The 57,671-nt window shown below is 71.7% G+C and carries 48 protein-coding genes and 1 tRNA gene (2 of these 49 running past the window's edge); 17 read left to right on the top strand and 32 right to left on the bottom strand.

Going from position 1 to position 57,671, the window contains the following annotated elements; all coding sequences use genetic code 11:
- Together DEJ02_RS14155 and DEJ02_RS14150 are read right to left on the bottom strand one after the other, a co-directional pair.
- Positions 1-1,994 carry the 5' portion of a DEAD/DEAH box helicase gene (locus DEJ02_RS14155; RefSeq protein ID WP_181422702.1) on the bottom strand. The gene continues 133 nt to the left of window position 1, outside the view, so only the first 1,994 of its 2,127 coding nucleotides appear in the window; its start codon is at positions 1,992-1,994; its stop codon lies off the left edge, out of view.
- Between the two features lie 567 nt (positions 1,995-2,561).
- On the bottom strand, positions 2,562-3,806 hold the full coding sequence (locus tag DEJ02_RS14150; RefSeq protein ID WP_111033491.1) for a phosphotransferase enzyme family protein: 1,245 nt from the start codon (positions 3,804-3,806) through the stop codon (positions 2,562-2,564).
- An 80-nt stretch (positions 3,807-3,886) separates the two neighbouring features.
- Here DEJ02_RS14150 and DEJ02_RS14145 point away from each other — a divergent pair, with 80 nt between their 5' ends.
- Entirely contained in the window at positions 3,887-4,981 is a 1,095-nt protein-coding gene (locus DEJ02_RS14145; RefSeq protein WP_111033500.1) for an aromatic acid exporter family protein, read from the top strand.
- Between the two features lie 77 nt (positions 4,982-5,058).
- Here DEJ02_RS14145 and DEJ02_RS14140 read toward each other — a convergent pair whose 3' ends face one another.
- Positions 5,059-5,397: a hypothetical protein gene (locus DEJ02_RS14140; protein ID WP_111033490.1), complete on the bottom strand. Its 339-nt coding sequence runs from the start codon at positions 5,395-5,397 to the stop codon at positions 5,059-5,061.
- A 171-nt stretch (positions 5,398-5,568) separates the two neighbouring features.
- On the opposite strand from DEJ02_RS14140, the gene DEJ02_RS14135 reads away from it, so the two are divergent.
- Together DEJ02_RS14135 and DEJ02_RS14130 are read left to right on the top strand one after the other, a co-directional pair.
- A complete protein-coding gene (locus DEJ02_RS14135) occupies positions 5,569-6,246 on the top strand; it encodes a response regulator transcription factor (RefSeq protein ID WP_017885962.1) in 678 nt (225 codons plus the stop codon).
- Positions 6,243-7,754, top strand: coding sequence for a cell wall metabolism sensor histidine kinase WalK (locus DEJ02_RS14130; RefSeq protein WP_084741168.1), 1,512 nt, complete (start codon positions 6,243-6,245; stop codon positions 7,752-7,754). Before DEJ02_RS14135 ends, DEJ02_RS14130 begins: the two co-directional genes overlap by 4 nt.
- A 46-nt stretch (positions 7,755-7,800) precedes the next feature.
- Here DEJ02_RS14130 and DEJ02_RS14125 read toward each other — a convergent pair whose 3' ends face one another.
- From DEJ02_RS14125 to rplU, 15 genes are all read right to left on the bottom strand, one after another.
- Positions 7,801-11,211 carry an error-prone DNA polymerase gene (locus tag DEJ02_RS14125; protein ID WP_111033489.1) on the bottom strand — a complete coding sequence of 1,137 codons (3,411 nt, stop codon included), beginning with the start codon at positions 11,209-11,211 and terminating at the stop codon, positions 7,801-7,803.
- Positions 11,212-11,245: 34 nt separating this feature from the next.
- Complete coding sequence (locus DEJ02_RS14120; RefSeq protein WP_111033488.1) at positions 11,246-12,874, bottom strand: DNA polymerase Y family protein; 1,629 nt, start codon at positions 12,872-12,874, stop codon at positions 11,246-11,248.
- Positions 12,871-13,740, bottom strand: a complete 870-nt coding sequence (locus tag DEJ02_RS14115) for a hypothetical protein (RefSeq protein WP_258378743.1) — start codon at positions 13,738-13,740, stop codon at positions 12,871-12,873. The genes DEJ02_RS14120 and DEJ02_RS14115 overlap by 4 nt, the downstream gene beginning before the upstream one ends.
- A 46-nt stretch (positions 13,741-13,786) precedes the next feature.
- The gene (locus DEJ02_RS14110) at positions 13,787-15,304 is read right to left on the bottom strand and encodes an anthranilate synthase component I family protein (protein WP_111033487.1); all 1,518 of its coding nucleotides are present in this window, start codon (positions 15,302-15,304) and stop codon (positions 13,787-13,789) included.
- Positions 15,283-16,206, bottom strand: a complete 924-nt coding sequence (locus tag DEJ02_RS14105) for an aldose 1-epimerase family protein (RefSeq protein WP_181440367.1) — start codon at positions 16,204-16,206, stop codon at positions 15,283-15,285. Before DEJ02_RS14105 ends, DEJ02_RS14110 begins: the two co-directional genes overlap by 22 nt.
- A gap of 80 nt (positions 16,207-16,286) precedes the next feature.
- Positions 16,287-16,359: transfer RNA gene (locus DEJ02_RS14100), tRNA-Ala, on the bottom strand.
- 108 nt (positions 16,360-16,467) lie between these two features.
- Complete coding sequence (rsfS, locus tag DEJ02_RS14095) at positions 16,468-16,842, bottom strand: ribosome silencing factor (protein ID WP_027464721.1); 375 nt, start codon at positions 16,840-16,842, stop codon at positions 16,468-16,470.
- A gap of 132 nt (positions 16,843-16,974) precedes the next feature.
- Positions 16,975-18,480 (bottom strand): hypothetical protein, encoded by a 1,506-nt coding sequence (locus tag DEJ02_RS14090; protein ID WP_111033485.1) that lies wholly within the window; start codon positions 18,478-18,480, stop codon positions 16,975-16,977.
- Positions 18,477-19,076 carry a nicotinate-nucleotide adenylyltransferase gene (gene nadD, locus DEJ02_RS14085; protein ID WP_111033484.1) on the bottom strand — a complete coding sequence of 200 codons (600 nt, stop codon included), beginning with the start codon at positions 19,074-19,076 and terminating at the stop codon, positions 18,477-18,479. Before nadD ends, DEJ02_RS14090 begins: the two co-directional genes overlap by 4 nt.
- A gap of 11 nt (positions 19,077-19,087) precedes the next feature.
- The gene (locus DEJ02_RS14080) at positions 19,088-19,288 is read right to left on the bottom strand and encodes a hypothetical protein (RefSeq protein ID WP_035807661.1); all 201 of its coding nucleotides are present in this window, start codon (positions 19,286-19,288) and stop codon (positions 19,088-19,090) included.
- A 40-nt stretch (positions 19,289-19,328) separates the two neighbouring features.
- Positions 19,329-20,594, bottom strand: coding sequence for a glutamate-5-semialdehyde dehydrogenase (locus DEJ02_RS14075; RefSeq protein WP_111033483.1), 1,266 nt, complete (start codon positions 20,592-20,594; stop codon positions 19,329-19,331).
- Positions 20,595-20,814: 220 nt separating this feature from the next.
- Positions 20,815-21,633 carry a glutamate 5-kinase gene (proB, locus tag DEJ02_RS14070; protein WP_081827189.1) on the bottom strand — a complete coding sequence of 273 codons (819 nt, stop codon included), beginning with the start codon at positions 21,631-21,633 and terminating at the stop codon, positions 20,815-20,817.
- 7 nt (positions 21,634-21,640) lie between these two features.
- Positions 21,641-23,218, bottom strand: coding sequence for a GTPase ObgE (obgE, locus tag DEJ02_RS14065; RefSeq protein ID WP_111033482.1), 1,578 nt, complete (start codon positions 23,216-23,218; stop codon positions 21,641-21,643).
- 104 nt (positions 23,219-23,322) lie between these two features.
- Positions 23,323-23,574, bottom strand: a complete 252-nt coding sequence (rpmA, locus tag DEJ02_RS14060) for a 50S ribosomal protein L27 (RefSeq protein WP_017885976.1) — start codon at positions 23,572-23,574, stop codon at positions 23,323-23,325.
- A gap of 12 nt (positions 23,575-23,586) precedes the next feature.
- Positions 23,587-23,895 carry a 50S ribosomal protein L21 gene (rplU, locus tag DEJ02_RS14055; protein WP_027464715.1) on the bottom strand — a complete coding sequence of 103 codons (309 nt, stop codon included), beginning with the start codon at positions 23,893-23,895 and terminating at the stop codon, positions 23,587-23,589.
- Positions 23,896-24,074: 179 nt separating this feature from the next.
- Here rplU and DEJ02_RS14050 point away from each other — a divergent pair, with 179 nt between their 5' ends.
- On the top strand, positions 24,075-24,347 hold the full coding sequence (locus DEJ02_RS14050; protein ID WP_071405560.1) for a DUF4031 domain-containing protein: 273 nt from the start codon (positions 24,075-24,077) through the stop codon (positions 24,345-24,347).
- A 216-nt stretch (positions 24,348-24,563) separates the two neighbouring features.
- Here the strand turns inward: DEJ02_RS14050 and DEJ02_RS14045 are convergent, their stop codons facing one another.
- Together DEJ02_RS14045 and DEJ02_RS18525 are read right to left on the bottom strand one after the other, a co-directional pair.
- On the bottom strand, positions 24,564-25,493 hold the full coding sequence (locus DEJ02_RS14045; RefSeq protein WP_111033481.1) for a hypothetical protein: 930 nt from the start codon (positions 25,491-25,493) through the stop codon (positions 24,564-24,566).
- A 1-nt stretch (position 25,494) separates the two neighbouring features.
- Positions 25,495-28,512, bottom strand: a complete 3,018-nt coding sequence (locus tag DEJ02_RS18525) for an Rne/Rng family ribonuclease (protein WP_181440366.1) — start codon at positions 28,510-28,512, stop codon at positions 25,495-25,497.
- A 347-nt stretch (positions 28,513-28,859) separates the two neighbouring features.
- On the opposite strand from DEJ02_RS18525, the gene DEJ02_RS14030 reads away from it, so the two are divergent.
- Together DEJ02_RS14030 and DEJ02_RS14025 are read left to right on the top strand one after the other, a co-directional pair.
- Positions 28,860-29,462, top strand: coding sequence for a vitamin K epoxide reductase family protein (locus DEJ02_RS14030; protein WP_258378742.1), 603 nt, complete (start codon positions 28,860-28,862; stop codon positions 29,460-29,462).
- A gap of 31 nt (positions 29,463-29,493) precedes the next feature.
- Complete coding sequence (locus tag DEJ02_RS14025; RefSeq protein WP_111033478.1) at positions 29,494-30,357, top strand: thioredoxin domain-containing protein; 864 nt, start codon at positions 29,494-29,496, stop codon at positions 30,355-30,357.
- A gap of 71 nt (positions 30,358-30,428) precedes the next feature.
- Here the strand turns inward: DEJ02_RS14025 and DEJ02_RS14020 are convergent, their stop codons facing one another.
- The 5 genes from DEJ02_RS14020 to ileS are packed head-to-tail and all read right to left on the bottom strand — an operon-like array spanning position 30,429 to position 36,907.
- The gene (locus DEJ02_RS14020; protein WP_111033477.1) at positions 30,429-31,277 is read right to left on the bottom strand and encodes a thioredoxin domain-containing protein; all 849 of its coding nucleotides are present in this window, start codon (positions 31,275-31,277) and stop codon (positions 30,429-30,431) included.
- Positions 31,278-31,291: 14 nt separating this feature from the next.
- Positions 31,292-31,711 (bottom strand): nucleoside-diphosphate kinase, encoded by a 420-nt coding sequence (gene ndk / locus DEJ02_RS14015; protein WP_017885984.1) that lies wholly within the window; start codon positions 31,709-31,711, stop codon positions 31,292-31,294.
- Positions 31,712-31,746: 35 nt separating this feature from the next.
- Complete coding sequence (locus tag DEJ02_RS14010) at positions 31,747-32,163, bottom strand: DUF4233 domain-containing protein (protein ID WP_051596525.1); 417 nt, start codon at positions 32,161-32,163, stop codon at positions 31,747-31,749.
- Positions 32,160-33,653: a folylpolyglutamate synthase/dihydrofolate synthase family protein gene (locus DEJ02_RS14005; RefSeq protein ID WP_181440365.1), complete on the bottom strand. Its 1,494-nt coding sequence runs from the start codon at positions 33,651-33,653 to the stop codon at positions 32,160-32,162. The genes DEJ02_RS14010 and DEJ02_RS14005 overlap by 4 nt, the downstream gene beginning before the upstream one ends.
- Positions 33,650-36,907 carry an isoleucine--tRNA ligase gene (ileS, locus tag DEJ02_RS14000; protein WP_111033476.1) on the bottom strand — a complete coding sequence of 1,086 codons (3,258 nt, stop codon included), beginning with the start codon at positions 36,905-36,907 and terminating at the stop codon, positions 33,650-33,652. Before ileS ends, DEJ02_RS14005 begins: the two co-directional genes overlap by 4 nt.
- A 244-nt stretch (positions 36,908-37,151) precedes the next feature.
- Between ileS and DEJ02_RS13995 the strand changes: the two genes are divergently transcribed.
- Positions 37,152-38,174 carry a cation diffusion facilitator family transporter gene (locus tag DEJ02_RS13995; RefSeq protein ID WP_111030530.1) on the top strand — a complete coding sequence of 341 codons (1,023 nt, stop codon included), beginning with the start codon at positions 37,152-37,154 and terminating at the stop codon, positions 38,172-38,174.
- Positions 38,175-38,229: 55 nt separating this feature from the next.
- On the opposite strand, the gene DEJ02_RS13990 is transcribed toward DEJ02_RS13995, so the two are convergent.
- Positions 38,230-38,829, bottom strand: a complete 600-nt coding sequence (locus DEJ02_RS13990) for a TetR family transcriptional regulator (RefSeq protein WP_027464707.1) — start codon at positions 38,827-38,829, stop codon at positions 38,230-38,232.
- A 32-nt stretch (positions 38,830-38,861) separates the two neighbouring features.
- Between DEJ02_RS13990 and DEJ02_RS13985 the strand changes: the two genes are divergently transcribed.
- Genes DEJ02_RS13985 through DEJ02_RS13970 form a run of 4 tightly spaced genes read left to right on the top strand, consistent with a single transcriptional unit; the run spans position 38,862 to position 44,048 of the window.
- Entirely contained in the window at positions 38,862-40,481 is a 1,620-nt protein-coding gene (locus tag DEJ02_RS13985; RefSeq protein WP_111033475.1) for an ABC transporter substrate-binding protein, read from the top strand.
- A gap of 5 nt (positions 40,482-40,486) precedes the next feature.
- Positions 40,487-41,482 (top strand): ABC transporter permease, encoded by a 996-nt coding sequence (locus tag DEJ02_RS13980; protein WP_111033474.1) that lies wholly within the window; start codon positions 40,487-40,489, stop codon positions 41,480-41,482.
- Positions 41,479-42,378 (top strand): ABC transporter permease, encoded by a 900-nt coding sequence (locus DEJ02_RS13975; protein WP_027464704.1) that lies wholly within the window; start codon positions 41,479-41,481, stop codon positions 42,376-42,378. The genes DEJ02_RS13980 and DEJ02_RS13975 overlap by 4 nt, the downstream gene beginning before the upstream one ends.
- The gene (locus DEJ02_RS13970; protein ID WP_111033473.1) at positions 42,375-44,048 is read left to right on the top strand and encodes an ABC transporter ATP-binding protein; all 1,674 of its coding nucleotides are present in this window, start codon (positions 42,375-42,377) and stop codon (positions 44,046-44,048) included. Before DEJ02_RS13975 ends, DEJ02_RS13970 begins: the two co-directional genes overlap by 4 nt.
- A 149-nt stretch (positions 44,049-44,197) precedes the next feature.
- On the opposite strand, the gene proP is transcribed toward DEJ02_RS13970, so the two are convergent.
- Positions 44,198-45,763, bottom strand: coding sequence for a glycine betaine/L-proline transporter ProP (gene proP / locus DEJ02_RS13965; protein ID WP_258378741.1), 1,566 nt, complete (start codon positions 45,761-45,763; stop codon positions 44,198-44,200).
- Between the two features lie 277 nt (positions 45,764-46,040).
- Between proP and valS the strand changes: the two genes are divergently transcribed.
- Both valS and DEJ02_RS13955 read left to right on the top strand, forming a co-directional pair.
- Positions 46,041-48,635, top strand: a complete 2,595-nt coding sequence (gene valS / locus DEJ02_RS13960) for a valine--tRNA ligase (protein WP_258378740.1) — start codon at positions 46,041-46,043, stop codon at positions 48,633-48,635.
- 65 nt (positions 48,636-48,700) lie between these two features.
- Positions 48,701-48,952, top strand: coding sequence for a hypothetical protein (locus tag DEJ02_RS13955; RefSeq protein ID WP_111033472.1), 252 nt, complete (start codon positions 48,701-48,703; stop codon positions 48,950-48,952).
- 133 nt (positions 48,953-49,085) lie between these two features.
- On the opposite strand, the gene DEJ02_RS13950 is transcribed toward DEJ02_RS13955, so the two are convergent.
- Positions 49,086-49,925 (bottom strand): alpha/beta fold hydrolase, encoded by an 840-nt coding sequence (locus tag DEJ02_RS13950; RefSeq protein ID WP_111033471.1) that lies wholly within the window; start codon positions 49,923-49,925, stop codon positions 49,086-49,088.
- Between the two features lie 122 nt (positions 49,926-50,047).
- On the opposite strand from DEJ02_RS13950, the gene DEJ02_RS13945 reads away from it, so the two are divergent.
- Together DEJ02_RS13945 and DEJ02_RS13940 are read left to right on the top strand one after the other, a co-directional pair.
- Positions 50,048-50,629, top strand: coding sequence for a TetR/AcrR family transcriptional regulator (locus DEJ02_RS13945; protein WP_027464700.1), 582 nt, complete (start codon positions 50,048-50,050; stop codon positions 50,627-50,629).
- A 287-nt stretch (positions 50,630-50,916) separates the two neighbouring features.
- Positions 50,917-52,941 carry a M3 family metallopeptidase gene (locus DEJ02_RS13940; RefSeq protein ID WP_111033470.1) on the top strand — a complete coding sequence of 675 codons (2,025 nt, stop codon included), beginning with the start codon at positions 50,917-50,919 and terminating at the stop codon, positions 52,939-52,941.
- 82 nt (positions 52,942-53,023) lie between these two features.
- Here the strand turns inward: DEJ02_RS13940 and clpX are convergent, their stop codons facing one another.
- Entirely contained in the window at positions 53,024-54,304 is a 1,281-nt protein-coding gene (clpX, locus tag DEJ02_RS13935) for an ATP-dependent Clp protease ATP-binding subunit ClpX (RefSeq protein WP_017886000.1), read from the bottom strand.
- A gap of 236 nt (positions 54,305-54,540) precedes the next feature.
- Here clpX and DEJ02_RS13930 point away from each other — a divergent pair, with 236 nt between their 5' ends.
- Positions 54,541-55,269: a YcnI family protein gene (locus DEJ02_RS13930; RefSeq protein ID WP_111033469.1), complete on the top strand. Its 729-nt coding sequence runs from the start codon at positions 54,541-54,543 to the stop codon at positions 55,267-55,269.
- A 50-nt stretch (positions 55,270-55,319) separates the two neighbouring features.
- Positions 55,320-55,928: a copper resistance CopC family protein gene (locus DEJ02_RS13925; RefSeq protein WP_181440364.1), complete on the top strand. Its 609-nt coding sequence runs from the start codon at positions 55,320-55,322 to the stop codon at positions 55,926-55,928.
- A 63-nt stretch (positions 55,929-55,991) separates the two neighbouring features.
- Here the strand turns inward: DEJ02_RS13925 and DEJ02_RS13920 are convergent, their stop codons facing one another.
- From DEJ02_RS13920 to tig, 3 genes are all read right to left on the bottom strand, one after another.
- Complete coding sequence (locus tag DEJ02_RS13920; RefSeq protein WP_027464696.1) at positions 55,992-56,651, bottom strand: ATP-dependent Clp protease proteolytic subunit; 660 nt, start codon at positions 56,649-56,651, stop codon at positions 55,992-55,994.
- A 26-nt stretch (positions 56,652-56,677) separates the two neighbouring features.
- Entirely contained in the window at positions 56,678-57,307 is a 630-nt protein-coding gene (locus DEJ02_RS13915; RefSeq protein WP_071405541.1) for an ATP-dependent Clp protease proteolytic subunit, read from the bottom strand.
- 167 nt (positions 57,308-57,474) lie between these two features.
- Positions 57,475-57,671, bottom strand: partial view of a trigger factor gene (tig, locus tag DEJ02_RS13910; RefSeq protein WP_027464695.1) — the 3' portion only. It continues 1,111 nt past the right edge of the window; the window shows 197 of its 1,308 coding nt (coding positions 1,112-1,308); its start codon lies off the right edge, out of view; the stop codon is at positions 57,475-57,477.

The following is a 57,671-nucleotide window of genomic DNA, read 5'->3' as shown; positions in this document are numbered from 1 at the left end:
ATCTTGGTGTCGATCGTCTGCGCGGCGATGATGCGCCACGCGGTGACGGGCTCTTCCTGCCCGATGCGGTGCACACGGTCGATCGCCTGGGTCTGCTCGGCGCTCGTCCACGACAGCTCGGCGAGCACGACGTTCGACGACACCTGCAGGTTCAGGCCGACACCGGCCGCGGTCAGCGAGCAGACGATGACGGCGACGTCGGGGTCGTTCACGAACGAGTCGATCTCGGCCGTGCGCTGCGTCGGGGTCTGGTCGCCGCGGATCGTGGCGGTGCGCAGGCCGCGACGGGCGAACACCTCTTCCGCCTGGTCCATCACGTCGAGGTGCTTCGCGAAGAACACGACCTTGCCGACGTTCGAGGCGAGCTGCGCCGCGTAGTCGGCCGCGAGCTGGGCCTTGGCCCGGCCGATGCGGCGGACCATCGAGAACACGTTCTCGCCGGTCGACGAGGCGTCCTGGTCCTCGAGCTCCCAGCGGGCGACCTGGCGGACCAGCTTGTGGTCGATGCCGACGACCGGGTCCTGCCCGGTGCGGGCGTCGAGCGCCTGGTGGTAGCGACGGACGAGCTTCGCGGTGAGCTCGCGCTCGGCGTCGCGGATGGAGCGACCCTCGTCACCGTCGAGCTCGACGGGGATGTCGGCGATCCGGCGGGCCGGGATGTCCGCGGCGACGTCGACCTTGCGGCGTCGGACGATGCCCTGGTCGATGACGGCACGGCGGGCCTCGACGAAGAACCCGGGGTCGGCCGGCGTCAGGCCGATCTCCTCGAGCTCGTTCATGAGCTTCGCGCGGGGCTTCTTGTCGTCGATCCAGCCGAGGTACTCCCAGATGGTGCGGAAGTCCTCGACCGAGTTGATCAGCGGGGTACCGGTCAGCGCCATGAGCAGCGGTGCGGCGGTGCGCTGCCGGATGCGCTCGGCGATCTGCAGCACGAACCGGGCGCGCTGCGAGTCCCTGTTCTTGATGAAGTGCGCCTCGTCGACGACCATCCCCTTGAACCCGAAGTTGCCGAGCCACCCGGCGTGCCGGTCGAGGATCTCGTAGTTCACGATGACGATGTCGGCGAACCCGTCGAGGTCGTTGCCGTCCCCGTGGATCACCGTGGCGCGGTGGTTCGGCACCCAGCGCTCGGCTTCACGCGCCCAGTTCGTCTTGACGACGTTCGGCACGACGACGAGCAGCGGGAACGCGTTCGCGGCATCGGCGGCGAGCAGCGACTGTGCGGTCTTGCCGAGGCCGGGCTCGTCGGCGAGCAGGAACGTGCGGTGTCCCTGCGCAGCGGCGGCGACGAGTTCCGCCTGGTGCTTCATGAGCGTGGTGCCCGAGCGCGAGTGCAGCGTCGTGGGCTCCGGCAGCGGCATCGTCGCCGCTCCCCCGCCCGCGCCGTACTCGAACGACTTGAACAGCGGTCCGAACAGTTCCCAGTTCGCCAGGCGACGCGGGTGCGCGACGGGCTGGTCGGCGAGGGCGAAGTCCGGTGGCATGAAGGGGTTCGCGAGCTGGCGCTGCACGACCGCCTGCGGCACGACGGCCCGCACCGGGGTCTCGACCACCGCGGCGGGCTCGGACGCGATGACGAGGTCCTCCGGCTGCAGTTCCATGCCGCCGGCGATCATCATGTCGCGCTTGACCGCACGCGTCGCCTCGGACACCTGGACCTCTTCGGCGAGGAGCTGGATGACACTGGTGTCGCGCGCCGCCGTCTTCGCGAGGATCGTGGCCACGCCGTCGAGCCGCTTGAGCTGCTCGGCGCGCTGCGCGTCGGTGAGCTCCGTGTCGGCCTTCACCCGCGCGCGCTCTTCGCGCATGAGCAGGGCGACCGCCTGGAACTTCGTCCGGTTCGATGCCTTGAGCGGTCCGCGCTGCGCCGCGGCCTCGACCTCGCGCACAGCGCGGGCGAGGACGGGGATGACGCCGTCGTTGTCCAGCGGCCTGGTGCGGCGTGACGCGGTCCGCGTCCCGCCGGCAGCACGCCGGGTGCCTGATCGAGCCAACGCTCCTCCTGTTCCGCCCACACGTCGGGGCGATCCGCCCGTGGGGCGGGAAGTCCTGCACCGGTGCCTGGCGCGGCTCCGGTTCAGCTGCGGGCCACCGTGGCCCACCGCATCGCCGGTCCCCGCATCGGGACGTCCGGTGGACTCCCGCGAGCCGTTCCACACGAGCACCTGCCGGGAGCAGGTTCGGACGGTCCGCGCCGGGATCCGGCGTCGTCACACGCACGTGATGCCCCCTCGGGGCGGTCACGGCCCGGTCCCCGCGTCGATCAAGTGATCGACGGCTGCGTCCGGAATCGACGCGGCACGCGGGAACGCGGTGCGTGCGCGGTCAGTTTACTCCCGGACCACCGACAGAGGCGACCGGCGCGTTGCCCGCGCGCGTCGCGACGGCGGACGGGAGGCCCGTGGCGGGCCCGACCCGGGCCTCCAGTCCGTCCTCCGGTCGTGTTCACCCCACCGAAGCGACACGTCTCCGGTTCCCTGCCCCGGTGACCCCGCGAAAGCGACAGGACGCCGCGGATGTTCCGCGCAGAACTGTCGCTTTCGCGACAGCGGCGTCGGGTCTCAGACCTGCGGTGCGGACCGCGGGCGGGTCGAACCACCGGTCGGGAGGCTCGGGGCCGCGTCCGCCAGGGCGGCCTGCGTCGCGGCGAGGAGCTGCTGGGCTGTCTGGATCCCGTTGGCGGAGCCGGTGGTCGCCTGGCCGCCGGCGTGGGCGAGCAGCTGGGCGCCGATGGCGGGTCCGATGCGGTCGGCCTCGCGCGGGTTGCGCGCGACCCAGTCGCGGGCGATCGCGTCGGCGAGGCGCTCGGCGGCGGCGCCGCGCTCGGCGTCGCCTCGGGACCGGTGCCAGAGCCCGGTGACCACGAGGTGGGCGACGACGGCACCGACGTCACGGACCGGGAAGCCCCAGCCCGCGGTGTCGATGTCGAGCAGGCCGGAGATGCGCCACGGCTCGTCCTCGTCGACGAACACCTGCTCCAGGTGCAGGTCGCCGTGCACGACCTGCTTGGTCGAGCTCGACCAGCCGATGGAGCGGCGGCCGATGGCGTCGTACAGGCGGTCGATCTCCTCGGCGTCACGCGGCAGGGCGGCGATGAGCGTGCGACGGTGCCAGTCGGCGTGGTCCATCGCGTCGGCGCGCGCCTGCTGGGTCATCGGGACGGTGGCGACCCGACCGCTCAGCGCGGCGAGCGACGCCACGAAGCGGGGGTCGTCGGCGATGTCGAGGATGCGGCTGCCGGCGGGCACGCCGCGGATGCGCTCGAGCACGAGCAGGCCGTCGCCACGGCTGGACAGCACACGCGGCACCGGCAGACCGGCCGCGACGAACTGCTCGTGCGACTGCACGATCGGCGCGACCCGGTGCGGACGGACGATCTTCAGGAACAGGGTGCGCTCGGGGGCGTCGACGCGCACGACCGCGCGCTTGCCGGGGCGGTACGCCGCCACGGTGAGCACCGGGTCGGTGACGGGCATGCCGAGCGTGGTCAGCAGCTCGGCGACGGCGTCACGGTAGGTGACCTGCGGCAGCACGGGCAGGCCGGGGTCGTTGGGGTACGCCCACACCGACACCGGGTCGCCCGTCGCCGGGTCGGTGACGATCGCGCTGTTCTGGTCGTGGGTGCCGCCGGTGTCGACGTAGGTCAGGACCGTGGCGCGCTGGCCGTTGCGGTCCACCGTGTCGACCTCGTAGCCGTACAGGTAGCCGTTGCCCGAGGGCTCGACGGAGTGCGCCCGCGCGGCCACCACGGAGGTCCCGGAGCCGACGAAGGCCTGCGGGATGACGCGCTCATGGTTGGGCCACACGACATCAGTCAACCGTGTCGCGCGGGTTTCGTCGCGTTCGTGCACGGCTCGGCGCGCGGCCGGTGGCTACCGTGGTCGGTGTGAACCCGGTCGCGCGCCTCCGCAGCTCCAGTCGCACGCCGTTCCTGCAGGTCGTGAAGACCGCCGTCGCGGTGGTCGCGGCCGTGCTCCTCTGCCGCCTGGTCATCCAGGGGCCGTTCCCCACCTTCGCGGCGATCGCCGCGCTGCTCGTGGTGCAGCCGAGCATCAACCAGTCGTTCGTGAAGGGCCTCGAGCGGAGCGCGGGCGTCGTGATCGGCGTCGTGCTCGCCACCGGGTTCCACCTGCTGCTCGGCGACGGCGTGTTCGTCGTGCTGCTCGTCATCGTGCTCGCGATCCTCATCGCGTGGGCGCTCCGGCTCACCCCGACCTCGGCCACCCAGGTGGGGATCAGCGGGATGCTCGTGCTCACCGCCGGGGTCGTGACGCCGAACTACTCCGCCGACCGGATCCTCGAGACCGTGATCGGTGCGATCGTCGCCCTGGTCGTGAACGCGCTCATCGTGCCGCCCGTGCTGCTCGAACCGGCGCACCTCGCCGTCGCCCGGCTCGCCCGCGACACCGCGGTGGCGTTCGAGCGGATCGCGATCGGCCTGACCGAGGGGTGGGACCGCGAGCGCTGGGACGAGGCCCTCGTCGCGGCGCGCGCACTGCGGCAGCAGCACGCCAAGGCCGAGGCGTCCCTGGGGTCGGCGCGCGAGTCCCTGACGATGAACCCGCGCAGTGGACGGCACCGGACGATCCTCGACCGCGACGTGGTGACCACCGACCACCTGCGCGTCCTGGTGACCCGGGTCACCGGGATGACCCGGGCGATCCGTGACAACACCGCACCGGACCTGCGCGACGACCCGGTGGTGCACGGCATCGCGACCGAAGTGGCACGGATCGGCGCGGACGTCCGGGCCCTCAGTGCGCGGGTCGAGTCGACACGGCTCGACCCGGCACCCGCGGCCGGTGGGGCGGACGCCGCTGCGCTCGGACCGGACGCCGAGCCGTGGGCGGAGGCATCGGAGCCGGCACTCACCGCGCCGCTCGAGGTGGTGCGTCCGAACTCCCGGCACTGGGTGCTCATCGGGGCGCTGCTCGAGGACATCCGACGGGTGCGTGGCGAGCTGCTCGGCGAGGACGACTAGCGCCGGCACACCGGCACGTTGCGCTGGCCCGCTGTTGTGCGTCAGCGCGCTGCTGGGCGTCAGCGCGCTGCTGGGCGTCAGCGCGCTGCGCAGGCCGCTTCCGACGCCGTCCGCACGACGTCCGACCAGATCACCGCGGTCGGCACGACGTCGGTCCCGGTCGCACCCGGGACGCCGGCGTCGGCGTACCGGCTGATCTCGGCGACGACGGCCTCGGTGCCGACTTCGCGTGCAGCACGGCTCGCCACGTCCGGTACCGCCGTCCGCAGTTCCGCGACCACGCGGTCGCGCGGTGCGTCCTCCAGCTGCGCGAGCGCGCCGATGCCCTTCCACGCGGCGTCCAGTTCGGCGCGCAGGCGCACGATGGCCGGGTGGTCGATCGAGTCGTTCATGATCCCCCAGTGCGGGCGGCGCATCGGGTCGCGCTGTCCGCTGCCGGAGCCTAGCAACGAAGCAAGCGGCGCTCACGTCCCTAGAACGTGGGACAGACCGTTCTGCTTTGTCCTGTGACGAGATTCAGCGAGTCGGACCCGCAGAACGGCCGTCCGCGCCGGTTCGATGCCACGATGGGTCCGAGGAGGTCCACTATGCGGCTGTTGGTGGTCGAGGACGACGACGAGATGCGTGCCCTGATGGAACGCGGACTCGCGGCCGAGGGGTACCGGGTCACGGCCGTCGAGAACGGTGTCGAGGCGCTCATCGCCCTCGGCGAGCAGGCGTTCGACCTGGCGGTCGTGGACGTGATGATGCCCGGCATGTCCGGCTTCGAGCTCGCCCGGCGGATCCGTGAGCGCGAGGACCCCGTGCGGATCCTGCTCGTGACCGCGCGCGACGCCGTCGACGACCGCGTGTTCGGGCTCGACGCGGGCGCGGACGACTACCTCACCAAGCCCTTCGCCTTCGCCGAGCTCACCGCTCGGCTGCGTGCGCTCGGCCGTCGTGAGTCCGCCGGGGCACCCCGCACGATCGAGGTCGGGGACGTGTCGATCGACTCCGAGGCCCGCCGCATCTCGATCAAGGGTCAGCGCGTCGCCGTGAGCCCCACCGAGTTCGCCCTGCTCCGACTGCTCGCCCGGTCCGCCGGCAGTGTCGTCGACCGCCCGAAGATCCTCGAAGAGGTCTGGGACGGTTCGCAGCACGTCGACCCGAACGTGGTCGAGCAGTACATCTCGTACCTCCGCAAGAAGCTCACCGCGCACGAGGCCACCGTCGCCATCGCCACGGTCCGCGGTCGCGGGTACCGCCTGGATCTGCTCGGGGCGTGAGCGGGGCCGACGACGCCCCACGATCGGACCGCCGACGCGGCGGTCCGATCCGGCCGCTGCGTCTGCTGTCGCTGCGTGCCCGGATCACGATCGGCTCGACGGCGATCGCCGCGATCGTCATCCTGCTGCTCGTCCTGGTGATGCGCTTCCAGGTGGTGAGCGTCGTCGCGAGTGCGACCCGCACCCTGCTCGACGCCGATGCCGACCCGTACGTCGCCACGCTCGAGGTCGACAGCGACCCCGACCTCTCGCCGCCGGGCAACGCGCAGCTCGTCGCCGTCGTGTCCCCGTCCGGCGAGATCGTGCTGTCGACGATGCCCGATCGTGTCGAGCAAGCGCTCGGCAGTCTGCGGTCCACCCCCGCCGGCACCTCGATCATCACGGCATCCGGCTCGGAGTACCGCGTCGTGGTGGAGCACCCCGTCAACGAGGCCGGCCGCTGGACCGTCGTCGCCGCCCGCAACTCGCAGGCCGAGGCCATCGTCGTCGACGACCTCACGACGACGCTGTCGCTGACCGGTCTGGCCATCCTGCTCGCGTTCGGCGTGGCGTCCTGGGTGCTCGCGACCACCGCGCTGCGCCCGGTGAACCGGATGCGCCGCGAGGCCGAACGGCTCTCCGTGGCCCCGGAGCGTGCCGAACTGCCGGTGGGCCCCGCCCAGGACGAGCTGGCATCCCTGGCGACCACGCTCAACGCCTTCCTCGCCCGGACCCGGCAGGCGACCGAGCGCGAACGCCAGATGGTGTCGGACGCCAGCCACGAGCTCCGGACACCCCTGGCGATCCTGACGACCCAGCTCGACCTCGCCTCGCTCGACGGCAACGACGCCGCCGCCCTCGCCGCCCACATCGAACGCGCCAAGCACAGCGTCGCGCGGTTGTCACGGCTGGCGAACGACCTGCTCGCCCTGTCGCGGATCGAGGAGTCGGAACGCCGTGAACAGGACGGCGACCGGCGTCCCGAGACCGCGTGGTCGGACCTCGGCGACGAGGTGATGGCCGCGGTCGACCGCGTCCGGCTCATCGCTTCGGCGAAGGACGTCACCGTCGACTTCGATCTCGAGCCGCCCGTCGCCGTCGGCGGTTCCGGCCCGGGCATCGGTGGCGGCACCGTCGAACCGCGGTACCGGATCGACACCGGCGGGATGGCCCAGCTCGTCACGAACATCGCGGGCAACGCCGTGGCCGCGCTCCCCCGCGGCGGCGGCATCTTCGTGTCCTGGCGGAGCACCGGCGGCGAGGGCGTGCTGCAGATCACCGACGACGGCCCCGGCGTGCCCGAGTCCTTCATCCCGGTGGCGTTCGACCGCTTCACCCGTCCGGACGAGGCCCGGACGTCCCGCCCGAACCCGGACCCGTCGACCGGTGCCGGCGCCCTGCCCGGCGGCTCGGGACTGGGACTCGCGATCGTGCGTGCGGTGGCGGAACGGGCGGGAGGCACGGCGTCGCTCCGCAACGTGCCCGCCGGTGGGCTCGAGGTCACGATCAGCCTGCCCGAGGTGCGCTGAGCACGACCGCTCACTCGGGCACGCCCGCTCGCCCGAGCACGACCGCTCACTGGAAGTCCCGCGAGCGGGTGCGGACGGACAGCGACAGGTGCTCGATGCGGTCCGCCACCAGGTTGACCACCCCGTCGGGCGAGCGCTCGAGGATGCCCCGGACGATCACCGCCGGGGACTCCCGCGCCACCCGGCGGAAGCGCCCCCAGACCCCGACGCTGCAGATGACGTTGACCAGCCCGGTCTCGTCCTCGACGTTCAGGAACGTGATGCCGGAGGCCGTCGCCGGACGCTGCCGGTGCGTCACGATCCCGCCGACCTCGACCCGTCGTCCGGTCTCGGCGGTCGCGGTGTCCTGCACGCTGAGCACCCGGCGGGCTGCGAGTCGGTCGCGCACGTGCCGGACGGGGTGGTCGTCGGTCGTCATGCCCGTCGACCACATGTCGGCGATGAGCACGTCCCCGCTCGTCATCTGCCCGAACAGCGGCGGCTGCACGAACACCTGCGTGTCCGGCAGCTGGTCCGGACGCTCGGCGGCCGCCTGGGCAGCCGACCACATCGCACCGCGGCGGTCGATGTCGAACGGGGCGAAGGCGTCGGCTGCTGCGAGGGCCTCGAGCTGCGGCGTGGTGAGCCCGACCCGGCGGGCCAGGTCCGACATGTCGCGGAAGGGGCCGTTCGCGTCCCGCTCCGCGACGATCTTCTCGGCGCTCTTCCGGCTGAGCGACGCGACCTCGGCGAGCCCGAGCCGCACGACGAAGGCACCGTCGCGTCGGTGGCTCGCGGTGTCGTCGGGGAGTGCCTTGTCGAAGGGCAGCACCGGTGGCTGCTCGGCGGCCAGGCACGCGTCGGCACCGGCAGGGGCATCCCCGTCCGGCAGCGGTTCGAGCGTGGCGTCGACCCCGGACCGCAGGATGTCCGGTCGCAGTACGCGGACGCCGTGCCGCCGGGCGTCGGCGACCAGGGTCTGCGGTGAGTAGAACCCCATCGGCTGCGCCCGGAGCAGTGCCGCCAGGAACGCCCCCGGGTAGTGCAGCCGCATCCACGCGCTCGCGTAGACGATGAGGGCGAAGCTGATCGAGTGGCTCTCCGCGAAGCCGAAGTTCGCGAACGCCTGGATCTTCGCGTAGATCGCGTCGGCGTCCGCGCCGTGGATGCCGTTGTCCGCCATCCCCGCGTACAGCTTGTCGCGCAGTCGGTCGATCTTCTCGTGCCCGCGCTTCGACCCCATCGCCCGTCGCAGCAGGTCGGCGTCGTCACCGGAGCAGTTGCCGACCGCGATCGCCATCTGCATGAGCTGCTCCTGGAACAGCGGGACCCCGAGGGTGCGTTCGAGCACGGGTTCGAGCGCCGGGTGCATGTAGGTGATCGGTTCCTCGCCCGTGCGCCGGCGGATGTACGGGTGCACCGCGCCGCCCTGGATGGGCCCGGGGCGGACGAGTGCGACCTCGATCACCAGGTCGTAGAACCGCCGCGGGAGCAGTCGGGGCAGGGTGCCCATCTGCGCGCGGGACTCCACCTGGAACACCCCGATCGTGTCCGCGCGGCAGAGCTGGTCGTAGACCCCCTGTTCCTCCTTCGGGATGGAGTGCATCTCCCAGCGCTCCCCACAGTGCTCTGCCGCCAGGTCGAACGAGTACTGCAGCGCCGCGAGCATGCCGAGCCCGAGCATGTCGAACTTCACGAGCCCCATGTACGCGCAGTCGTCCTTGTCCCACTGCAGCACGGTGCGGCCGTCCATCCGGGCGTGCTCGATCGGCACGACCTCGCCCACCGGGCGGTCGGTCAGCACCATGCCGCCGGAGTGGATGCCGAGGTGCCGCGGGAACCCGAGGACGTCGCTCGCGAGCCCGACGACCGCCGGCGGGATGTCGTGGTCCTGGCTCTCGGTCACCGACCCCCACCGCTCGACCTGCTTCGACCAGGCGTCCTGCTGCCCGGGGCTGTGGCCGAGCGCCTTCGCCATGTCGCGCACCGCGCCCTTGGGGCGGTAGGTGATGACGTTCGCGACCTGGGCGGCGTTGTGCCGGCCGTACTTGGCGTACACGTACTGGATCACCTCTTCGCGGCGGTCCGAGTCGAAGTCGACGTCGATGTCGGGTTCTTCGTCGCGCATCGCCGACAGGAACCGCTCGAACGGCAGCCCGTACCGGATCGAGTCCACCGCGGTGATCTCGAGCAGGTAGCAGACCGCCGAGTTCGCCGCCGAGCCCCGCCCCTGGCAGAGGATGCCCCGACCGCGGGCGTACTGCACCATGTCGCGCACGATCAGGAAGTACCCCGGGAAGTTCTTCTCCTCGATCACGGACAGCTCACGCTCGATGCGCTCCCGCTTGCGGGGGTCGACGCCGTCGGCGCTGCCGGGGTAGAACCGCCGGGCACCCGTCCACGTGAGCTCGCGGAGCCACGACATCGCGGTGTGCCCGTCCGGGACGTCGAGGTCGGGCAGCCCGGGCTGCACGGTCTTCAGCCGGAACCCGAGCTCGTCGGCGAGCTCCACGGTCCGCTCGATCGCGCCGGGGTAGCGCCCGAACCGTCTGGCCATCTCGGCGCCGGAGCGCAGGTGGGCGGTGTCGGCGGCCGGCAGCCAGCCGTCGATCTCGTCGAGGCTGCGGCGGGCACGCACCGCCGCGAGTGCGGTCGCCACCGGGAACCGGTCGGGGGTGGCGTAGTGCACGTTGCCGGTGGCGACCAGGGGCAGCGCGTGCTTCGCGGCGAGGGTGGCCAGGGCGTCGTTGCGGGCGCTGTCGAGCGGGTCGCCGTGGTCGAGCAGCTCCACGACGACGTTGCGGCTGCCGAACCGGTCGAGCAGCACCCGGAGCGCGGTCTCGGCGGCGGACTCGCCACCCTGCTCGAGGGCCTGCCGTACGGAGCCCTTCCGGCAGCCGGTGAGGACCCGCCAGTGCCCGTCCGCCCGCGCGGCGAGGTCGTCGAGGTCGTACTGCGGGCTGCCCTTCTCGGACCCGGCGGCCAGGTGTGCGCTCGTCACCGCGCCGGCGAGCCGGTGGTAGCCGTCCTGGCCGTCGGCGAGCAGGAGCAGGTGCGAGCCCTCAGGGTCGGGCACACCGTTCTGCGGTTCGGTCAGCCCCAGGGACAGCTCGGTGCCGAACACGGTGCCGACCTGCGGGTACGACTCGGCGACCTCGGCCATCCGGGCGGCCCCGTAGAAGCCGTCGTGGTCGGTGAGCGCGAGGGCGTGCAGCCGGAGCCGGGCGGCTTCTTCGAACAGGTGCTCGGGCTGGCTGGCGCCGTCGAGGAAGCTGAAGGCCGAGTGCGCGTGCAGTTCGGCGTACGGCACCACGGGCCCGCCGTCGGTGTCGAGCGGCGAGGGGACGTACGGCTCGCGCTTCCGCGACCACGCCGGGCTGTCGCCGCCGTCGCCGTCGTGCGCCGTGCCCGGGCTCCGCTTGTCGGACAGCGCGCGCTCGAACTGCGACCACGGGATGGGTGGGTTGCTGTAGCCCATCAGGTCACGCTCCTGTCGGTGGTGGTGGTCGGGATCACGTCGCGATCGCCTCGGCCCACCAGCGGTGGTCCGCCAGCACCAGGTACCAGGCGCGCCCCTCCGCGTCGACGAGCTGCAGCCGGTGCAGGCGTCGGCCGCCGGACTCCCACCACCGGACGACGAGCGGCCACGGCCCCGCCCAGGCCGTCACGGCGGAGAACCCGCCGCCCCGGTCGCCCTCGGCGCGGAACCGGTCGGGTGCGCCGGACAGCACGCCGCGCTCGTCGACGTCGACGCTCGCACCGCCGGCGGCGACGACGTCGACCGGTCGGGGGCGCTCGAGCACGGTGGCGGGGGGCGGGCCGGGCAGTTTGCCGGGCCACGGACGGTCGCGGACGGTCGCCAGGGCTCGCTCACCGCCGGCGGGTGCGTCGCCCCACGGCACGAGCACCACGCGCTCGGACAGGGTGCGGCCCCCACCGATGCGCGGACTCACCACACCGTCGTGGCCGACCATGCCCTGGATCCGGGCGAGGCCGTGGTGCACGCGCTCGTCCGGGCCGGAGCCCCACAGCCCGCGCTCGTGGTTCGCCATGTCGTCGACGGCGACCGGCTCGAGCACGACCGAGGTGACCGGCGCCTCGAGCCCGCTGGGGTCCACCCCGCCGGCGAGCTGCCACCGCACCCGGTCGACCACGTCGGCAGCGTCGAACCAGCGCGGGTGCGCCCAGGTCCGTTCGAGCAGGATGTCGCGCTCGTCGACGATCCCCACACGGATGGTCGTCGCCACGAGCCCCGCGGACCGGAGTCGCTCGGCGAAGTCGTCGGCGGAACGCCGGAACGCGAACGCGATCTGGTCGGCGCGGTCCAGCGGGGGTTCGAACGACGCCTCGACCCGGAGTTCCGGCGGGATCTCCCGCGCCGCGATCTCGCGGGGGTCGCGGCCCCCGGCCAACCGGTGCAGGAACGCCCCGGCCACGCCGAAGCGGTCCCGCACCTGCTCGTCGCCGAGTGCCGCGAAGTCGCCGAGCGTGGTGATGCCGAGCCGGTCGAGCACCGTCGCGAGGTCGGGGTCGCCGAGCACACCGAGCGGCAGGTGCGCGAGGAAGTCCGCCGATCCCCCGACGGGCACGAGCCGCACCCGTTCGCCGGGACGCACCGGACGGGCCCGGGCGGCCTGGTCCGCCGCGAACGGGGTGTCGGCCACCCCGGCCCGCACCGCGGGGGCGCCGTGGTCGGCGGCGATGCCGGCGAGGGTCGCCGCCGCCGCGCGCTCACCGCCGTAGTACCGGGCCGGCCCGCGGGCACGGAGCGCGAGGGTGCCCGGCCGCAGCACCTCGACCCCGGGGACCGCCGCCTCGACCGCACGGATGACGGGCTCGAAGGCGCGGTGGTCGAGGGCGTCGTCGTAGGGCTGCACGAGGAGCTCGGGGCACCGCGCCTGCGCCTCACGCACGCGGAGCCCCCGCACGACACCCTGCTCACGCGCGGACGCGGAGCTCGCGAACACGAGCCCCTTCGCGGTCAGGGCGAGGGGCTGCTCCGGCGGGGTGCCACCGGCCCGAGCCGCCGCGATGACCGGCCAGTCCGGGCACCAGAGCACGATCGTCCGGGTCGGGGGTGGTTCGGGCAGTGCCGCCCCACGCGTGATCGCGTCGGTCCGGACGCGCCCGGAGGCGATCACGACGCCACCGCCACGGGCCGCAGCACGCGGGTGTCCCCGGAGCCCACCGTCGGCACCGGTGTGGCGGCCCGGACCGCACCGTCGGCCGCGGGCAGGAGCAGCTCGGCGGTCGCCGGACGCACCGCACCGGCACGCCCGGTCGCGGTCACGGTGGCCCGGCGCTCCGTCAGGTGGCCGTGGCCCTGACCGATGCCGCTCCACGTCGAGGACGTGACCCGCAGCGTGACGTCCGCCCCGGGCCAGGAGCCGAGCGCGACGAGTGCGCCACCGCGCTGTCGCAGGCGGGCCGACAGCCGTGCCACGTCGCCCGGCACGACCCGGCCGAGCGGTCGGGTGAGGACGATCTGGGCGACGTCGGCCATCGCCGCCGTCACGGCGAGCCACTGGTCGCCCGGATCGGGGACGAGCACGAGCCGTTCGAGGTCGATCCCCGCGGCGGCGGCGGCTTCGATCCCGAAGGACGGCACCCCGACGACCGCACACCACGCCCCGGCCGCCGAGGCCGCCTGCAGCATGGTGATCGCGAGCAGCACCGACTCGGGGACGGCGTAGGTGCCACCGACCCGGATCGCGCCGCCGGGCAGCAGGGGTTCGAGTGCCGGGGCGGTGGGGAGCCCGGCGGTGTCGACCCGGGTGGACTCCATGTCGGCCACCCGCGACCGCAGGGACGTGATGCGGTCGAGCGCGGCCCGGGCATCGCTCAGGTGGTCCGGCCCACGGCGCGCACCGCCACCGCCCGCGCCGTTGCCGCCGCGTGCAGCACCGCTCCGCCCGCCCCGGTCCGGGGTGGGCGACCGGAGTGCCGCCGCCGTCTGCATGCCCTCATATTCGAACATGTGTTCGATGATGTCAATCGCGTCCGACATCCGTGGACAGTCCTGGTCGAACACATGTTCGGATCAGGGCAGCAGCTCACCAGCCGGCGACCGCCCCGACCCCGCCGAGCACCGACCGCGTCTTGGTCTCGACCTCGTCCGCCTCGTCCGCGGGCACCGACGACCAGGTCACCGCTCCCCCGGCTCCGAGGGTCCGGGAACGCACCGCCCCCGACTCGTCGAGCACGGTCACGAGGCTACGGATCGCCACCGACAGGTCGACCGCCCCGCTCGTCGAGAAGTACCCGATCGCGCCCGAGTACACCCCGCGCGGCGCTCCCTCGAGCCGGTCCGCGATCGCCGTGGCACTGCTCTTCGGCGCGCCGGTCATCGACCCCGGCGGGAACGCGGCGTGCACCACGTCGGCCCGCGACGTCCCCGGCGGCAGCACCGCCCCGATCGTCGAGACCAGCTGGTGCACGCTGGCGTACGTCTCGACGGCGCACAGCCGCTCGACGTGCACCGACCCGGGCACCGCGGTCCGCAGCAGGTCGTTCCGCAGCAGGTCGACGATCATCACGTTCTCGGCGCGGTCCTTCGGGCTCGCCGCCAGGTCGTCCCGCGCAGCCGCGTCCGCCACCGCGTCGGCGAGCCGCCGCCGCGTGCCCTTGATCGGCTCCGCGAGCACCGCTCCGGCCGCGTCGATCCGCAGGAACCGCTCCGGTGACCGGCTCGCCACGCGCAGCGGGCCGAGCCGCAGGAACGCGCCGAACGGCACCGGGTCGGCCGCCCGCATCCGCAGGTACTCGCCCAGGTGCGGGTCCGTACCGGGGCCGCCACGGGCCTCCAGTCCGACCGCGAAGGCGGTGGTGAGGCAGACCTGGAACGCGTTCCCCTCGCGGATCTCCGCGCGGCACGCGTCGACCGCCCGCTCGTAGGCGGCGCGCGTGACGCGCCCGGTCGCCGTGGACACCCCGGCCGGGAGGCCCGTGGCCGCGTCCACGACGCCGACCGACGTCGCGGGGGTGGGCACCTCCTCGAGCCACGCGCGGTTCCGCGCACTGGCCGCCGGTTCCGCGTCGGCGACGAGCGCGAGCACCCAGGCGCCACCGGTGTGGTCGACGACGACGGCTCGGTCGACGAACCGCAGGTCGGCGTCGGCGTGCCCGTCGGCGGTGCGGTCCGGGCCGCCGGACTCGCGGCCGAGCTCGTAGCCGAGGAACCCGACCCAGCCCAGCGCGAACCCGCACCCGACGACCGGCTCGGGCAGGCGGGGCGTGCGTCGGAGCAGGTCAGCCAGCACCGCGAAGGCCGGACGCCCCTCGGACCGGGCGGGCCCGAACCACCCCTGGGCGGGCGCGGCGACCGTCAGGTGCGCGCGACGGTCCTGGTGCCGGAACCGGGCGGCGAACGGCCCGTCCGTCCACGCCAGCACAGAGAAGCGCGCCCGGGGCCGAGCCGTGGCGGGGGCACCGTCCGGCAGGCCGGAGTCGAGCCACACCAGGTCGCCCGTGACCTGCGCCGCCAGGGCCGCGAGGTCGGGGACCGGGTCGAGTCGGCGGACCTCGACGCGGACGCCGGGGTCGGCGGTGGTCAGATCGCGGCGATCGTCCATGCGGCGGCGTGCGAGGCACCGGGCGCGAACACCACGAGGCCGCGGTCCTCGCCGTCGTTGAAGGCGTCGGGGGCGCACGTCATCGGCTCGACGGCGAGACCGGCGCGGTGGTACTCGGGGACGACGTGGTCGGCGGTGTGCACCTGCGCCCAGCCGCACTCCGGCCCGAAGGTCGCACGGACCCCGTGACCGTCCGCCGCCGTGACCGCGATGGTGGCGAGGCCGGCGGCGTCGCGGTCGAAGCCGGTGAAGGCGTGGTCGATGAACCGGTCGCCGATCAGCGTGGGCGTGCGCAGGTCGAACTCGTCGTGCACGGGGACCAGATCGGTCGGGATGAGCCGGTCCGGCGTCACCTCGAGCACCTGGGCGGCGGGGAGCGTCAGGGTCCAGTCGTCGACGGTGCCGGTACCCGCGACGAGGTACGGGTGCGGGCCGGTCCCCCACGGTGCGTCCTCGGCCCCGGTGTTCGTCCCGGTGATCGTGGTGTGCAGCCCCTCGGCGTCGAGCCGGTACTCCACGGTGACCTCGACGCGGTACGGGTAGCCCTGCTGCGCCTGGACGGTCGTGGCGAGCACCACGCGGTCGTCCGCCTGCTCCTGCACGCGGAAGTCCGTCCACGCGACGAGTCCGTGCAGGGCGTGGTGCCGTGCGGGCTCGGTGAGGGCCAGTTCGTGGTCGACGCCGCCGAACGAGTACTCGCCGTCGACGATCCGGTTCGGCCACGGGGCCAGGACGGCACCGCGGAAGACCGGACGGACCTCGTCGGCGTCGAACGGGACGACCAGGTCTCGGCCCTCGTGCCGCAGGGTCCGCAGTGTCGCTCCGACGGTGGCGATGTCGGCCGTGTACCCGGCGGAGGCGATCGTCAGCGGGGACCCGGACAGCGGCGCGTCGTTGCTCATGGGCTCAGCGTATCGGGCCACCGAGTCCCGCCGGGCGCAACGAAAAACCCCGCCGTTCCGAGGAACGACGGGGTTGAGGGTGGATCTGAGGGGACTCGAACCCCTGACCCCCTGCATGCCATGCAGGTGCGCTACCAGCTGCGCCACAGACCCAGATCGTGCTGCTTCCGTACCAACCGGTTCCCCGGAGGCACCATAGAAGCGTACACCATGCGAACGCCGGGCAACGAAATCGAAGCCGTCACCCGGGCGCGTCGCTGATCAGGCGGTGTGGTCCACCGGGAGCTCGAGCGGGATCGTCGGGCAGTCGGCCCAGAGACGCTCGAGCGAGTAGTACTGGCGGTCTTCGTCGTGGAAGACGTGCACGATGATCTCGCCGAAGTCGATGAGGACCCAGCGGCCCTCGGTACGGCCTTCGCGGCGGAGCGTCTTGGCACCGAGCTCGAGGAGGCGTTCCTCGACGGCATCGGCGATGGACTGCACGTTGCGCTCGTTCCGACCGGTTGCGAGCAGGAACACGTCCGTGAGCTGCAACGGCCCGGTCACGTCGAGAGCGACGAGGTCCTCGGCCTGCTTGGCGTCGGCCGCGAGTGCTGCGGCCTGCACGAGTTCCAGTGCGCGAGTGGAGGCGGTCACGGATTCCTTCCGGTCGTCGAACCGACGGACAGCCGGTTCGCTTGATGGGTCACGATCATAAGCCACCCCGCCGACAGCGGCCAGGCCAGGGTCGGCGGGGTGGTGGAGAACGGACGTCGAGGACGGCAGCGGTCAGCCGCCGAACGCGTGGGTGGTGAGCAGTGCGGTGATGATGACGCCGGCCGCGGCCAGCCCGACCGCGCCGACCGTCACACCGAGGATCAGCGGCGTGCGCGACTCCTTCGGTTTGGCCGCGGCGAGCACGACCTGACGGGTCGAGGTGTGGCTGGACACCGCGCGGCTGGCCCGCACCGGGCTGGCGTCGGTCTCGGGCTGCTCGTCCTGCTGCTCGAGCAGGCGGTCGACCTCGGCGCCGTCGATCGGCCGGTGCGACCCCGTCGACGACAGCGACGCCGGCAGGTCGATCGATCCGGTCAGGATCACCTCGCCCGTCGCGTTGAGGGCACCGGTGGGGTCGGCCAGCGCCGAGTTCGGCAGGATGATCGCGTTCGTGTTCGTCACCGCGACACGGCGGGTGCCCGTCTCGGCGTCGTGCACCTCGGAGTCGTTCGAGTCGTGCGCCTGCTGCGACCAGTGGCCGGCGGGCGGCGCGAAGGCCGTGGTCACCGGCTTCGGCTCGGTCGGACGCTGGAACGCCGCGGGGACCTTCGGGGCCTCGGTCGCGGGCTCGGGCAGCGGCACCTCGTTGGTGTCGTCGTCCTCGGCGTCGAGCGAGAGCGGGAACACCGCGGGGGTCGCTGCTGCGGCGTTCGTCGGGATCGGGACCGGCGTGACGGCGGGCTGCAACCCGGCAGCGGGAGCGTCGTCGGCAGACCGGGCCGGAGCGTCCTCGGACGACTCGTCCGCCGGTGCGACGTCGGTCGTCCCGTCCGCAGGGGCGTCGGACTCAGGGACGTCATCGGCCGGGGCGTCGGTCTCCGGCGCACCGGACTCGGCGACGTCGGACGCGTCGGGCTCGGTGACGTCGGCGGGCGGTGACCACGTCGACCGGTGACGGCGGGGCTCCTCGGCGTGCGCGGCGGCCTCGTCGAGGGGCTCGAGCGCGTCCGGGGACCCGTCGGCCTCGGTGGCCTGGGCGACCGCGGCCTGGTCGAGGACCGTCGGGGCAGCGGGCTGCTCGTCGTGCGCGGACTCGGCGTCCGGAGCGCTCTGCGGCGCAGCCGAGGGGTCGATCGTGTCCACCGACCCGAGGACGTCCTCGACGGTGCGGTCCGACGACTGGGGCGTGGGGTTCTGCAGCGGGACCGGCAGGACCGCCTGGCGCTCGGCGGCACGGAGCTGCCGGATCTGGCGACGGGTGAGCCCACCGCTACCGGGGACGATCTCGGTCGCGGAGGCCGGCGGGAAGGGCGGTACACCGGCCGCGGGTGCCGACACCGGGACGGACGGAGCAGACCCGGGGTCGGTCTGCGCCGATGCCGGCGCGGACGACTGGGCGGGGCCACCGGGGGCCGGGGCGACGTGCGACCCGGGGCGACGACGGGACTCGGCGGTCTCGGCGGCGGGTGCGGCGACGGTCGGGGGCGGCGTCGCGGGCTGCGAACCGGCCGCGGCGGCACGCTCCCGCTCGCGCGCCTGGCGCCGCGACAGGGGCGGCTGCGCGTCGGACGAACTCATGCAACGCTCCGATACAGATGGTGCTTGGAGATGTACTGGACGACACCGTCGGGAACCAAGTACCAGACGGGGAACCCCCGTCGAACCCGGTCACGGCAATCCGTCGAGGATATGGCCAGTGCAGGGACTTCGAGCAAGCTTACGTCCCGCTCGGGCAATCCGGTGAGGCTCAAGGCGTGTCCCGGACGCGTCACGGCCACGAAGTGCGCGACGTCCCAAAGACCATCATGGTCTTTCCAGTCGACGATCTGCTGAACGGCGTCTGCGCCCGAGATGAAGACGAGCTGGGCATCCGGTCGCTGTTCGTGCAGGTCCCGCAGGGTGTCGACGGTGTACGTCGGCCCCGGGCGGTCGATGTCCACGCGGCTGACGGTGAACATCGGGTTCGACGCGGTGGCGATCACGGTCATCAGGTACCGGTGCTCGGCGTCGGTGACGTCGGACTTCATGTACGGCTGTCCGGTGGGGACGAAGACGACCTCGTCGAGGTCGAACGCCCGCGCCACCTCGGACGCCGCGACCAGGTGCCCGTGGTGGATGGGGTCGAACGTGCCACCCATCACGCCGATGCGTGGCCGTCCGGTGGTCTCGAGCATCGAGTGGTCGGTCAGATCTTGGTGTGACCGAACTCGTCGACACCCGTCTCGTGGTGGCGGGTGGCCTCGAACTTCTGGGAGTGGCGGTAGGCCACGTCGCGGAAGCTCCAGGTCACGAAGCCGAGGAAGATGAAGAAGAGGGCGCCGACCATCGGGAACACGAACGCGGGCGCCCCGGAGGCGTGCTCAGCAGCTTCTGCGAGGAGGGTCATCGTTCGTGCTCCGTTCGGTCGGGGAAAGACGCCGTTCAGTCTAGCCGCGGATCTGCCCAGACCCGCGCACGATCCACTTCGTGCTCGTGAGCTCCGGCAGGCCCATCGGACCGCGCGCGTGCAGCTTCTGCGTCGAGATGCCGACCTCGGCCCCGAAACCGAACTCGCCGCCGTCGGTGAACCGGGTCGAGGCGTTCACCATCACGACGGCCGAGTCGACGGTCGCCAGGAACCGTTCGGCGGTGTCGACGTCGTTCGTGACGATCGACTCCGTGTGGTGCGTCGACCACCGGGCGATGTGCGCCATCGCCGCGTCGACGTCGGGCACGACACGGATCGACAGGTCGAGGTCCATCGACTCGGTCGCCCAGTCGTCGTCGGTGGCGCGGAGCACCCCGGGCACGATCGCCCGCGTGGCGTCGTCGCCGCGCAGCGTCACACCGGACGCCCGCAGCCGGTCGGCCAGCAGTGGCAGGAGCCGTTCGGCCGCGGCCTCGTGCACCAGGAGGGTCTCGAGGGCGTTGCACACGCTCGGCCGCTGCACCTTGCTGTTCAGGACGATGTCGACCGCACGCTGCTCCGGCGCGGAGGCGTCGAGGAACACGTGCACGACGCCCGCACCGGTCTCGATGACGGGCACCTGCGACTCGGTGACGACGGTCTGGATGAGTGCGGCGCTCCCCCGCGGGATCAGCACGTCGACCAGGCCCCGTGCGCGCATGAGCTCGGTGGCACCGGCGCGGCCGAACTCGTCGATGGTCTGCACCAGGTCGCGGGGCAGCCCCACCGACTCGACCGCGTCCTGGATCCGGGCGACGAGCACGGCGTTCGTGTGCTGGGCCGCCGACCCGCCACGGAGCACGACGGCGTTGCCCGACTTGAGCGCGAGCGAGGCGATGTCGACGGTGACGTTCGGGCGTGCCTCGTAGATGGCCCCGACGACACCGAACGGCACGCGCACCTGGGTGAGCTGGAGCCCGTTCGGCAGCTGCGACCCGCGAACGTGCTCCCCCACGGGGTCGGTGAGCCCGACGACGTGCTCGACCGCGGCAGCCAGGGCCTCGATCCGGACCGGGTCGAGCCGCAGCCGGTCGAGCAGCCCCGACGACAGGCCGCCGTCCTCACCCGCGACGAGGTCGTCGTGGTTGGCGCGGACGATCTCGTCCGTCGCTGCACGCACCGCCGAGGCGATCGCCGCGAGGGCCGCGTCCTTGACCGCGGTCGTGGCGGTCGCGAGCGCCGACGAGGCGGCGCGTGCCGCCACGAGCTTGTCGGTCAGGGTCGGGGCAGGCGCGATCGACGACATGGACCGATTGTAGGTCCGCCCCTCGGTTCGTGACGGGCGTGCCGGACGCTCGCCGTGCCTCCAGGCCCGGTCCACCCCGCCGACCGGTCACGACACGTCGTCCTGCGCCACGCGAGCGGTCGCAGGCCGTCGCTCCGCGACGCCCACACCGACGATCTCCGACCAGTCGGCGCCGTCCCGACAGCGAGTCGTGACCGCTCCGGGCGCGGTGCGGACTGCGTCAGCGACGCGGTGCGGCGTGGAACCAGGTACCGAGGTGTTCGCCGGCCAGCGCGCGGTCGACCAGCGCCGTGTCGGTCACGAGCACCGCGGTGCCCGCCTCGGCCGCGAGCCGCGCGGCGGCGACCTTGGTCCCCGCTCCCCCGGTGCCGACGCCGGCGGTGCCGATCGAGCCGAAGGTGACCCCGGCGAGCTCGTCGCCGAACGGCACCTCGTCGATGCGGGTGGCGCCGGGCTGCTCCGGGGGCGCCGTGTAGAGCGCCTCGACGTCGGAGAGCAGCACGAGGGCGTCAGCGCCGAGCAGCCGGGCCACCAGGGCCGCGAGCCGGTCGTTGTCGCCGAAGCGGATCTCGTGCGTGGCGACGGTGTCGTTCTCGTTCACGATCGGCAGCACGCGCAGGGCGAGCAACCGGTCGATGGCGCGCTGGGCGTTCACCCGGTGCGTGGGGTTCTGCAGGTCACCGGCGGTGAGCAGGATCTGCGCCGCGACGACACCGTGCCGGTCGAGTTCCTTCTGGTACCGGAACATCAGGACGTTCTGCCCGGTGGCAGCCGCCGCCTGCTGCGTGGCGAGGTCGTCCGGCCGACCCTCGAGCCCGAGGAACGGGAACCCGGTCGCGATCGCACCGGACGAGACGAGCACGACCTCGGTCCCACGGCCGTAAGCGGCAGCCAGGGCGTCCACCAGGGGGCCGATCTGGCCGGCGGCGTCACCGCTGACCGAGGACGAGCCGACCTTGACGACGATCCGCCGCGCACGCGGGATGTCCTCGCGCCGTGTGACGGGGCCGAGGTCGGTGCGGGCGGTCGTGTCGGTCATGCCGCGGTCAGTCCTTCTGGTCGCTGGTCTCGACCTGGTCGGCGTCGAACTGGTCGCCGGCGCCGAGCTGGTCGCTGGTCACCACCTCGTCGTCCACCCAGAGCCCGGAGACGCGCTCCTGCTCGAGCTCGGCACGGGCGGCCGCCTTGGCGTCCATCCGCTCGAAGTACTCCTCGCGCCGCTCGTTGCGGGTCGGACGCGCCGTCGCACCGATGCGGGCGTCGGTCCCACGGGCGCTCGTGATGAGCTCCGCGGTCGACGTGAGCGTGGGCTCCCAGTCGAAGACCATGCCGCCGTCGCCACCGATGACGACGGTGGAGCCGGCGACGGCTCCGGCCTTGAACAGGCCGTCCTCGACGCCGAGCTTCGCGAGCCGGTCGGCCAGGTAGCCGATCGCCTCTTCGTTGGTGAAGTCGGTCTGCTGGACCCAGCGCTCCGGCTTCGCGCCGCGGACGCGGTAGAAGCGGTGCTCCTCGCCGCCCTCGGCGCGCACGGTGAACGGCTTCTCGTTGACCGAGCGGGGGCGGAGCACGATGCGCTCCGGGACCGGCTCGGCCGCACGGGCGGCGCGGGCCTGCTCGACGATGTCGGCCAGGGCGAACGTCAGCTCGCGGAGCCCCTTGCGGGACGCCGTGGAGATCGGGAAGACGCGGTAGCCACGACCCTCGAGCTCGGCGGTGACGAACTCGGCGAGCTCCTGCGCCTCGGGCACGTCGATCTTGTTCAGGGCGATGAGCTGCGGGCGCTCGAGCAGCGGCACCTGGCCCTCGGGGACCGGGTAGCGCTCGAGCTCGCCGAGGATGACGTCGAGGTCGCTGATCGGGTCGCGGCCCGGGTCGAGCGTGGCGCAGTCGATGACGTGGAGCAGCGCCTCGCACCGCTCGACGTGTCGCAGGAACTCGAGACCCAGGCCCTTGCCCTCGGACGCGCCCTCGATCAGACCGGGGACGTCGGCGACGGTGAAGCGGGTGTCACCGGACTCGACCACGCCGAGGTTCGGGGTGAGGGTCGTGAACGGGTAGTCCGCGATCTTCGGCTTGGCGGCGGAGACGGCCGCGATCAGCGAGGACTTGCCGGCGCTCGGGAACCCGACGAGGGCCACGTCGGCGATGGTCTTCAGCTCGAGGCTGATGTCCCCCGCCCAGCCCTCGGTGCCGAGCAGCGCGAAGCCGGGGGCCTTGCGCTTCGTGGTGGAGAGCGCCGCGTTGCCGAGGCCGCCCTGTCCACCGGGGGCCACGACGACGCGCATGCCGGGCTCGGTGAGGTCGGCGATGACCTCGCCGGACTCGTCGTACACCACGGTGCCGACGGGCATCGGGAGTTCGAGGACCTCGCCGCTCACACCGCTGCGGTGGTCACCCATGCCGGGCTGCCCGTTCTTCGACGAGCGGTGCGGGGAACGGTGGTAGCCGAGCAGCGTCGTCACCTGCGGGTCGGCCACGAGCACGATGTCGCCGCCGTCACCGCCGTTGCCGCCGTCGGGCCCGGCGAGGGGCTTGAACTTCTCACGGCGGACCGACACGCAGCCGTTGCCGCCGTGCCCCGCGCTGAGGTGCAGGGTCACGCGGTCGACGAAGGTCGCCATGGGTCCACTCCAGGTGTTTCGTTGTGCCGACGGGGTCGTCGGCGGGAAAAGCGAAGGAGGGGCGGGCACTCGGCCCGCCCCTCCAGCTGCAGTCGTTCGAACGACTACGCGTTGACGATGTTGATGACCTTGCGGCCACCCTTGGTGCCGAACTCGACCGAACCGGACGAGAGGGCGAACAGCGTGTCGTCGCCACCGCGGCCGACGTTGGCGCCCGGGTGGAAGTGCGTGCCGCGCTGGCGGACGATGATCTCGCCGGCGTTGACGACCTCGCCACCGAAGCGCTTCACGCCGAGGCGCTGTGCGTTCGAGTCACGACCGTTGCGAGTGGAACTCGCACCCTTCTTGTGTGCCATGAGTTGACTCCCTTACGCGATCTTGGTGATCTTGACGCGGGTCAGCTCAGCGCGGAAACCCTGGCGCTTCTTGTACCCGGTCTTGTTCTTGAACTTCTGGATGATGACCTTGGGACCACGGAGGTCGTCGAGCACCTCGGCGGTGACGGTCACGTTCGCGAGCTCGGAAGCCGCCGACGTGATCTTGTCACCGTCCACGAGGAGCACGGGGGCGAGGTCGATGTTGCCCTTGTCGTCCGCCTTGGCACGGTCGATGGTCAGGATGGTGCCGACCTCGACCTTCTCCTGACGGCCGCCGGCGCGCACTACTGCGTAAACCACGTGGAAATCCTTACGTAACTCTGCTTGAGGGAAGTCTCGGGTGCCCACTTCTGCACGAGCGGCTCCCGGAAGGCCGGGCCCGATCGGCGACGCAGGCAGAACGGCCCGCTGACACCAGGGACCGAGAATACTCGATCACCCTGGGTCCGGTCAAACGGCGACACCCGTACGATTGCACGGTGACCGTGTTGATCGACCCACCGACGTGGCCCGCCCACGACACACTGTGGTCGCACCTCGTCAGTGATGAATCCTACGCGGAACTCCACGCGTTCGCTGCGCGGGCCGGTGTGCCGCGCCGTGCGTTCGACCACGACCACTACGACGTCCCGCTCTCGCGGTACGACGAACTGGTGGCCGCTGGCGCCTCGGCCGTGACCGGACGTGAGCTCGTCCTGCGGTTGATCCGCAGTGGGCTGCGCGTGGCGCAGCGGGACAAGCGCGGCCTCTGACCGCCAGTCCGGACGCCCGGGAGGCGCGGCGTGCGTCCGCGCCGCCCGGCGCCGCACACGGTGCGCCGCCGGCTCGCAGGGCCGCGCGAACGGTGCGAGGTTCCGGGTTCGGTGCGACGCGGAGACGGGCGCACCGAGTACGGAACCCCGCACGGCTCGAAGGGGGCGGCGGTGACGCGGCCGGGCCTCGCACCGTGCGAGGGGTCGCGAACGGGCTCAGCGGGGCGCTGGACCGCCCCAGGGGTTCGCCGGGGGCTGCTGCTGGTCTGGGCGCGGCCCGGCGCCGTACTGCCCGCCGTACTGGCCGTGGGGGTCGGGCTGCACACGCCCCTGCCCGTACGGTGCCGGCGGCTGCTGCTGTCCCTGCTGCGGTGCCTGCGGCTGGATCGTCGAGGGCGGGACCGCGTCGGCGGGTCGGACGGTGCCCGGCATCCCCGGAGTCGTCGACGAGCCACGTCCGCGGCGCGGCCGACCGAGCCAGAGCCAGGCCGCCGTGGCGGTGGCCAGGAGCATCACGGTGAACGGCAGACCGTTCTGCAGCGGCCGCGTGAGCACGTCGATGACGAGCTGGGAGCCGCCGGCGGTGGCCGCTCCGAACGAGCCGGTGAACACCCCGACGAGCATCAGGGCCACCGTGCCCGCGGCGCCGGCGAGGACCACGCGGAGCAGGAGCCTCGGCAGCGGGCTGCGGCGGTCGATCGGCGTCAGGAACGCCAGGGCCAGGAACGCGCCGACGTAGTACGGGAACGGAGCCACGAAGACCCCGGTCGTGAAGCTGCCGAGCAGGCTCGTGCCGGCGCCGTAGTGCCGGAACGGACTGACCACGAGCGAGGCGCCGAGCAGCCCGAAGAGCCCGGACACGAACTCGACGAGCACCAGGGCCACCACGGCGATGAGCGCACCGGCCGTGTTCGTCACCGAGGCGCCGGGCGCGAAGGCCCGGCGCGGGTCGGCCGGGGCACGGGGCGGCCGCGGCGGGGCGTACGGCGCACCGGCCCCGGGCTGACGCCCGTACTGCGGCACACCGCCCTGCCGCGGCGGCACCGGGCCGCCGGGCTGCTGGGCACCCGGGCCGGGCGGTGCGGGCTGGGACCAGCCCGCACCGTAGTACCCACGCTGCTGCTGCGGGTCGCCCGGGTTCGTCACGTCAGTTCCCCAGGATCACTGCGCCGTCGGAGCCGTCGGCGTCGTCGGTCGACTCCTCCGTCGGCGTGGCGGGAGCACTGATGCTCGGCGAGGAGACCCGGCGGGAGCGCGAGCGCCCCTGTCCGGGCTGCTTCGGCTCCGGGAGCGCCTGGAGCACCGAGTCGAGCAGGGACTCGGCGTCCGGGGCGACCGCGCGGGGCTCGCGCTTGGGCGCCGCGGCGATCGGGATGTCCAGGATCGCGACGGTGTTGTCGGTCGGCGTCACGGTGGCGCTCGAGCTCACGCGACGGCGGGCCGGGGCCTTCGCCTTCGGTGCGGCTGCGGGCTCGGTGACGGCCGGAGCAGCGACCTTCGGCGCGCGAGCTTCGGACTCGACGATCACGGCGGGCTCAGCGGTGACCGACGACCCCGGCGCGTCCGACTGCTCGGCGGCGGGTGCCTGCGGCGCATCGGTGGCCCGAGCGTCGGCAGCGGCCTGCTGGTCGCCGCTCTGCTGGTCTCCGGCGCGCTGGTCTCCGCTCTGCTGCTCTGCCCCGCGGCCGCCACGGCCACGGCGACGACGCTTCGAACCGGTCGGCTGCTCGCCACCCGTGCTGTCCGGGCCGGTCGACGCGTCGGCCGACGACGGTGCCGTGGCCTCCGTCGCGGTCACGGCAGCCGCTGCGGCCTCCTGCTCGTCGTGCGACAGGGTCGATGCGGCGATCCTCGACAGCGCGTTCTTCACGTCGTCGGTGATCTGGTGCGCCTGGCCGGAGGCACCGTTCGACTGCCCCGAGGAACCGGAGTTCCCCTTGCCGCCGTTGCCGTTGCCGTTGCCGTTGTCGGATCGGCCGTTCTCGTTGCCATTCCCGCCGCGGCCCTTGCGACGGCCCTTGCTCGGGCCCGGGTCGGCGTTGTTGTCGTTGATCTTCGCGTTGACCTCGTCGAGGGACTCGCGCAGGCCGACACCGATCTTCTTGCGGGTCATCTGCACGAGGCCGAGCGAGGTGATCTCGGCGACCTGGTGCTTCGTGCGGTCGCGGCTCAGGCACTCGACCAGGCGGCGGAGCACGAGGTCGCGGTTCTCCTCGAGCACCATGTCGATGAAGTCGACGACGATGATGCCGCCGATGTCGCGCAGGCGGAGCTGGCGGACGAGCTCCTCGGCGGCCTCGAGGTTGTTCTTCGTGACCGTCTCTTCGAGGTTGCCGCCGGAGCCGACGAACTTGCCCGTGTTGACGTCGACGACCGTCATGGCCTCGGTGCGGTCGATGACGAGCGAACCACCGGAGGGCAGCCAGACCTTGCGGTCGAGCGCCTTGTCGATCTGCTCGTTGAGGCGGAACTCCTCGAAGGAGTCCGGGCCCTCGTAGCGGACGACGCGGTCCTTGAGGTCCGGGGCGACGGCCGACAGGTACTCGTCGATGGTGCCGCCGGCGGCCTCGCCGTCGATGATCAGCTTCGTGAAGTCCTCGTTGAAGACGTCACGGACGATCTTGATGAGCAGGTCCGGCTCGGAGTGCAGCATCACCGGGGCGTGACCACCGGCGACCTTCTTCTGGATGGCCTCCCACTGGCTGGTCAGGCGCTGCACGTCGCGGGTGAGCTGCTCCTCGGTCGCGCCCTCGGCAGCGGTGCGCACGATGACGCCCGCGTGCTCCGGCAGGACCTCCTTCAGGATCTTCTTCAGTCGGGCACGCTCGGTGTCCGGCAGCTTGCGCGAGATCCCGTTCATCGAGCCGTTCGGCACGTAGACCAGGTAACGACCCGGCAGCGAGATCTGGCTGGTGAGGCGGGCACCCTTGTGGCCGACCGGGTCCTTCGTGACCTGCACGAGGACCTTGTCGCCCGGCTTGAGCGCTGCTTCGATGCGGCGACCGTGGTTGCCGGTCTCGACGGAGTTCCAGTCGACCTCACCGGCGTAGAGCACGGCGTTGCGGCCACGACCGATGTCGACGAACGCCGCCTCCATCGAGGGCAGGACGTTCTGCACCTTGCCGAGGTAGACGTTGCCGATGAGCGACACGTTCTCGGACTTGGTGATGTAGTGCTCGGCGAGGATGCCGTCCTCGAGCACGCCGATCTCGATCGTCGACGAGCTGGAGCGGACGATCATCTGGCGGTCGACGCTCTCGCGGCGGGCGAGGAACTCGTCCTCGCTGACCACCTGGCGGCGGCGTCCGGCGTCGCGGCCGTCACGACGGCGCTGCTTCTTCGCCTCGAGTCGGGTCGAGCCCTTGATGCGCTGCGGCTCGGTGATGAGCTCCGGCTCGCGGCGGCGCGGCTCCTGGTGGTCGCGCGGCTCGCGGGCCTCGCGGTCGGCGCTCGAACCACGGCGACGCGAGCGACGGCGCGAGCCGCCCTGGTCGTCGCGGTCGTCGCGGTCGCGGTCGAAGCGGTCCTCGCGGTCGTAGCGGTCGTCCTCGTCGCGGTCACGGTCGCGGTCGCGGTCACGATCGCGGTCGCGCTCGAACCGGGGCGCGCGCTGCGGCAGCTCCGGCAGCACCGGCGCGTGGAAGATCAGGCTGAGCGTGCTCGTGGCCTTCGGCACGAACGGCTCGTCGGCGGGTGCGGCGTCGTCGTTCGCCGCGGCCGTCGGTGCGGCGTCGGCCGGACGGGAGGCGCGGTCCGCGTCCGCCCCGTCGGTCGCGGTGGCCGACCGGTCGCCCGTCACGACCGGCAGGTCGCCGGTCAGCGTGCTCACGTCGTGCGGCTCGGCACCGCTGTCGGCGACGGCCTCGACCGCGACGGAGACCGCCCCGGTGTCGGTCGGCTCGACGGGCGACGCCGGCGATGCCGGGGAGTCGGGCGAGTCCGGCGAATCGGGAGAGTCCGGCGAACCGGCCGACGGGACGCTGGCCGCGGGACGGGCGTCAGCGCCGCCCGTCAGCGCGAGGGTCTCGTCGGCGTGGGGTGCCTGCTCGGCGCCCCCACGGGCCTCCTGGCCGGACGACCGGGCGCGGCGACCGCCGAACAGGCGGCTCCGGCGCTTCGGCGCGTTCTCGTCGTTGGTCGTGTTGTCGTTGTTCTGCTCCACCATGGACTGGTGCACTCCTCGGCCCCACTCGCACCCTTTCGGGTGGCGGGAATTCTGTGTCGTGGCGGGCGGCGTCGACGCCCCCGCGCTCGCTGTCTCGTGATCGGTCCGCGTCAACTTCTCGTTGCGTCCGCGCCCGTTCCGGTCCGGGCACCCGGCCCGTTCCGGCTCGGCATCGGAGTGACGCTGCCCGACCACAGTGCGCTCTCACCGCACCGGATCGTCCGGGTTCGGCCCGGTGGGGCGTCACTCGGAAAGCTCTCTTCGGTGTGCGGTTGGCCGCACGACCTCCAGGCATTATCGCATGCCGCACCCGGAAAGCACCGGAACCCGCATGCGATGATGACCGCGTGACCGCGTCTGCACCTGCCCCCCGTCGTCCGATCGCGATGGCGGTCTTCCTGCTCGTCACCGGGATCGTCGGCCTGTTCGGCTCGTTCCGGCTCGTCCTCGACGAGTTCACGAAGTACGAGAACCCGAAGGCCGTCCTGAGCTGTGACGTGAACCCGTTCATCAACTGCTCCGACGTGATGGCCAGCTGGCAGGGGCACCTGTTCGGGTTCCCGAACCCGCTGCTCGGCGTCATGGGGTTCGTCGCCCCGATCGCCGTCGCCGTGCTGCTGCTCGCCGGGTTCCGGAACGGTTCGCGCTGGTTCTGGATCGTCTTCAACGCCGGTGTCTTCCTGGCGTGGGTGTTCGTGACCTGGCTGTTCACGCAGACCGTCTTCGTCATCGGCGCCCTGTGCCCGTGGTGCATGCTCGTCTGGTCGATGACGATCCCGATGTTCTGGGTGTTCACGATCTGGAACACGGCCCAGGGTCGCTTCGGCGCCGGGGCGCAGCGTGTCGGGCGGTCGCTCCTGCCCTTCAGCTGGGCGTTCGTGCTGGCGAACTACCTGGTCATCATCGTCACGATCATCATCAAGTTCCCCGCGGTCCTCACCAGCTTCTGAGCCGCCCCCGCTGCCCCTACGCTCGGGATCGATGAGCGAGATCGAGAGCAGCAGGGCGCGCCGGGACGCCGCACGGGAACGTGCGCGAGCGGCACGGGCGGCAGAGCAGTCGCGCCGCCGTCGCCTCCGCACACTCGGCATCAGCGGGATCATCGTCGCGGGCCTCGCGGTGGTCGCGGTGGTCGTCCTGGTGCTCGCGAACTCCGTGCAGCCCGCCGGGCCGGGTCCGCGGAACACGGCGAGCGACGGCGTCCTGCTCACCGGGGCGCACGGCAGGATCGTGCCCGTCGAGACGCGAGCGGTGCCCGCCGGCGGGACCCCGACGCCGACCGAACAGGACGGCTCGAAGACCGCGATCACGATCTACGCGGACTACATGTGCCCGTACTGCAACCAGTTCGAGACGGCCCAGATGCCCCGGATCCGGCAGTGGGTCGAGGACGGCACCGCCACCCTCGAGCTGCACCCGCTCGGGCTGCTCGACCGCGTGTCGCTCGGATCGCGGTACTCCACCCGCTCGGCCGCGGCTGCCGCGTGCGTCGCGGACCACGACCCGGATGCGTTCCTGGCCTTCAACACCTCGCTCTACGACCACCAGCCGTCGGAGAGCACGCGCGGACTCACGAACGACGAGCTGGCGTCCCTCGCGCGCGAGGCCGGAGCGACGGACCCGGCCGTGACACCGTGCATCACCCGGCAGGACTTCGCCGGGTGGGTCGCGGACGCCACGAACCGGGCGATGAACGACCCGGTGCCGAACTCGTCGCTCGACGGGATCACGAGCACGCCGACGATCATCGTCGACGGCGAGCAGTACAACGCGGACGGTGCGGCGTCCCTCGCCGACGTCGACGCGTTCGCGGCCTTCGTCCGGGAGCACGGCAGGGCGTCCTAGCCTCCCCCCGCTCACGACGAACGGCCCCCGCTCCCGGATGGGAGCGAGGGCCGTCGGTCGTTCGGGGAGTGCTACTTCGCCGCGGCGTCGATCGCGGTGATGACGGTGCTCAGGTCGTCCAGGCGCTTGCCGTCGACGACGATCGTCGGCGTGCCGAAGCCCTGCGTGCCCGCGAGCGCCTCGTTCGTGGTGACGGCCTGCGTCGACTTCGTCACCCAGCCCTTGAACTGCTCGGACGACAGGCACTGGGACAGGTCCGAACCGGTCGCGCCGCCCGCCTTGACGAGCTTCGCGATCTCGGAGTTGGTCAGGCCCTTGGTGCCCTCGGCCGGCTGGTTCTCGAAGAACTGCGTCTGCACGTCGAGGAACTTGTCCGGCGCGTAGTTCGCCACGCACATGGCGGCGTTCGCGGCACGGCTGGCGTAGCGGGAGCCCGCGTAGCTGCGGTCGAGGATCGACACCGGCTGGATCGCCAGGGTCGCATCGCCCGACTTCACCTTGTCGAGGATCTGGTCGGAGTAGGCCGCCTCGAACTGCTTGCAGACCGGGCAGGCCCAGTCGACGTACTCGGTGACCGTCACGGCGCCGTCGCTGTTCGCCGTCGGGACCGGCGAGGCCGAGCCCGTCGCGGAGACGGCCGGCGTGGTCACCGGGGTGACCTTGCCGTCCTGGCCGGTGAACTGGATCGCGCCGGTGGCCATGTTCTTCGGCCCGGCTGCGGACACCACGGGCGCGTTGTTCACGTTCACCGCGACGATCGCGATGATCGCAGCGATCGCCAGGATGCCCAGGCCGATGCCGCCCTGCAGGAACCACTTGTTGCGGCGCTTGCGGCGCTTCTCGGCGTCGGCGCGCTGCCGTGCGACCTCTCGGGCGTGCTGACGCCGCTCGTTCTTGGTGGGTCGGTCGTTGTTCGTCACGTCGTCCCCGTCGCTCAGGCGAACCAGAGCGCGAGCTCGCGCGCGGCCGACTCGGGGCTGTCCGAACCGTGGACCAGGTTCTGCTGCACCTTGAGGCCCCAGTCGCGGCCGAGGTCACCACGGATGGTGCCGGGTGCGGCCGAGGTCGGGTCGGTGGTGCCGGCGAGCGAGCGGAAGCCCGCGATCGCACCGTTGCCGGCGACGCGCACGGCGACGACGGGACCGGACTGCATGAACTCGACGAGCGGCTCGAAGAACGGCTTGCCCTGGTGCTCCTCGTAGTGCGCGTCGAGCAGGTCACGCGGCGCGGTGAGCATCTTCAGGTCGACGAGCTCGTAGCCCTTCGCCTCGATCCGGCGGAGGATCTCACCGGTCAGCTGGCGGGCGACGCCGTCGGGCTTGACGAGGACGAGGGTCTCTTCGAAGTCGGACACGCAGTACTCCCTGTGTTCGGGGTCGAATGTGGTGGTCAGTCCTCGCCCATGGCCGCTCGGCGCGCGGCGTTCTGACGGTCCAGTTGACCGCCCTTGACGAAGCAGAAGACCCACAGCGCCAGGAACACCACGGCGACCGCGAACATGAACGGTTCGATGAACCCGGTGGCGAGGATGGCCGCCTGCAGCAGCCACCCGAACCATACACCGGCCCGGTTGCCCGTCAGACGTGAGGCAGCTGCGAGGACGATGATCGCGCCGATGCCCCCGCCGAAGGCCGCGGCGGGCGGCAGCGTGCCCTTGCCGAAGACGACGAGCATGGGGAAGAAGAACATGATCGCCTCGAGCACCAGCGTGATCGAGAGCAGGCTCTCCTGCGCCCCGCGTTCGCGACGCGGCTTCCGGGTGCGCGGTGCGCGGCCCGGCCGGGAGGCCCGTGGTGCGTCCGTCACTTCGCCTCGCCTTCGCGGTGCACGAGGTCCATGACCGCGCCCACCATCACGATGGAGCCCGCGACGAGCACGAGGGCGTCCTCGGCGTCCGCCTCGTCGGCCAGGCTGCGCGCTTCCTGCAGTGCGGACGCCAGGGACGGCTCGACGACGACGCGGTCCTCGCCGACCTCGTCGACGACGACCCGGGCGAACTCGTCCGCGTCGAGCGCACGCTCCCCCGGCGGCTGCGTCACGACGAACGTGGCGACGGTGTCCTTGAGCGCGCGGACGAACCCGCGGGCGTCCTTGTCGCCGAGGATCCCGACGACGCCGACGACGTGCTCGGACGGGAACGCGACCGGCAGCGCCTCGGCCAGGGCCTTCGCACCGTGCGGGTTGTGCGCGGCGTCGACGACGACGGTCGGGTCGGTCGCGATGGGCTGCAGGCGACCGGGGCTGGTCGTGCCGGCGATGCCCTCGGACAGGACGTCCTCGTCGAGGGCCTGGGCCCCGCGGCCGAGGAACGACTCGACCGCCGCGATCGCCACGGCGGCGTTCTCGGCCTGGTGCCGACCGAACAGCGGCAGGAACAGGTCGTCGTAGCGGCCGGCGATGCCCTGCACGGTGATGAGCTGTCCGCCCACGGCCGGGGTGACGTCGACGACGCTGAATCCCGTGCCTTCAACAGCCAGGGTGGACTCGGTGAGCTCGGCGGCACGCTCGAGTTCGGCGAGGGCCTCGGGGACCTGCCGGCTCGAGACCACGGCGGACGACGGCTTGACGATGCCCGACTTGGTGCGGGCGATCTCGGCCACCGTGGCACCGAGCTGCTTCGCGTGGTCGATGGCGATCGGCGTGAACACCGACACCTGGCTCTGCACGACGTTGGTGGAGTCCCACTCGCCGCCCATGCCGACCTCGATCACGGCGACGTCCACCGGCGCCTCGGCGAAGCACGCCAGGGCGAGCACGGTGAGCGCCTCGAAGAAGGTCAGCGGGAGTTCGCCCTTGTCCGCGAGCTCGCGGTCGGTGATCTCGAGCACCGGGGCGATGTCGTCCCAGTTCTCGACGAACCGGTCCGCCGCGATCGGCTGACCGTCGACCACGATGCGCTCCCGGATCGACACCAGGTGCGGGCTCGTCATCAGGCCGGTGCGCAGACCGTGGGCCCGGACGATGCTCTCGATGGTGCGCGCCGTCGACGTCTTGCCGTTCGTGCCCGTCACGTGGATCACCGGGTACGCCAGGTGCGGGTCGCCGAGCAGCTCGACGGCGCGGCGCGTGGCGGTCAGCCGGCGCTCGGGCGCCTGTTCGCCGATGCGGGCGTACAGGGCGGCCTCGACGCGGCGGACCTCGTCATCGTCACCGCCGTAGGGCACGGCATCGGTCGGAGCGTCGCCGGAGGGGCCGACCGGGATCCGGATGCCGTCCTCGTCGCGACCGTCGAACTCGTCGTGTCCGACGAACTCCTCGTTCGCCTCGTGGTCGTCGTACTGGTCGTGGTCACTCATGCGCGTGCTACCTCCACGGATACCTTCGCACCGTCACCGACGTCGGTGGTGGTGTCGTCCACCCCGAGGGGCACGATCTCGACGCTCGTCGCCAGGGTCTCCCCCGCGATGAGCTCCTGGTGCGCGCGGACCGCGCCGCCGGCCGTGTCGTCCACACGGAGGGTCAGGGCGATGCGGTCGCTGACGTCGAGGTCGGCGTCGCGGCGGGCCTGCTGGACGGCGCGGACGACGTCACGGGCGAGCCCCTCGGCCTCGAGCTCGGGCGTGGTCACGGTGTCGAGCACGACGAAGCCGCCCTCGTCGAGGAACGCCACGGCCACCGAGGCGTCGGCCACGGTGAGGTCGAGCGAGTACTCGCCCTCGATCAGGTCGACGCCACCGACGGTCACGCCGGAGTCGGTCGCGGTCCAGTCGCCCTTCTTGGCGGCCGGGATCACCTGCTGCACCTGCTTGCCGATGCGGGGGCCGGCGACGCGGGCGTTGACGGTGAGCTTCCGCTCGATGCCGTACTGCGCCAGCGACTCCTCGGCCTGGGCCTCGAGCACCACGCGCTTGACGTTGAGCTCGTCGCGCAGGATGTCGGCGAACGGTTCGACCGCGGCCGGGTCCGGCACCACCAGGGTCAGCGTGGCCAGGGGCAGGCGGACGCGCTTGCCGGTGGCCTTGCGGAGCGCCAGTCCCTTCGAGGCGACGTCGCGCACGCGGTCCATCGCGTCGACGAGGGCGTTGTCGGCGGGGAACTCGTCGGGGTCCGGGAAGTCCGTCAGGTGGACGCTGCGTCCGCCGGTCAGGCCCTTCCAGATCTCCTCGGTGACGAGCGGCGCGAGCGGGGCGGCGACCCGGGTCAGGGTCTCGAGCACGGTGTACAGCGTGTCGAACGCCGCACGGGTCTCGGCGCCGGCGTCCGCGTCGGCCCCGGTCCAGAACTTGTCGCGCGAGCGGCGGACGTACCAGTTCGTGAGCACGTCGGCGAAGTCGCGGACTGCCTGGGCCGCGAGCGGGGTGTCGAGCGCGTCGAGGTGTGTCCGGACGTCGGTGACGAGGACCCGGGTCTTCGCGAGCAGGTACCGGTCGAGCACGTCGGTCGAGTCGGTCCGGCGCTGGGCCCGGTACCCGTCGGGACCCGAGGCGTTCGCGTACAGGGTGAAGAAGTAGTACGTCGACCACAGCGGCAGCATGAACTCGCGGACGCCCTGGCGGATGCCCTCCTCGGTGACGACGAGGTTGCCGCCGCGGATCACCGACGAGGACATCAGGAACCAGCGCATGGCGTCGGCGCCGTCACGGTCGAAGACCTCGGAGACGTCCGGGTAGTTCCGGAGCGACTTCGACATCTTCTGGCCGTCCGAGCCGAGGACGATGCCGTGGCTGATGACGTTCTGGAACGCCGGCCGGTCGAACAGCGCGGTGGAGAGCACGTGCATGACGTAGAACCAGCCGCGCGTCTGCCCGATGTACTCGACGATGAAGTCGGCCGGGCTGTGCGACTCGAACCACGCAGCGTTCTCGAACGGGTAGTGCACCTGGGCGTACGGCATCGAGCCGGAGTCGAACCACACGTCGAACACGTCGGTGATCCGGCGCATCGTCGACCCGCCCGTGGGGTCGTCGGGGTTCGGCCGCGTCAGGTCGTCGATGAACGGCCGGTGCAGGTCCACTTCGCCCTCGGCGTTCACCGGCAGCCGACCGAAGTCGCGCTCGATGTCGGCGAGCGAGCCGTACACGTCGGTGCGCGGGTACTCGGGGTCGTCGGACTGCCACACCGGGATCGGCGTGCCGAAGTAGCGGTTGCGCGAGACCGACCAGTCGATGGCGTTGCCGACCCACTTGCCGAACTGGCCGTCCTTGACGTTGTCCGGCACCCAGTTGATGTCCTGGTTGAGCTGGCCCATGCGGTCGCGGAGCTCGGTGACGCGGACGAACCACGACGAGACGGCCTTGTAGATGAGGGGCTTCCGGCACCGCCAGCAGTGCGGGTAGCTGTGCTCGTAGGACGCCTGGCGGAGCAGTCGCCCGGCGTCGCGGACCGCCTTGGTCAGCGGCTTGTTCGCGTCCGACCAGAGCATGCCGGCGACCTCGCCGAACTGCGATGTGAAGACGCCGCCCTCGTCGAGGGACAGCACGACGGGGATGCCGGCGGCGGCGCAGACCTCCTGGTCGTCGGCACCGTAGGCCGGGGCCTGGTGCACGATGCCGGTGCCCTCACCGGTCTCGACGTACTCGGCGACCAGGATCCGCCATGCGTTCTCGTAGCCCTCGGCGTCGGCGAGGAAGTCGAACAGACGCTCGTACTCGACGCCGTCGAGCTCGGCGCCCGTCAGCGTGCGCGCGACGGCGGCGAGCGCCTCGTCCCCCGAGGCGTAGCCGAGCTCCTTCGCGTGCGCGGCCACGGTGTCCGACGCGAGGAGGTAGGAGACGGAACCGGCGTCGGCACCGTCAGCCGCGCCTCCAGGCCCTGCCGGGACGACCGCGTACGCGATCTCCGGACCGACCGCGAGGGCGGCGTTCGTCGGGAGGGTCCAGGGGGTCGTCGTCCAGGCGAGCGCGCGCACACCGGTCAGGTCGAGCGCGGAAGCGCGGTCGCCGTGCAGCGGGAACGAGACGGTGACGGACTGGTCCTGGCGCATCTTGTAGACGTCGTCGTCCATGCGCAGCTCGTGGTTGGACAGCGGTGTCTGGTCGTTCCAGCAGTACGGCAGGACCCGGAAGCCCTCGTACGCGAGGCCCTTGTCCCAGAGCTGCTTCCACGCCCAGAGCACGCTCTCCATGAAGGTGACGTCGAGGGTCTTGTAGTCGTCCTCGAAGTCGACCCAGCGCGCTTGACGGGTGACGTACTCCTGCCACTCGTCGGTGTACTGCAGCACGGACTTCTTGGCGGCGGCGTTGAAGACGTCGATGCCCATGGCGTCGATCTCGTGCTTCTCGGTGATGCCGAGCTGCCGCATCGCCTCGAGCTCGGCGGGCAGGCCGTGGGTGTCCCAGCCGAAGCGGCGGTGCACCTGCTTGCCGCGCATGGTCTGGTAGCGCGGGAAGACGTCCTTGGCGTAGCCGGTCAGCAGGTGCCCGTAGTGCGGCAGGCCGTTGGCGAAGGGCGGGCCGTCGTAGAAGGTCCACTCCGGGCAGCCCTGTCGCGCGTCGATGGACGCCTGGAACGTGTCGTCGCGCTTCCAGAAGGCGAGGATGCCCCGCTCGACGGCGGGGAAGCTCGGCGAGGGGACGACGCCATCGGCATCGGCGTTCAACGGGTACGGCACCGGGACTCCTTGTGGGTTCGCTCGATCTCCACGAGGACGGAAACAGGTTCCGCGGTACCACCTCGTTTGCCGCCCAACGTGCGCTGTGCGACCACTCTGTGTCGGGGATGGTGACGGTCCCGAACCCGCCCGGTTCTACTGACGGAGCCGCTGGTGCGCTCCGCGTTCTTCCGGAAGCTCCCCGGTGATGGCCGGATCGACGCTCGTGGAACACGACTTTACCGGACGGGAGCATGCTTGAGTGATGCCCGCAGAAGAACGCCCCGAGTCACTCGTCACCGTCCTGATCGCGTTCGGGGCGAACCTGCTCGTCGCGATCGCGAAGACGATCGCCTCGCTCGTCTCGGGCTCGGCCTCGATGGTGGCCGAGGCGGCGCACTCGTGGGCGGACACCGGCAACGAGGTGTTCCTGCTCGTCGCGGAACGACGGGGCGGCAAGAAGCGGGACACCGCGCACCCGCTCGGGTACGGACGCGAGACGTACATCTGGTCGATGTTCGCCGCGTTCGGCCTGTTCACGGCCGGTGCGATCGTCTCGATCTACCACGGCATCTCGGAGTTCGGGGACACCGGGCCGGCCGAGGACGTCGTGCTCAACTACGTCGTGCTCGGGGTCGCGTTCCTGCTCGAGGGCACGAGCTTCCTGCAGGCGTACCGGCAGGCGCACGGCGCCGCGACGAAGCGCAAGGTCCCGGTGCTGCGGCACGTGCTGCAGTCGTCGAACCCGACGCTCCGTGCGGTGTTCGCCGAGGACGCGGCGGCGCTGATCGGCCTGGTCGTGGCGTTCCTCGGGGTGTTCCTGCACCAGGTCACCGGGCTGGCGGTCTTCGACGCGCTCGGCTCCATCGCGATCGGTGTGCTGCTCGGGGTCGTCGCGATCGTCCTGATCGACCGCAACCGCCGGTTCCTGCTCGGCGAGAGCACGTCGCCCGAGCTCGAGAACGCGGTGCTCGTCGAGCTGCTGGGCCGGTCGCAGGTCGAGCGGGTCACCTACCTGCACCTGGAGTTCGTGGGGCCGTCGCGGGTGTACCTCGTCGCGGCCGTCGACCTGACGGGCAACGAGACCGAGGAGCACGTGGCGGTGCGGTTGCGTGACGTGGAGCAGTCGCTCGAGGACAGCCCGTACATCGAGGAGGCCGTCCTCACCCTGAGCTACCCGGGCGACGAGTCGCTGGTGCCGACCGACGGCGACGTGCCCGAGGTCGTGCGGGACGGGACGGCTTCGGACGTGGCGTCCGGTGGCGCGGGGACCCTGCGCACGGAGTGAGCGTCGACTGGGCGGGTGGCCGGCGGCGGAGTTCGTGCCGCAAGACGCTGGCGCGTCAGCGGGCGTCGAGGCCCGCGACCACCGGGGTGAGCGCTGCCGCGACGTACTCGACGAGCGCACGGCGGCCGACCCCGTCGGTGACCCACACGCCGAACGCCGCGGCGGCGGCACCGAGCATCGCGCCGGACACCGTCTGCGGCCAGAGCGAGCGCGGCTGCTCCCCCGTGCGGCCCGCGACGAAGGCGGCGACGGCCTCGTGCTGCGCCGTCACCCGGACCGCGACGCCCGCCACCAGCTCGGGCCCGATGCCCATGACCTCGGCCTGTGCGACGGCCCACGGCACCCGCTCGGGGTCGTGGGCACGGGCTGCCGCGAGGAGCGCCTGCTCGACGGCCCGGACGACGCTCGGCTCGGTCGAGGCGGCGAGGTACCCGGGCAGTCCGGCGACGGCGGCGTCGAGTTCGAGCCACATCACGTCGGCCTTCGCCGGGAAGTAGTTGAAGAACGTCGCACGGCTGACCCCGGCGCGGGCGGCGATCTGGTCGACCGTGGTGCGTCCGTACCCCTGCTCGAGGAAGAGCTCGGCGGCGGCGTCCGCGAGCACCTCGGCGCTCGAGCGTCGGGGTCGGCCACCGCGGCGGATCGGTTCGTCCATGGGCCCCAGTAAACCGCTAGACTCATTCAGCCATGATCTTGGACTCAGTACAGAAAACCCTCACCGCCGTCGCGGGCGCCTCGGCGGTCCTGCTCGTCCTGGCTGCCTGCAGCGGACCGGGCACGAGCACCGGGAGCAGCACCCCGGTCGCGGGCGGCACGCTCACCTACGCCTCCGGCGACGCCGAACCGACCTGCCTCGACCCGCACGTCGGCGGCAACTACCCGCAGGCACTCCTGGCGACGCAGTACATCGAGGAGCTCGTCGGGCTCGAGGACGGCAAGCCCACGCCGGAACTCGCGACGAAGTGGACCACGAGCGACGACGGGAAGACCCTGACGTTCACCCTGCGCGACGACGTCTCCTTCACCGACGGCACCCCGCTCGACGCCGCCGCGGTCGTGGCGAACATCGAGCACGTGCAGGACCCGGCCACCGCCTCGAGCACCGGCTACCTGGCGCTGCAGTCCATCACGAAGGCGACCGCCACCGACGAGCACACCGTCACGCTGACGCTGAGCCGGCCGGACAGCGCGCTGCTCGAGTCCTTCTCGCAGCCCTGGGTGGGCATGGAGTCCCCGAAGGCGCTCGAACGGAAGCAGGCGACGAACTGCGAGTCCCCCGTCGGCACCGGCCCCTTCGAGGTCACCGGTTGGAAGCACGGCGACCGCGTCACCCTGACGAAGAACACCGACTACTGGGGCGCGACGAAGCCGCGCCTGTCCGGCATCACGTGGCGGTTCCTGCCGGACTCGACCTCGCGCTACGCCGCACTGCAGTCCGGTCAGGTCGACGTGATCGACAACGCCCAGCCCGACCAGCTCAAGGCCGCGTCGGCGAAGGGCGCCATCCGCGACCTCGACGCCCCGCGCCCCGGCGCCTCGAACCGGCTCGAGCTGAACTCCGGCCACGGGGTCTTCCGCGACGAAGCCGTGCGCCAGGCCTTCATCGCCGGTGCCGAGATCGACCCCGGCCTGCAGTCGCTGTTCCTCGGCACCGCGAAGCGCTCGTACTCGGTGCTCTCGAGCGCTGAGCCGCTCGCGTACTCCGAGAAGAGCCGGTTCGACTACTCCCCGACCAAGGCGAAGCAGCTGCTCGACGACGCCGGGTGGAAGGTCGGGTCGGACGGCATCCGCGAGAAGGACGGCCAGCAGCTCACCGTGACGTTCCCCGTCTCGACGAACCAGTCGGTGCCGGCCGAGCGCAGCCTGTTCCAGCAGATCCAGGCGTCCGAGAAGGCCGTCGGGTTCAAGGTCGTGCTCGACGAACTCGACCTGTCCAGCTGGTACGCCGCCCTCGCCGCGAACGAGTACGACGTCGTCAGCGCCCCGTACACGAAGGTCGGCCCCGACGTCCTGCGCATCCTGTACGACAGCGCGAGCATCGAACCCGCACCATCCGGCTACTTCGCGAACCTGGCCCAGCTCGACGACCCCGCCGTCGACCGGCTGCTCGAGCAGGCCGCCCGCACCTCGGACGCCGACGAGCGCGCCGACCTGTACGAGCAGGCCCAGAAGGCGATCCTGGCGAGCGACACCGTGCTCCCCCTGTACGACCAGCAGAACCACTTCCTGGTGCGCTCGGCCGTGCACGGCATCCGGACCACCCCGGTCTCGACGCCCTGGTTCGGCACCGCCTGGATCGACCGCTGACACGGATGCGGTGGGTCTGGTGGGCCCTCCGGCGGCTCGCCGGGGGCATCGGCGTGCTCTGGGCCGTCGCGACGATCGTCTTCGTCGCGATCCGGCTCATCCCCGGTGACCCGGCGCTCGCGATCCTGGGCGGACCGGGGTCGCAGGCCTCGGCCGAGGCCGTCGCCCAGGTCCGCCACGAGTACGGCCTCGACCAGCCGGTCCTGGTGCAGTACGCGGTGTTCCTCGGCCGCCTGGCGACCGGGCAGCTCGGCGACTCGTACGCCTTCCGCACCCCGGTCGCGACGCTCCTCGCCCAGCAGCTGCCCGTCACGCTGACGCTCGCGGTCACCGGCCTCGTCGTCGCCTGGGTGCTGGCGATCGTCGCCGCGTGGGCCTCGACGCAGCGCGGCCGGATCGCTGCCGGGCTCACCAGCGCCCTGAGCGTCACCGCGAGCGTGATGCCGCACTTCTGGCTCGGCAGCGTGCTCATCGTGGTGTTCGCCACGTCCCTGGGGTGGGTGCCGGCGGTCAGTGACGGCACCGCTCGCGGCTGGGTGCTCCCGGTGCTGACCGTGGCCGTGCCGGTCGCCGGGTACCTGGCCGAGACCGTGCGCGACGGCGTGGTCGACGCGCAGCGCTCCGCCTTCGCACTCGCCGCCCGGGGTCGGGGCGAGACCCGCCTCGGCCTGTTCGGACGGCACCTGCTCCGGCACGCCGCCCTGCCCGGGATCGCGCTGTCCGCGTGGGCCTTCGGGTCGCTCGTCTCCGGAGCGGTGGTCGTCGAGTCCGTGTTCGCCCTGCCCGGCATCGGCCGTGCCCTGGTCACCGCCGTCACCCAGCGGGACATGCCGCTCGTCGCCGGCATCGCGATGGTGTCGGCGGCCGCGTACGTGGTTGTGCTCGCCGTGGCCGACCTGGTCGAGCGTGCCGTCGACCCGCGCAGCACCGCACGGAACGCGGCCCTGCGCCCCGGTGGTGCGCAACGCCGTGGGCCCGGCCGTCCGGCGGGCGCGCGGTGAGCGGGATCGCCGACCCGGGCCTCCAAACCGGAGCGCCCGGCCACCAGACCGCCGCCGGCACCGAGCGCGTCCGTGGGGGGACGCTCGGCGCCGGCGGCATCGCCGCGGGGGTGGTCGTCCTGGTTGCCGTGGTGGCGGCGGCGTGGCCCGCCCTGCTCGGCGGCGGGGACCCGCTCGCGGTGCACCCCGCAGATGCCCTGGCCGCGCCGAGCGGCGCGCACCCGTTCGGCACCGACGAGTCCGGACGCGACGTCCTGGCGCGGGTGGTCGCAGGGACCCGGGCATCGCTCGTCGTCGGCGTCGCCGCGACCCTGATCGGCGGCGGCGTGGGCGTCCTGCTCGGCGTCGTCGCCGGTCTCGGTGCTGGGGCCGGACGACCCGGACGACTGCTCGACGCCGTCATCGGCCGCGTCACCGAGGTCGCGTTCGCCCTGCCGCTGCTGCTCGTCGCCCTCGTCGTCATCGCCGTGACCGGTCCGGGTCCGGTGCCGGCGGTGCTCGCGGTCGGGTTCGCGACCGCTCCCGGCTACGCCCGGATCGTGCGCGGCCTGGTCCGGGCCGCCCGGAGTTCGCAGGTGGTCGAGACGGCGGTGCTGCTCGGCCGCTCCCCCGCCCGCACCGTGGTCCGGCACGTGCTGCCGACGGCGCTCTGGCCCGTCGTCGCCGTCGCCACGCTCGGGGTCGGGCAGGCGGTCGTGTGGGCCTCGGCGCTGAGTTACCTCGGCGTCGGCACGCCCCCGCCCGCGCCGGAGTGGGGCGCGATGCTCGCCGACGGCCGCACCTACCTGCAGACCGCGCCGTGGATGAGCACCTTCCCCGGACTCGCGATCGTGGTGCTCGCGACCGCCGTCACCGTGCTCGGCCGGGCGATCCGACGGACCGGGGCCGCGCGGTGAGCGCCGTCCTCGACGTCCGCGGGCTCACCGTCGCCATCGGCGGCACCCCGATCGTGCACGGTGTCGACCTGCGCGTCGACGCCGGCGAGTGCGTCGCCCTGGTCGGGGCGTCCGGCTCCGGCAAGACCGTCACCGCCCGCGCCGTGCTCGGCCTGTCCGCGCCCGACGCCGCCGTGCACGCCGACGTGTTCGCGGTCGACGGCGTCGACGTGGGCGGGTACACGGACCGGCGGTGGCGCCGGCTGCGGGGATCACGGGTCGGCTACGTCGGCCAGGAGGCCCTGGGCGCGTTGGACCCGCTGCGCCCCGTCGGGCGCGAGGTCGCCGACAGCCTCCGCCTGCACACCGAGATGTGTGCGGCCGAGCGCGTGGACGCCGTGCGCGACGCCCTGGCCGCGGTGGGCCTCGACCCGGACATCGCGACCGACGGCCGGCTCGCCGGGACCCTGTCGGGCGGGATGCGACAGCGGGCCCTCATCGCCGCGGCCACCGTCGGGTCTCCCGCGCTGCTGGTCGCCGACGAACCGACGACGGCGCTCGACGCCGGGGTCGCCGTCACCGTGATGGAACAGCTGCGGGCCGCGCAGACACGGGGCGCCGGACTGCTCGTCATCACGCACGACCTGGGGCTCGTCGCGGGGTGGGCCGACCGGGTCGCCGTCGTGCACGAGGGCCGCATCGTCGAGCAGGGTGCGGTCGCCGAGGTCTTCGCGGCGCCGCAGCACCCCGCGACCCGGGCGCTGGTGCGCGCGGCCGGCGCTGCCGCGGCGGCGCCCGCTGTGGTTCGGTGCGAGGTTCCGGATGCCGTGCGAGGCGTCGAGGCTCGCACGGCATCCGGATCCTCGCACGGTTCGGAACCGACCTCGCACGGTGCGAGGGACGTGCTCGCGGCGCAGGGGCTCTCACGCGGCTACGACGGGGTGCTCGCGGTCGACGACGTGTCGTTCGGGCTCGAACGTGGCCGGGTGCTCGGGGTGATCGGCGCCTCGGGCTCGGGCAAGACGACGCTCGCGCGGATGCTCCTCGGGCTCGAGGCACCCGACGCCGGTACGGTCACGCTCGACGACGAACAATGGGTCCCGCTGCCCGAACGCGAGCGACGCCCTCGACGGCACCGGCTCGCGGCCGTCGTGCAGGACCCCGGCGCGACGTTCGACGAACGGTGGAACGTCGAGCGGGTCCTCGCCGACGCGTTCTCGCGCGGTGACGAACGGCGGGCACGCGGTGCGCTCGGCGACCGGGTCGACGCGGCACTGCGGCAGGTCGACCTCGACCCCGTGCTGCGGTCCCGCTCCCCCCGCACCCTGTCCGGCGGGCAACGACAGCGGCTCGCGATCGCCCGTGCGCTGGCGACCGACCCCGAGGTGATCGTGCTCGACGAGCCGGTGACCGCCCTCGACGCCACGGTGCAGGACGCCGTGCTGCGGCTGCTCGAACGGCTCCGCGACGAGACCGGCGTGGCGATGGTGTTCGTGTCGCACGACCTCCGGGCGGTCCGGCGGATGGCCGACGACGTCCTCGTGGTGCACCGCGGCGCGATCGTCGAGCACGGCCCCGCCGCCGAGGTCTTCGCGCGCCCGGCGCACCCGGTGACCGCGCGGCTGCTGCACGCCGCGGAGCGGCTGACAGCGGGCCCCGCCGCGGGGACCGCAGCCGGCCTCGCGGGCTGAGCGACACTCCACGCGCGCTCGCACCCGTGGACTGTCGCTGCGCGCGTGACGTCACCGACGGCCCTGAACGGCCAGGAGGCCCGGGGCGCGTTCCGAGACGGAACGTGCACCGGGCCTCCTGGCCGGGTTGCCGCGGGGCGGCCCCGTGGTCAGGAACCGGAGGGTTCCTTCTGGGCGGCGTCGGCCGAGATGATCGGGATCTCGCTCGTCGAGAAGTCCTTCGCCCAGTCGGACTGTGCGAGCTCCGAGGTCGGGTCGTTGTAGTCCTCGATGACGCCGGCGATCTCGTCCTCGGAGCCGACCGTCGGGCCGGAACCCATGAGCGGGCTCGCGGCGGTCTCCTTGGTGAAGTACACCGCGACCAGGCCGATCACGGCGGCGAGCATCAGGTAGAACGCGGGGATGTCCTCGGCCCAGCCGTACCCGGCGTCCTTCGCGGCGTTGATGAGCGCGGCGGTCGCGAGCGGGGTGGTCCCGCCGAAGAGCGACACCGACACGTTGAACGCGATCGCCAGGGCGCCGTAGCGGATGATCGTCGGGAACAGCGCGGGCAGCGTCGACGGCATGGTCGAGGTGAACGTGACGAGCACGACGCCGAGGATCAGCAGGCCGGCGAAGACGCCGACACCGGTGCCGGTCTGGACCAGCTTGAGGGCCGGCCAGGACAGCAGGATGAAGCCGATGCAACCGGCGGCGAGCACCGGACGGCGCCCGAACTTGTCGGAAAGTCGCCCACCGAAGGTGATGACGACCATCATGAGCAGCATCACGATGACGATGAGGATCAGGCCGAACGTGGCGTTCTGGCCGAGGTTCTGCTCGAGGTAGGTCGGCATGTACGACAGCAGCATGTAGTCGGTCACGTTGAAGACCAGGACCAGGCCGATGCAGATGATGAGCGAGCGCCAGTTCTCGGCGAAGAGCTTGAGGAACGGGGTCTTCTGGCCCTCGCGCTCGGCGGCCTGCTCCTGCTGCTTCTGGAACGCCGGGGTCTCCTCGAGCTTGAGGCGCAGGTAGAGGCCGATCAGGCCGAGGGGGCCCGCGACGATGAACGGGATGCGCCAGCCCCAGCTGAGCAGGGCGTCCTCGGACAGGCCGAACTGCAGGCCGGTGACGATCGAGGCGCCGAGCACGTAGCCGGCGAGGGTGCCGAACTCGAGCCACGAGCCCATGAAGCCGCGGCGCTTGTCGGGCGAGTACTCGGCGATGAAGGTCGCGGCGCCGCCGTACTCACCACCGGTCGAGAAGCCCTGCACGAAACGGGCGACGAGCAGCAGGACCGGAGCCCAGAAGCCGATCGTGTCGTACGACGGGATCAGGCCGATCATGAGCGTGCCGGCGGCCATCAGGATCATCGTCAGCGCGAGGACCTTCTGGCGGCCGATCTTGTCGCCGATCGGGCCGAACACGGCACCGCCGATCGGGCGCACGATGAACGCTGCGGCGAAGAAGCCGAACGTGGCGACGATGTTCGCGGCCGGGTCGCCCTGCGGCAGGAACACCTGCGAGATGGTGACCGTCAGGTACGCGAAGATGCCGAAGTCGAACCACTCCATCGCGTTGCCGAGCGCGGCAGCCGCGACGGCACGCTTGAGCAGCGACTCCTCGACGACGGTGACGTCGTCCTTCGTCAGATTGCGACGAGCGCGCTTCGCGGCGCCCTTCGTGCGCAACGGCCGATCGCCGTGCGGGTGGGGTGCGTTGTTCGGTGCCAAGTCGTTCCTCCGGGGTGCGGTGCTTCCTTCGGGCGTCCGGCGGACGGCGACGTTGCAGCTCCTGCGAACTCCGCGCTCGCCGGACAAACTCCGACAGACTACCAGGCTCCTGGCGTGTCCGACAGTTCGGTGTGCTAGGCGCGGCCCATGGTGCGCGGTTGCTCGGCTGCGCTCGCGTGCGCGGCCGCTACGATTGGGGGCACCGCGCGTCAGGCGCGGAACACTCAGGCACCTCATCACGGACTCGGTGCCGCACACACGTACGGAAGGCACACCCATGACCAAGCCCATGCCCGAGAAGCCGAGCGTCGACGGACTGGAGCAGGTCTGGGGGCCGGTCTGGGAACAGGACGGCACCTACCGCTTCGACCGCGAGGCCGCCGGTCACCGCGACGCCGTCTGGTCGATCGACACCCCGCCGCCCACCGCCTCCGGCTCGCTGCACATCGGGCACGTGTTCTCGTACACGCACACCGACCTCAAGGCCCGGTTCGAGCGCATGCGCGGCAAGCACGTCTTCTACCCGATGGGCTGGGACGACAACGGTCTGCCCACCGAGCGCCGTGTGCAGAACTACTACGGCGTCCGCTGCGACCCGACCCTGCCGTACGACCCCGACTTCACGCCGCCGTTCGAGGGCGGGGACGGCAAGTCCTCGAAGGCCGCCGACCAGCTGCCCGTGTCGCGCCGCAACTTCATCGAGCTGTGCGAGCGCCTGACCGTGCAGGACGAGCAGCAGTTCGAGGAGCTCTTCCGCACCCTCGGCCTGTCGGTCGACTGGACCCAGTCGTACCGCACCATCGACGACACCTCGCGGGCCAGCGCCCAGCGCGCGTTCCTGCGCAACCTCGAGCGCGGCGAGGCCTACCAGGCCGACGCCCCGACCCTGTGGGACGTCACGTTCCGCACCGCGGTCGCGCAGGCCGAGCTCGAGGACAAGGAGATGCCCGGCGCGTACCACGGCATCGCCTTCCACCGCACCGACGGCGGCGACGACGTCGTCATCCAGACCACCCGCCCCGAGCTCCTGCCGGCCTGCGTCGCCCTGGTCGCCCACCCGGACGACGAGCGGTTCCAGGACCTCTTCGGCACCACGGTCCGCTCCCCCCTGTTCGACGTCGAGGTCCCGGTGCTCGCACACCACCTGGCGCAGAAGGACAAGGGCGCCGGCATCGCGATGGTCTGCACCTTCGGTGACACCACCGACGTCGTGTGGTGGCGCGAGCTGCAGCTGCCGAACCGCGCGATCATCGGCTTCGACGGCCGCGTGCGCTCGGACGAGCCCGCCTGGATCGAGTCCACGACGGGCCGGGAGCTCTACGCCGAGATGGCCGGCAAGACCGTGTTCTCGGCCAAGAAGGTCGTCGTCGACGCGCTGACCGAGTCCGGCGAGCTGATCGGTGACGTCAAGACCATCCAGCACCCGGTGAAGTTCTTCGAGAAGGGCGACAAGCCCCTCGAGATCGTGTCGACCCGCCAGTGGTACATCGTCAACGGGGCGCGCGACGAGCAGCTGAAGAGCACGCTCCGCCAGCGCGGCGAGGAGATCGCGTTCCACCCGGACTTCATGCGCGTCCGTTACGACAACTGGGTCGGTGGCCTGTCCGGCGACTGGCTCATCTCGCGCCAGCGCTTCTTCGGCGTGCCGCTGCCCGTCTGGTACCCGCTCGACGCCGACGGCAACCCGGTGTTCGACCAGCCGATCGTCCCGACCGAGGCGCAGCTGCCGGTCGACCCGGCCTCCGAGCCCGCCCCCGGCTTCACCGAGGACCAGCGCGGCGTGCCCGGCGGATTCCAGGGCGAGCTCGACGTGATGGACACCTGGGCCACCTCGTCGCTCACGCCGCAGCTCGCGGGCAAGTGGGAGACCGACCCGGCGCTCTACGACCTGGTGTACCCGTACGACGTCCGCCCGCAGGCGCAGGACATCATCCGCACCTGGCTGTTCACGACCGTGCTGCGCAGCCAGCTCGAGGCCGACGTGGTGCCGTGGAAGCACGCCTCGATCTCCGGCTTCATCGTCGACCCCGACCGCAAGAAGATGTCGAAGTCGAAGGGCAACGTCGTCACGCCGCTGTCCATCCTCGAGCAGCACGGCGCCGACGCGGTCCGCTACTGGGCGGCCTCGTCCAAGCTCGGCACGGACGCGGCGTTCGACCCGCAGAACCCGAAGCAGATCAAGGTCGGCCGTCGTCTGGCGATCAAGGTGCTCAACGCGGCGAAGTTCGTCTACGGCTTCCCGCTGCCCGAGGGCGCCACGAGCGTCACCGAGGCGCTCGACGTCGACATGCTCGCCGAGCTCGGCGCCGTCGTCGAGCAGGCCACCGCGGCGTTCGACGGGTTCGACCACGCCCGGGCCCTCGAGATCACCGAGCGCTTCTTCTGGACGTTCTGCGACGACTACCTCGAGCTCGTGAAGGAGCGTGCCTACGGCACCGCGTCCGACGCGACGCACGAGACGCAGGCGAGCGCGGTCCTGGCGCTGCGCGGCGCGATCGACGTGCTGCTCCGACTGCTGGCACCGTTCCTCCCGTACGCGACGGAAGAGGTGTGGGCCTGGACCCACGACACCAGCGTGCACCGGGCCTCCTGGCCGACCGCGGCCGACCTGCCCACCGACGCGGCCCCCACCGGGCTGCTCGCGGCCGTCGGACAGGCGCTGATCGGGATCCGCGGCGCGAAGACGGCGGCGAAGGCGTCTCAGAAGACGCCCGTGACGCGTGCGGTCGTCGCGGCGCCCGCCGAGACGCGGGTGCTCATCGAGCGCGCGGCGGTCGACCTGGCGGCCGTCGGCCGCATCGAGAACCTGTCGTTCGTCGACGGCGAGGAGCTCGCCGTCACAGAGATCGAGCTCGCGGAACAGCAGGCGTAACGTCGGTTGTCCGGGCCGGGTCGCCTTCGTGACCCGGCCCGTCAACCACCGGACTGGAGGCACGGATGCAGTTGGGCACACGCTGGAACGTGGGTGGGGAGCCGCCTGCGCGACTGCCCGAGACGATGGTCGTCGCCGTGCGCGGGGTCGAGGACGAGCTGGCGGCGGAGTCCGTCGACACGGCGACGTGGGGCTGGACCCTGACGTTCCTGGAGGGCAAGCCGATCGTCGAGCTCGACGACGGCACCTCGATCCACCTCGACGACGCCGGGCACGCCCAGGTGACGAACCCCGACGACGCGGGCGAAGAGGACTAGCGCGCTGCGCGGGCGCGGCGCGCGGCGCGGCGCTTGGAGTGCAGAAATGGTCGGGTCCCCGGTGGGGACCCGACCATTTGTGCTCACGATGCGGGCACCCCCGCCGGGGAGCGCCCGCGTGATCGCCGAGGGATCAGGACTCGGCGAGCCAGGTGCGCAGGACCTCGTTCACCTCGGCGGTGTGCGTGGTGAGCAGGCCGTGCGGGGCGCCCTCGATCTCGACGTACTTCGCCGCGGGCAGCGCCTGGGTGAAGCGTCGGCCGGTGGCGTCGATCGGGAGGATGTTGTCCGACGTGCCGTGCACGATCAGGGCGGGGACGGTGACCTTCGGGATGTCCTGACGGAAGTCGGTCGGCCAGGTCAGGGGTGCTGCGGCGGACGCGATCGAGCCGGAGCCGGCCGCGATGTTCCACGCGTTGCGGACCTGCTCCTCGGAGATGCGGGTGCCGAGGTTCTCCGACAGGTTGAAGAAGTCCTGGTAGAAGTTCGTGAAGTACGCGTAACGGTCCTTCGCCACGTCGGCGGCGATGCCCTCGAAGAACGACATCGGGCCGGCGCCGTCGGGGTTGTCGTCGGTGATGGCGAGGAACGGCTCGAGTGAGGCGAGGAACGCGACCTTCGCGATCCGGTCCTCACCGTGGCGGCCGATGTAGCGGGCGATCTCGCCGGTGCCCATCGAGAAGCCGACGAGGATCACGTCGCGCAGGTCGAGGGTCGTCAGGACCGTGTGCAGGTCGTCGGCGAAGGTGTCGTAGTCGTAGCCGGTGGACGGCTGCGAGGACTGGCCGAAGCCGCGGCGGTCGTACGTGATGACGCGGTAGCCGGCCTCGAGGAGCATCGGGACCTGCCCCTCCCACGAGTTGCCGTCGAGGGGGAAGCCGTGGATCAGCACGATCGGCTGCCCCTGGCCCTTGTCCTCGTAGTGGAGTTCGATGTCGACGCTGTTCTCGGTTCCGACGGTGATGGCACCCATGATCGTTCCTTCCCTGAGTATCGCGGAGAACGATCGTTCTCCGCCGATGTGGACTACAGTAGAGAACGCCCGTTCCCAGTGCAACTCGAGAACGGTGAACACTCAGGGAACGGGGTACACACATGGCCACCAGCACCGTCGAGCCGGACGTCCGAGCACACATCGTCGAGGTCGCGGACCAGCTGTTCTACACGCGCGGGATCCAGTCCGTGGGGATGGACGAGATCCGCACGGGCGCCGGGGTCTCCCTCAAGAAGCTGTACGCGGCGTTCCCCGGCAAGGAGCAGCTCATCGCCGCGGTACTCGCCGGCCGCCACGACATGTGGGAGCAGGGCGTGCACGGCGCGGTCGAGGCTGCGGCCAGCCCGCGCGACAAGCTCCTGGCGGTCTACGACTTCCTGGAGTCGTGGTTCGGCGACGACACGTTCCGCGGCTGCGGGTTCATCAACGCCTTCGGCGAGCTCGGGGCGACCTCGCCCGCGGTCGCCGAGATCGCGCGCGAGCACAAGGACTCGTTCCAGCAGTTCGTGCAGCGGCTCACCGCCGAGGTCGTCGCCGACCCCGAGCACGCCGAGGAACTCGCCGCGCAGCTCGCACTGCTCGCCGAGGGCGCGCAGACCACCGCGGCCATCGCTGGCACCACGGCACCGGCCGCGCACGCGCGCCGTGCCGCGGTGACCCTGATCGACGCCGCGATGCGCTGACACGCGACCGCGATGCGGACTGGGCCCACGCCGCCGGTTCCGGTGCGACGCGCCAGCGGCGCGACGGCCGTGCCGGTGGGGGGAGGAGCGTGGCGGCGCCGCCACGGGCCTCCCGTCCGTCCGCTGGTCGCGCCGGGCGCGGGTACGCCCGCCGGGCCGTTCCGGGCGTACCTGGTCGATCCGGGCGTACCGGGTCGGTTCTTCCGACCAGGGACGCCCGATCCCGCTTCCCAGTCCGGGCGTCATGGGAAGGAACGGACTCCAGCACCCGTGCATAGGGTGGGCAGATGGCAACCCCGTTCGACGTCCCGAGCACCCTCCCCTACGCCCTGCCGCCCTTCGGCGACGTGCGACTCGAGCACTACCGACCGGCGTTCGAGGCCGGCATGGCCGAGCAGCGCGCCGAGGTCGAGGCCATCGCCACCGACCCGCACGCCCCGACGGTCGAGAACACTCTGATCGCACTCGAGCGATCCGGGCAGCTGCTGACCCGCGTCAGCCACGTGTTCTTCACGCTGTCGTCGGCCGACTCGACCCCGGAGCTGCACGACCTCGAGGCCGAGGTCTCCCCGCTCCTCGCCGCACACCGCGACGCGATCACGCTCGACTCCCGCCTGTACGCCCGCGTGCAGGAGGTCCTCGACGGCGCCGAGGCCGCCGGACTGACCGGTGAGGCGCTGCGCCTGGTCGAGCGGACCCACGCCGAGATGACCCTGGCGGGCGCGGGCCTCGACGACGCGGGCAAGGAGCGTCTGACCGCGATCAACCAGGAGCTCTCGACCCTCACGACGACCTTCGAGCGGAACCTGCTCGAGGACACCAACGACTCCGCCGTGCACGTGACGAACGAGGACGAGCTCGAGGGACTCGACGACGGGGCGAAGTCCGCCGCGGCCGCCGCTGCCGCTGACCGGGGCCTGGACGGCTGGCTCGTCACGCTGCCGCTCTACACCGGACACCCGTGGCTGTCCTCGCTGGCCAACCGCGACCTGCGCGAGCGGATCATGCGCGCCTCGCTCGCCCGCGGTCGTCGCGGCAACCAGTACGACAACCGCGAGGTGTTGCTGCGCATCGTCCGGCTGCGGGCCGAGCGCGCCGAGCTGCTCGGGTTCCCGAACCACGCCGCCGTGGTCACCGCCGACGAGACCGCGAAGACCCCCGAGGCCGTCGACGGGCTGCTGTCCTCGCTCGTCGACGCCGCCGCCCGGAACGCCGACGACGAACGCGTGGTCCGATCGCGCACGGTCGGGTTCGACATCGAGTCGTGGGACTGGGCGTACGCCACCGAGATCCTGCGTGGCGAGCAGTTCGCCGCGGACAGCACCGCGCTCCGCCCGTACTTCGAGGCCGACCGGGTCCTGCACGACGGGGTCTTCCACGCCGCCGGTGTCCTGTACGGCTTGAGCTTCACCGAACGCCCGGACCTGCACGGCTACAACGACGAGGTCCGGGTCTTCGAGGTCACCGGCGACGACGGCGAGCCCGTGGGGCTGTACCTGCTCGACCTCTACACGCGCGACGGCAAGCGCGGCGGCGCGTGGATGAACCCGGTCGTCGAGCAGTCCGAGCTGCTCGGCACCCTGCCCGTCGTGGTCAACAACCTCAACGTCGCGAAGCCGTCCGCCGGCTCCCCCACCCTGCTCATCCAGGACGAGGTCGAGACGCTCTTCCACGAGTTCGGCCACGCCCTGCACGGCCTCATCGCCCGCACCACCTACCCGCGGTTCTCCGGCACGAACGTCGAGCGGGACTTCGTCGAGTTCCCGAGCCAGGTGAACGAGATGTGGCTGTCGTGGCCGTCCGTGCTGGCGAACTACGCGAAGCACCACGAGACCGGAGCACCCCTGCCGCCCGAACTCGTCCTGGGGCTCAGCGAGTCCGAGGGGTTCAACGAGGGCTTCGGCACGACCGAGTACCTCGCCGCAGCGCTGCTCGACCAGGCGTGGCACCGGCTGTCGGCAGCCGACGCCGCGGCGGTGACGTCCGTCGAGGACTTCGAGCGGGACGCCCTGGCCGCCGCCGGCATCGCGGTCGAGGCCGTGCCGCCGCGCTACTCGTCGACGTACTTCGCACACACGTTCTCGGGCGGGTACGACGCCGGGTACTACGGGTACATCTGGTCCGAGGTGCTCGACGCCGACACGGTGGAGTGGTTCCGCGACAACGGCGGGCTGGACCGGGAGGCCGGCAAGCGGTTCGCCGAGCGTCTGCTCGGGGTCGGCGGGGCGAAGGACCCGCTCGAGGCGTACCGGGACTTCCGCGGCCGCGACGCCGAGGTCGGCCCGCTGCTGCGCCGCCGCGGGCTCGAGTAGGCGCGCCCGCGCACCGCACCACGAAACGGACACAGCATCACGGAATCCCGTGGTGCTGTGTCCGTTCGCTGGTTCCGGAGGGCTACGCCGACTTCTCGACGCGCTTGGCCCGGGGCCGCGGCACGATCGTCGGCGCCGCGTTCTCGAGCACGGACTCGCGGGTGATCACCACGCGGGCGACGTCGTCGTCGGACGGGACGTCGAACATCACCGGGCCGAGGACCTCTTCGAGGATCGCCCGGAGCCCGCGGGCACCCGTCTGGCGCAGCACCGCGAGGTCCGCGATGGCCTCGAGCGCACCCTGGTCGAACTCGAGCTCGACGCCGTCGATCTGGAACATCCGCTGGTACTGCTTGACCAGCGCGTTCTTCGGCTCGGTCAGGATCTGCATGAGCGCCGCCTGGTCGAGCTGCGACACCGTGGTGACGACGGGCAGACGACCGATGAACTCGGGGATCAGACCGAACTTGTGCAGGTCTTCCGGCAGCACCTCGGAGTACAGGTCCTGGTGGTCGGTCGCGCTGTGCAGGGGCGCCCCGAAGCCGATCCCGCGCTTGCCGACGCGCGAGGACACGATGTCCTCGAGCCCGGCGAACGCACCCGCCACGATGAACAGCACGTTCGTCGTGTCGATCTGGATGAACTCCTGGTGCGGGTGCTTGCGGCCGCCCTGCGGCGGGACCGAGGCGACCGTGCCCTCGAGGATCTTGAGCAGCGCCTGCTGCACGCCTTCGCCCGAGACATCGCGGGTGATCGACGGGTTCTCGGCCTTGCGGGCGATCTTGTCGACCTCGTCGATGTAGATGATGCCGGTCTCGGCACGCTTCACGTCGTAGTCGGCGGCCTGGATGAGCTTGAGGAGGATGTTCTCGACGTCCTCGCCGACGTAGCCGGCCTCGGTCAGGGCGGTGGCGTCCGCGACGGCGAACGGCACGTTGAGGCGCTTGGCCAGGGTCTGCGCCAGGTACGTCTTGCCGCAGCCGGTCGGGCCGATGAGCAGGATGTTCGACTTGGCGATCTCGATGTCGTCGCGGTCTTCGGCGGCGGTGATCTGGCCCTGCGCGCGGATGCGCTTGTAGTGGTTGTAGACGGCCACGGCGAGGGCGCGCTTCGCCGGGTCCTGCCCGATGACGTACTCCTGCAGGAAGTCGAAGATCTCCCGCGGCTTGGGCAGTTCGAAGTCCCCGCTCGAGGTGTCCTCGCCGGCTTCGGCCAGACGTTCCTCGATGATCTCGTTGCAGAGCTCGACGCACTCGTCGCAGATGTAGACGCCCGGTCCGGCGATGAGCTGCTGGACCTGCTTCTGGCTCTTGCCGCAGAACGAGCACTTGAGGAGATCGCCGCTCTCTCCGATGCGTGCCATTCCCGTGCCTCCCTGATTGGACATGCCGGCCGCGCTGTCGCACCACCGCTGGTGCACCGCTGCTGGTGGGCACCTCGTCGTGGACACGAGCCTAACCGCAACCGGTGACACCGACCGCGATGCCCCTCCGGAATCCGCCCGCGCGTTCGCCCAGGGCGTGCGAGCCTGCTACGGTGATCCGGACTTCTCTACATCTTGTAGAACAGTAGGTGCAGAACCACCCCGGAAGGAACCCCATGCAGAAGCGTCTCGCCGCCGGCGGCGCCGTCACCCTCGGTGTCGCAGCCGTCATCGTCCTCGGCAGCGCCACGGCGGCCAGCGCGCACGTGTCCGCCACGGCCACGTCGACCGCAGTGAACTCGTACACCACGGCGACCTTCTCGGTCCCGCACGGCTGCGACGGCTCCCCCACGACGAAGATCCAGTTCCAGGTGCCGGAGTCCGTCATCGAGGTCACGCCCACCGTGAACCCGAACTGGACGATCACGAAGGCGACGGAGCCCTACACCGACCCGTCGGCGTCGGCATCCGACGAGGACCACGCCGAGACGGCCGCCGAGCGCGTCACCAGCGTCACGTACACCGCGAAGACCCCCCTGCCCGCCGACGAGCGCGACACCTTCGCGCTCTCGTTCTCGCTGCCGGACGGCAAGGCCGGCGACCTGGTCGAGTTCCCCGCGATCCAGACCTGCGAGAAGGGCAGCGTCGAGTGGAACCAGGAGCAGAAGGCCGGCGAAGCCGAGCCCGAGCACCCGGCACCCTCGATCACGCTGACCGCCGCCGAGGCGACGGACGACGACGGCGACCCGATCGCCGCGACCCCGACGGCCGAGGCCGCCGGCTCGACCGCCTCGAGCGACCCCGACCTGGTCGGTCGCTTCCTCGGCCTCGGCGGCCTGGTGCTCGGCGCCGTCGCCCTGGTCGTCGCCGTCGCCGGCACGCGTCGTCGGAGCTCCGCCAAGTGACGCGGCGCGGCTCGCGTCGGTCCCGGCCTCGGTCCTCTGCCTGGAGGCTCGTGGCCGGGACCGCCGCGGCCGTCGCGATCGCCGGTGGCGCGGTCCTCGGGCTCGCCGGTCCGGCCAGCGCGCACAACTACCTGATCTCGTCCGACCCGGAGGTCGGCGGCACCCTGACCGAGCTGCCGAAGACGTTCGACATCACGACGAACGACAAGCTGCTCGACATCGGCGACTCGGGGTCCGGGTTCGCGTTCCGCATCGTCGGCCCCGACGGTAAGTACTACGAGGACGGCTGCGTCGACGTCGAGGGGCCGTCGATGACCACGGCCGCCGCACTCGGCGACTCCGGCAAGTACACCGTCGAGTGGCAGATCGTCTCCGCCGACGGGCACACCGTGTCCGACGAGTACCCCTTCACGTGGAAGGCGCCGTCGGGCTTCACCGCGGACTCGGGTGCGGCGAAGCCCCCGACCTGCGCCACCGCCGGTGACGACGACGCCGGCTCGGACACCACCACCGGCACCGCCTCGGGATCGAGCGACTCGGCAGCGTCCGACGCGATCTGGATCGGCGCCGGTGGCGTCGTGCTGGTCGGCGTGGTCGTCGCGGTGCTGCTGCTCCTGCGCCGCAAGCCGGCCCCGGAACCCGACGACTCCGACGACTAGCCGCAACGCAACGACGAAGGCCCCGCACCGTTCGGTGCGGGGCCTTCTTCGTTCCTGCTGGTGCTACTTGACGAGCGCTGGCAGGTTCTTGCGGCTGGTGAGGACCTGGTCGATCAGGCCGTACTCCACGGCTTCCTGCGCGGACATGATCTTGTCCCGCTCGATGTCGTGGTTGATCTCCTCCGGCGTCTTGTTGGAGTGCTTCGACAGCGTCTCCTCGAGCCAGGTGCGCATGCGGAGGATCTCCGCCGCCTGGATCTCGATGTCGGACGCCTGACCGCCACCCTGCTGGGTCGCGGGCTGGTGGATCAGCACACGGGCGTTCGGCAGCGCGAGACGCTTGCCGGGGGTGCCACCGGCGAGGAGCACCGACGCGGCCGAGGCAGCCTGACCGAGGCAGACCGTCTGGATCTGCGGACGGATGTACTGCATCGTGTCGTAGATCGCCGTCATCGCGGTGAACGAGCCACCGGGCGAGTTGATGTACATCACGATGTCGCGGTCGGGGTCCATCGACTCGAGCACGAGCAGCTGGGCCATGACGTCGTCAGCCGACGCGTCGTCGACCTGCACGCCGAGGAACACGATGCGGTCCTCGAACAGCTTGGCGTACGGGTCCTGGCGCTTGTAGCCGTAGGCCGTGCGCTCTTCGAAGCTCGGCAGGATGTACCGATTGGACGGAGCCGGGACGTTCTGCGCGCCACCGAGCATGGGGAGATGCATTCTCGTTTCCTTTTCTTCGGTGGTGATCAGGACTGGGCGTCGGGCTCGGCTGCGCTGGTGGGCGTCTCGCCGTCGCCGACGGTGCCACCACCGCCGATGACCTCGGCGCTCGAGGCGCGGAGGTGGTCGACGAATCCGTACTCGAGCGCTTCCTGCGCCGTGAACCAGTTGTCGCGGTCGTTGTCCTTGAGGACCTGCTCGACCGACTTGCCGGTCTGCTCGGCCGTGAGCTCCGCCATGCGCTGCTTCATGTCGAGGATGACCTTGGCCTGCGTCTGGATGTCGGCAGCGGTGCCGCCGAAGCCACCGGACGGCTGGTGGAGCAGCACGCGCGCGTTCGGCGTGATGTAGCGCTTGCCGGGCGTGCCGGAGGACAGCAGGAACTGTCCCATCGACGCGGCGAGGCCGATGCCCACGGTGACGATGTCGTTCGGGACGAACTGCATCGTGTCGTAGATCGCCATGCCGGCGGTGATCGAACCACCGGGCGAGTTGATGTAGAGGTAGATGTCCTTCTCAGGGTCCTCGGCGGCGAGCAGCAGCAGCTTGGCTGCGATCTCGTTCGAGTTGTCGTCGCGGACCTCGGAGCCGAGCCACACGATCCGGTCTCTCAGAAGGCGGTCAAAAACACTGGGGTTCAGTGTTGCTTCGGCCATGGAAAAGCTCCCGTTCAGTTGTCGCTTGTTGTCGAACTTATCGGGTGCAACGCACCAGTTCTCGTCTGTTCGCCGACAGCAATGCGGTGGTGCGGAAATACGGACGGGAGGCGCGGTGCCAGCTGGCACCGCGCCTCCCGTCTGTCGTACTGGTGGCGTCGAGATCGTTACTCGGCGTCCCCTGCCGGCTCCTGCGCGACGCCCGCCGTGAAGGCGGACAGGTCGACGGCGTCGCCGTTGGTGTCCTTGACGGTCACCTTGGACAGGACGGTCGCGACCGCCTTCGAGCGGGCGACCTCGCCGACCATGCCGGGGATCTGGCCGTTCTGGTCGATGACCTTGATGAACTCGGCCGGCTCCATGC

Source organism: Curtobacterium sp. MCLR17_042 (assembly GCF_003234695.1).
Lineage (GTDB): Bacteria > Actinomycetota > Actinomycetes > Actinomycetales > Microbacteriaceae > Curtobacterium > Curtobacterium flaccumfaciens.
This window is presented reverse-complemented; position numbering and strand designations above follow the sequence as displayed.

Excerpts from the sequence above, each read along its gene's own strand:
- DEJ02_RS14140 (WP_111033490.1), bottom strand. The coding sequence starts at position 5,397 with ATGCGCCGCCCGCACTGGGGGATCATGAACGACTCGATCGACCACCCG.
- DEJ02_RS14135 (WP_017885962.1), top strand. The coding sequence starts at position 5,569 with ATGCGGCTGTTGGTGGTCGAGGACGACGACGAGATGCGTGCCCTGATG.
- DEJ02_RS14125 (WP_111033489.1), bottom strand. The coding sequence starts at position 11,211 with ATGGGCTACAGCAACCCACCCATCCCGTGGTCGCAGTTCGAGCGCGCG.
- DEJ02_RS14115 (WP_258378743.1), bottom strand. The coding sequence starts at position 13,740 with ATGTCGGACGCGATTGACATCATCGAACACATGTTCGAATATGAGGGC.
- DEJ02_RS14110 (WP_111033487.1), bottom strand. The coding sequence starts at position 15,304 with ATGGACGATCGCCGCGATCTGACCACCGCCGACCCCGGCGTCCGCGTC.
- DEJ02_RS14105 (WP_181440367.1), bottom strand. The coding sequence starts at position 16,206 with ATGAGCAACGACGCGCCGCTGTCCGGGTCCCCGCTGACGATCGCCTCC.
- DEJ02_RS14090 (WP_111033485.1), bottom strand. The coding sequence starts at position 18,480 with ATGAGTTCGTCCGACGCGCAGCCGCCCCTGTCGCGGCGCCAGGCGCGC.
- nadD (WP_111033484.1), bottom strand. The coding sequence starts at position 19,076 with ATGCTCGAGACCACCGGACGGCCACGCATCGGCGTGATGGGTGGCACG.
- DEJ02_RS14080 (WP_035807661.1), bottom strand. The coding sequence starts at position 19,288 with ATGACCCTCCTCGCAGAAGCTGCTGAGCACGCCTCCGGGGCGCCCGCG.
- DEJ02_RS14075 (WP_111033483.1), bottom strand. The coding sequence starts at position 20,594 with ATGTCGTCGATCGCGCCTGCCCCGACCCTGACCGACAAGCTCGTGGCG.
- proB (WP_081827189.1), bottom strand. The coding sequence starts at position 21,633 with ATGACCGACACGACCGCCCGCACCGACCTCGGCCCCGTCACACGGCGC.
- obgE (WP_111033482.1), bottom strand. The coding sequence starts at position 23,218 with ATGGCGACCTTCGTCGACCGCGTGACCCTGCACCTCAGCGCGGGGCAC.
- rpmA (WP_017885976.1), bottom strand. The coding sequence starts at position 23,574 with ATGGCACACAAGAAGGGTGCGAGTTCCACTCGCAACGGTCGTGACTCG.
- DEJ02_RS18525 (WP_181440366.1), bottom strand. The coding sequence starts at position 28,512 with ATGGTGGAGCAGAACAACGACAACACGACCAACGACGAGAACGCGCCG.
- DEJ02_RS14025 (WP_111033478.1), top strand. The coding sequence starts at position 29,494 with ATGAGCGAGATCGAGAGCAGCAGGGCGCGCCGGGACGCCGCACGGGAA.
- DEJ02_RS14005 (WP_181440365.1), bottom strand. The coding sequence starts at position 33,653 with ATGAGTGACCACGACCAGTACGACGACCACGAGGCGAACGAGGAGTTC.
- DEJ02_RS13995 (WP_111030530.1), top strand. The coding sequence starts at position 37,152 with ATGCCCGCAGAAGAACGCCCCGAGTCACTCGTCACCGTCCTGATCGCG.
- DEJ02_RS13990 (WP_027464707.1), bottom strand. The coding sequence starts at position 38,829 with ATGGACGAACCGATCCGCCGCGGTGGCCGACCCCGACGCTCGAGCGCC.
- DEJ02_RS13985 (WP_111033475.1), top strand. The coding sequence starts at position 38,862 with ATGATCTTGGACTCAGTACAGAAAACCCTCACCGCCGTCGCGGGCGCC.
- DEJ02_RS13980 (WP_111033474.1), top strand. The coding sequence starts at position 40,487 with ATGCGGTGGGTCTGGTGGGCCCTCCGGCGGCTCGCCGGGGGCATCGGC.
- valS (WP_258378740.1), top strand. The coding sequence starts at position 46,041 with ATGACCAAGCCCATGCCCGAGAAGCCGAGCGTCGACGGACTGGAGCAG.
- DEJ02_RS13955 (WP_111033472.1), top strand. The coding sequence starts at position 48,701 with ATGCAGTTGGGCACACGCTGGAACGTGGGTGGGGAGCCGCCTGCGCGA.
- DEJ02_RS13950 (WP_111033471.1), bottom strand. The coding sequence starts at position 49,925 with ATGGGTGCCATCACCGTCGGAACCGAGAACAGCGTCGACATCGAACTC.
- DEJ02_RS13945 (WP_027464700.1), top strand. The coding sequence starts at position 50,048 with ATGGCCACCAGCACCGTCGAGCCGGACGTCCGAGCACACATCGTCGAG.
- DEJ02_RS13940 (WP_111033470.1), top strand. The coding sequence starts at position 50,917 with ATGGCAACCCCGTTCGACGTCCCGAGCACCCTCCCCTACGCCCTGCCG.
- clpX (WP_017886000.1), bottom strand. The coding sequence starts at position 54,304 with ATGGCACGCATCGGAGAGAGCGGCGATCTCCTCAAGTGCTCGTTCTGC.
- DEJ02_RS13930 (WP_111033469.1), top strand. The coding sequence starts at position 54,541 with ATGCAGAAGCGTCTCGCCGCCGGCGGCGCCGTCACCCTCGGTGTCGCA.
- DEJ02_RS13920 (WP_027464696.1), bottom strand. The coding sequence starts at position 56,651 with ATGCATCTCCCCATGCTCGGTGGCGCGCAGAACGTCCCGGCTCCGTCC.
- DEJ02_RS13915 (WP_071405541.1), bottom strand. The coding sequence starts at position 57,307 with ATGGCCGAAGCAACACTGAACCCCAGTGTTTTTGACCGCCTTCTGAGA.